This is a genomic window from Halolactibacillus sp. JCM 19043, from assembly GCF_001310395.1.
In the GTDB taxonomy this organism is placed as follows: Bacteria; Bacillota; Bacilli; order Bacillales; family Amphibacillaceae; genus Halolactibacillus; species Halolactibacillus miurensis.
In genome coordinates, this window is record NZ_BAXD01000024.1 from 1 (window position 1) to 54,341 (window position 54,341).

At 39.9% G+C, this 54,341-nt stretch carries 49 protein-coding genes, 12 pseudogenes and 2 riboswitches; of the genes and pseudogenes, 53 read left to right on the plus strand and 8 right to left on the minus strand.

Going from position 1 to position 54,341, the window contains the following annotated elements:
* Positions 1–198, minus strand: a pseudogene (locus JCM19043_RS11125) (hypothetical protein); the annotation flags it as partial.
* A 255-nt stretch (positions 199–453) separates the two neighbouring features.
* Between JCM19043_RS11125 and JCM19043_RS11130 the strand changes: the two are divergent.
* The 4 genes from JCM19043_RS11130 to JCM19043_RS11145 all read left to right on the plus strand — a co-directional run bounded on the left by JCM19043_RS11130 (position 454) and on the right by JCM19043_RS11145 (position 2,767).
* On the plus strand, positions 454–822 hold the full coding sequence (locus tag JCM19043_RS11130; protein ID WP_082394533.1) for a Fic family protein: 369 nt from the start codon (positions 454–456) through the stop codon (positions 820–822).
* Positions 823–950: 128 nt separating this feature from the next.
* Positions 951–1,565 (plus strand): DUF2975 domain-containing protein, encoded by a 615-nt coding sequence (locus JCM19043_RS11135; RefSeq protein ID WP_062322559.1) that lies wholly within the window; start codon positions 951–953, stop codon positions 1,563–1,565.
* Positions 1,566–1,589: 24 nt separating this feature from the next.
* The gene (locus JCM19043_RS11140) at positions 1,590–1,826 is read left to right on the plus strand and encodes a helix-turn-helix transcriptional regulator (protein WP_062322561.1); all 237 of its coding nucleotides are present in this window, start codon (positions 1,590–1,592) and stop codon (positions 1,824–1,826) included.
* A 113-nt stretch (positions 1,827–1,939) separates the two neighbouring features.
* The gene (locus JCM19043_RS11145; RefSeq protein WP_062322563.1) at positions 1,940–2,767 is read left to right on the plus strand and encodes a hypothetical protein; all 828 of its coding nucleotides are present in this window, start codon (positions 1,940–1,942) and stop codon (positions 2,765–2,767) included.
* A gap of 554 nt (positions 2,768–3,321) precedes the next feature.
* Here JCM19043_RS11145 and JCM19043_RS11155 read toward each other — a convergent pair.
* Positions 3,322–4,929, minus strand: a complete 1,608-nt coding sequence (locus JCM19043_RS11155; RefSeq protein WP_062322567.1) for a PTS transporter subunit EIIC — start codon at positions 4,927–4,929, stop codon at positions 3,322–3,324.
* A gap of 194 nt (positions 4,930–5,123) precedes the next feature.
* On the minus strand, positions 5,124–5,687 hold the full coding sequence (locus tag JCM19043_RS11160) for a TetR/AcrR family transcriptional regulator (RefSeq protein ID WP_062322569.1): 564 nt from the start codon (positions 5,685–5,687) through the stop codon (positions 5,124–5,126).
* A gap of 279 nt (positions 5,688–5,966) precedes the next feature.
* Between JCM19043_RS11160 and JCM19043_RS11165 the strand changes: the two genes are divergently transcribed.
* The 4 genes from JCM19043_RS11165 to JCM19043_RS11175 all read left to right on the plus strand — a co-directional run bounded on the left by JCM19043_RS11165 (position 5,967) and on the right by JCM19043_RS11175 (position 12,000).
* Entirely contained in the window at positions 5,967–6,668 is a 702-nt protein-coding gene (locus tag JCM19043_RS11165) for an ABC transporter ATP-binding protein (RefSeq protein WP_062322571.1), read from the plus strand.
* A gap of 12 nt (positions 6,669–6,680) precedes the next feature.
* The gene (locus JCM19043_RS11170) at positions 6,681–9,986 is read left to right on the plus strand and encodes an FtsX-like permease family protein (protein WP_062322573.1); all 3,306 of its coding nucleotides are present in this window, start codon (positions 6,681–6,683) and stop codon (positions 9,984–9,986) included.
* A complete protein-coding gene (locus JCM19043_RS17730; protein WP_231631522.1) occupies positions 9,974–10,126 on the plus strand; it encodes a hypothetical protein in 153 nt (50 codons plus the stop codon). Before JCM19043_RS11170 ends, JCM19043_RS17730 begins: the two co-directional genes overlap by 13 nt.
* A 350-nt stretch (positions 10,127–10,476) precedes the next feature.
* Positions 10,477–10,577, plus strand: a riboswitch (purine riboswitch).
* 124 nt (positions 10,578–10,701) lie between these two features.
* Complete coding sequence (locus tag JCM19043_RS11175) at positions 10,702–12,000, plus strand: NCS2 family permease (RefSeq protein ID WP_062322575.1); 1,299 nt, start codon at positions 10,702–10,704, stop codon at positions 11,998–12,000.
* 62 nt (positions 12,001–12,062) lie between these two features.
* Here JCM19043_RS11175 and JCM19043_RS11180 read toward each other — a convergent pair whose 3' ends face one another.
* Positions 12,063–12,392, minus strand: coding sequence for an Hsp20/alpha crystallin family protein (locus JCM19043_RS11180; protein ID WP_062322577.1), 330 nt, complete (start codon positions 12,390–12,392; stop codon positions 12,063–12,065).
* A gap of 100 nt (positions 12,393–12,492) precedes the next feature.
* On the opposite strand from JCM19043_RS11180, the pseudogene JCM19043_RS11185 reads away from it, so the two are divergent.
* From JCM19043_RS11185 to purD, 14 genes and pseudogenes are all read left to right on the plus strand, one after another.
* Positions 12,493–13,135: pseudogene (locus tag JCM19043_RS11185) on the plus strand (DUF2179 domain-containing protein).
* Between the two features lie 48 nt (positions 13,136–13,183).
* The gene (locus tag JCM19043_RS17735; protein ID WP_231631523.1) at positions 13,184–13,300 is read left to right on the plus strand and encodes an NETI motif-containing protein; all 117 of its coding nucleotides are present in this window, start codon (positions 13,184–13,186) and stop codon (positions 13,298–13,300) included.
* 81 nt (positions 13,301–13,381) lie between these two features.
* A riboswitch (purine riboswitch) is annotated at positions 13,382–13,480 on the plus strand.
* A gap of 155 nt (positions 13,481–13,635) precedes the next feature.
* Positions 13,636–14,127, plus strand: coding sequence for a 5-(carboxyamino)imidazole ribonucleotide mutase (purE, locus tag JCM19043_RS11195; RefSeq protein WP_062322579.1), 492 nt, complete (start codon positions 13,636–13,638; stop codon positions 14,125–14,127).
* Positions 14,114–15,238 carry a 5-(carboxyamino)imidazole ribonucleotide synthase gene (gene purK / locus JCM19043_RS11200; protein WP_231631524.1) on the plus strand — a complete coding sequence of 375 codons (1,125 nt, stop codon included), beginning with the start codon at positions 14,114–14,116 and terminating at the stop codon, positions 15,236–15,238. The genes purE and purK overlap by 14 nt, the downstream gene beginning before the upstream one ends.
* Before the next feature lie 151 nt (positions 15,239–15,389).
* A pseudogene (gene purB, locus JCM19043_RS11205) lies at positions 15,390–16,684 on the plus strand (adenylosuccinate lyase).
* A gap of 24 nt (positions 16,685–16,708) precedes the next feature.
* Positions 16,709–17,413, plus strand: a complete 705-nt coding sequence (purC, locus tag JCM19043_RS11210) for a phosphoribosylaminoimidazolesuccinocarboxamide synthase (protein WP_062322583.1) — start codon at positions 16,709–16,711, stop codon at positions 17,411–17,413.
* Positions 17,413–17,661 (plus strand): phosphoribosylformylglycinamidine synthase subunit PurS, encoded by a 249-nt coding sequence (gene purS, locus JCM19043_RS11215; RefSeq protein WP_062322585.1) that lies wholly within the window; start codon positions 17,413–17,415, stop codon positions 17,659–17,661. The genes purC and purS overlap by 1 nt, the downstream gene beginning before the upstream one ends.
* On the plus strand, positions 17,658–18,341 hold the full coding sequence (gene purQ, locus JCM19043_RS11220) for a phosphoribosylformylglycinamidine synthase subunit PurQ (RefSeq protein WP_062322587.1): 684 nt from the start codon (positions 17,658–17,660) through the stop codon (positions 18,339–18,341). Before purS ends, purQ begins: the two co-directional genes overlap by 4 nt.
* Positions 18,325–20,552: pseudogene (purL, locus tag JCM19043_RS11225) on the plus strand (phosphoribosylformylglycinamidine synthase subunit PurL). The gene purQ and the pseudogene purL overlap by 17 nt, the downstream one beginning before the upstream one ends.
* Positions 20,528–21,937 (plus strand): amidophosphoribosyltransferase, encoded by a 1,410-nt coding sequence (gene purF / locus JCM19043_RS11230; protein ID WP_062322589.1) that lies wholly within the window; start codon positions 20,528–20,530, stop codon positions 21,935–21,937. Before purL ends, purF begins: the two are co-directional and overlap by 25 nt.
* A 15-nt stretch (positions 21,938–21,952) precedes the next feature.
* Positions 21,953–22,982, plus strand: a pseudogene (gene purM, locus JCM19043_RS11235) (phosphoribosylformylglycinamidine cyclo-ligase).
* Positions 22,969–23,544, plus strand: coding sequence for a phosphoribosylglycinamide formyltransferase (gene purN / locus JCM19043_RS11240; RefSeq protein ID WP_062322591.1), 576 nt, complete (start codon positions 22,969–22,971; stop codon positions 23,542–23,544). The pseudogene purM and the gene purN overlap by 14 nt, the downstream one beginning before the upstream one ends.
* 17 nt (positions 23,545–23,561) lie before the next feature.
* Positions 23,562–25,094: a bifunctional phosphoribosylaminoimidazolecarboxamide formyltransferase/IMP cyclohydrolase gene (purH, locus tag JCM19043_RS11245; RefSeq protein WP_062322594.1), complete on the plus strand. Its 1,533-nt coding sequence runs from the start codon at positions 23,562–23,564 to the stop codon at positions 25,092–25,094.
* Between the two features lie 21 nt (positions 25,095–25,115).
* Positions 25,116–26,365 (plus strand): annotated as a pseudogene (gene purD / locus JCM19043_RS11250) (phosphoribosylamine--glycine ligase).
* A gap of 110 nt (positions 26,366–26,475) precedes the next feature.
* On the opposite strand, the pseudogene JCM19043_RS11255 reads toward purD, so the two are convergent.
* Positions 26,476–27,796: pseudogene (locus JCM19043_RS11255) on the minus strand (6-phospho-beta-glucosidase).
* 236 nt (positions 27,797–28,032) lie between these two features.
* Between JCM19043_RS11255 and JCM19043_RS11260 the strand changes: the two are divergent.
* The 13 genes and pseudogenes from JCM19043_RS11260 to rlmD all read left to right on the plus strand — a co-directional run bounded on the left by JCM19043_RS11260 (position 28,033) and on the right by rlmD (position 43,457).
* On the plus strand, positions 28,033–29,082 hold the full coding sequence (locus tag JCM19043_RS11260) for a DUF3048 domain-containing protein (protein ID WP_231631525.1): 1,050 nt from the start codon (positions 28,033–28,035) through the stop codon (positions 29,080–29,082).
* A 45-nt stretch (positions 29,083–29,127) separates the two neighbouring features.
* On the plus strand, positions 29,128–29,430 hold the full coding sequence (locus JCM19043_RS11265; RefSeq protein WP_062322598.1) for a YerC/YecD family TrpR-related protein: 303 nt from the start codon (positions 29,128–29,130) through the stop codon (positions 29,428–29,430).
* Positions 29,431–30,417 carry a Gfo/Idh/MocA family protein gene (locus tag JCM19043_RS11270; RefSeq protein ID WP_062322600.1) on the plus strand — a complete coding sequence of 329 codons (987 nt, stop codon included), beginning with the start codon at positions 29,431–29,433 and terminating at the stop codon, positions 30,415–30,417.
* A 189-nt stretch (positions 30,418–30,606) separates the two neighbouring features.
* Positions 30,607–31,332: a Fic family protein gene (locus JCM19043_RS11275; protein ID WP_062322602.1), complete on the plus strand. Its 726-nt coding sequence runs from the start codon at positions 30,607–30,609 to the stop codon at positions 31,330–31,332.
* A gap of 121 nt (positions 31,333–31,453) precedes the next feature.
* Positions 31,454–32,131: a heptaprenylglyceryl phosphate synthase gene (locus JCM19043_RS11280; protein ID WP_062322604.1), complete on the plus strand. Its 678-nt coding sequence runs from the start codon at positions 31,454–31,456 to the stop codon at positions 32,129–32,131.
* A gap of 12 nt (positions 32,132–32,143) precedes the next feature.
* Positions 32,144–34,350 (plus strand): annotated as a pseudogene (gene pcrA / locus JCM19043_RS11285) (DNA helicase PcrA).
* 16 nt (positions 34,351–34,366) lie between these two features.
* Positions 34,367–36,351: pseudogene (gene ligA / locus JCM19043_RS11290) on the plus strand (NAD-dependent DNA ligase LigA).
* Positions 36,352–36,368: 17 nt separating this feature from the next.
* On the plus strand, positions 36,369–37,520 hold the full coding sequence (locus tag JCM19043_RS11295; RefSeq protein WP_062322606.1) for a CamS family sex pheromone protein: 1,152 nt from the start codon (positions 36,369–36,371) through the stop codon (positions 37,518–37,520).
* 118 nt (positions 37,521–37,638) lie between these two features.
* The gene (gene gatC, locus JCM19043_RS11300; protein WP_062322609.1) at positions 37,639–37,929 is read left to right on the plus strand and encodes an Asp-tRNA(Asn)/Glu-tRNA(Gln) amidotransferase subunit GatC; all 291 of its coding nucleotides are present in this window, start codon (positions 37,639–37,641) and stop codon (positions 37,927–37,929) included.
* Between the two features lie 11 nt (positions 37,930–37,940).
* Positions 37,941–39,419: an Asp-tRNA(Asn)/Glu-tRNA(Gln) amidotransferase subunit GatA gene (gatA, locus tag JCM19043_RS11305; RefSeq protein ID WP_062322611.1), complete on the plus strand. Its 1,479-nt coding sequence runs from the start codon at positions 37,941–37,943 to the stop codon at positions 39,417–39,419.
* A pseudogene (gatB, locus tag JCM19043_RS11310) lies at positions 39,420–40,847 on the plus strand (Asp-tRNA(Asn)/Glu-tRNA(Gln) amidotransferase subunit GatB).
* 145 nt (positions 40,848–40,992) lie between these two features.
* Positions 40,993–41,947, plus strand: a pseudogene (locus JCM19043_RS11315) (diacylglycerol kinase).
* Between the two features lie 133 nt (positions 41,948–42,080).
* Positions 42,081–43,457, plus strand: coding sequence for a 23S rRNA (uracil(1939)-C(5))-methyltransferase RlmD (gene rlmD, locus JCM19043_RS11320; RefSeq protein ID WP_062322613.1), 1,377 nt, complete (start codon positions 42,081–42,083; stop codon positions 43,455–43,457).
* A 5-nt stretch (positions 43,458–43,462) separates the two neighbouring features.
* On the opposite strand, the gene JCM19043_RS11325 is transcribed toward rlmD, so the two are convergent.
* Genes JCM19043_RS11325 through JCM19043_RS11335 form a run of 3 tightly spaced genes read right to left on the minus strand, consistent with a single transcriptional unit; the run spans position 43,463 to position 45,747 of the window.
* The gene (locus tag JCM19043_RS11325) at positions 43,463–44,893 is read right to left on the minus strand and encodes a recombinase family protein (protein ID WP_062322615.1); all 1,431 of its coding nucleotides are present in this window, start codon (positions 44,891–44,893) and stop codon (positions 43,463–43,465) included.
* A gap of 48 nt (positions 44,894–44,941) precedes the next feature.
* Entirely contained in the window at positions 44,942–45,412 is a 471-nt protein-coding gene (locus JCM19043_RS11330; RefSeq protein ID WP_062322617.1) for an ImmA/IrrE family metallo-endopeptidase, read from the minus strand.
* A 2-nt stretch (positions 45,413–45,414) separates the two neighbouring features.
* On the minus strand, positions 45,415–45,747 hold the full coding sequence (locus JCM19043_RS11335; RefSeq protein ID WP_062322620.1) for a helix-turn-helix domain-containing protein: 333 nt from the start codon (positions 45,745–45,747) through the stop codon (positions 45,415–45,417).
* Between the two features lie 302 nt (positions 45,748–46,049).
* Here JCM19043_RS11335 and JCM19043_RS11340 point away from each other — a divergent pair, with 302 nt between their 5' ends.
* From JCM19043_RS11340 to JCM19043_RS11410, 18 genes and pseudogenes are all read left to right on the plus strand, one after another.
* Entirely contained in the window at positions 46,050–46,244 is a 195-nt protein-coding gene (locus tag JCM19043_RS11340; protein WP_062322622.1) for a helix-turn-helix transcriptional regulator, read from the plus strand.
* A gap of 37 nt (positions 46,245–46,281) precedes the next feature.
* Positions 46,282–46,488 carry a helix-turn-helix domain-containing protein gene (locus JCM19043_RS11345; RefSeq protein ID WP_062322625.1) on the plus strand — a complete coding sequence of 69 codons (207 nt, stop codon included), beginning with the start codon at positions 46,282–46,284 and terminating at the stop codon, positions 46,486–46,488.
* The gene (locus tag JCM19043_RS11350) at positions 46,485–46,748 is read left to right on the plus strand and encodes a hypothetical protein (protein ID WP_062322627.1); all 264 of its coding nucleotides are present in this window, start codon (positions 46,485–46,487) and stop codon (positions 46,746–46,748) included. The genes JCM19043_RS11345 and JCM19043_RS11350 overlap by 4 nt, the downstream gene beginning before the upstream one ends.
* A 1-nt stretch (position 46,749) precedes the next feature.
* Positions 46,750–46,989 carry a hypothetical protein gene (locus JCM19043_RS11355; RefSeq protein WP_062322630.1) on the plus strand — a complete coding sequence of 80 codons (240 nt, stop codon included), beginning with the start codon at positions 46,750–46,752 and terminating at the stop codon, positions 46,987–46,989.
* Between the two features lie 17 nt (positions 46,990–47,006).
* Positions 47,007–47,168, plus strand: a complete 162-nt coding sequence (locus JCM19043_RS16515) for a BOW99_gp33 family protein (RefSeq protein WP_156321403.1) — start codon at positions 47,007–47,009, stop codon at positions 47,166–47,168.
* A complete protein-coding gene (locus tag JCM19043_RS11360; RefSeq protein ID WP_062322632.1) occupies positions 47,131–47,409 on the plus strand; it encodes a hypothetical protein in 279 nt (92 codons plus the stop codon). The genes JCM19043_RS16515 and JCM19043_RS11360 overlap by 38 nt, the downstream gene beginning before the upstream one ends.
* A 2-nt stretch (positions 47,410–47,411) precedes the next feature.
* A complete protein-coding gene (locus tag JCM19043_RS18915) occupies positions 47,412–47,618 on the plus strand; it encodes a methyltransferase domain-containing protein (RefSeq protein WP_369813851.1) in 207 nt (68 codons plus the stop codon).
* Positions 47,619–47,641: 23 nt separating this feature from the next.
* Entirely contained in the window at positions 47,642–47,863 is a 222-nt protein-coding gene (locus tag JCM19043_RS18920; RefSeq protein WP_369813852.1) for a hypothetical protein, read from the plus strand.
* Positions 47,839–48,060: a hypothetical protein gene (locus tag JCM19043_RS11370; protein ID WP_062322634.1), complete on the plus strand. Its 222-nt coding sequence runs from the start codon at positions 47,839–47,841 to the stop codon at positions 48,058–48,060. Before JCM19043_RS18920 ends, JCM19043_RS11370 begins: the two co-directional genes overlap by 25 nt.
* A 270-nt stretch (positions 48,061–48,330) precedes the next feature.
* Complete coding sequence (locus tag JCM19043_RS11375) at positions 48,331–48,747, plus strand: hypothetical protein (RefSeq protein ID WP_062322637.1); 417 nt, start codon at positions 48,331–48,333, stop codon at positions 48,745–48,747.
* Positions 48,747–49,043, plus strand: coding sequence for a VRR-NUC domain-containing protein (locus JCM19043_RS11380; RefSeq protein ID WP_062322639.1), 297 nt, complete (start codon positions 48,747–48,749; stop codon positions 49,041–49,043). Before JCM19043_RS11375 ends, JCM19043_RS11380 begins: the two co-directional genes overlap by 1 nt.
* Positions 48,985–49,965: a DNA helicase gene (locus JCM19043_RS11385; protein ID WP_231631526.1), complete on the plus strand. Its 981-nt coding sequence runs from the start codon at positions 48,985–48,987 to the stop codon at positions 49,963–49,965. The genes JCM19043_RS11380 and JCM19043_RS11385 overlap by 59 nt, the downstream gene beginning before the upstream one ends.
* Positions 49,966–49,993: 28 nt before the next feature.
* Positions 49,994–50,263, plus strand: coding sequence for a helicase-related protein (locus tag JCM19043_RS17740; RefSeq protein WP_231631527.1), 270 nt, complete (start codon positions 49,994–49,996; stop codon positions 50,261–50,263).
* Positions 50,260–51,489, plus strand: a complete 1,230-nt coding sequence (locus tag JCM19043_RS11390; RefSeq protein WP_062322641.1) for a DUF1351 domain-containing protein — start codon at positions 50,260–50,262, stop codon at positions 51,487–51,489. The genes JCM19043_RS17740 and JCM19043_RS11390 overlap by 4 nt, the downstream gene beginning before the upstream one ends.
* Positions 51,490–51,745: 256 nt before the next feature.
* Positions 51,746–52,537: an AAA family ATPase gene (locus JCM19043_RS11395; RefSeq protein WP_062322642.1), complete on the plus strand. Its 792-nt coding sequence runs from the start codon at positions 51,746–51,748 to the stop codon at positions 52,535–52,537.
* 138 nt (positions 52,538–52,675) lie between these two features.
* Complete coding sequence (locus JCM19043_RS11400; protein WP_062322647.1) at positions 52,676–53,029, plus strand: zinc-finger-containing protein; 354 nt, start codon at positions 52,676–52,678, stop codon at positions 53,027–53,029.
* A 3-nt stretch (positions 53,030–53,032) separates the two neighbouring features.
* Entirely contained in the window at positions 53,033–53,473 is a 441-nt protein-coding gene (locus JCM19043_RS11405) for a DUF669 domain-containing protein (protein ID WP_156321404.1), read from the plus strand.
* Between the two features lie 11 nt (positions 53,474–53,484).
* A pseudogene (locus JCM19043_RS11410) lies at positions 53,485–54,341 on the plus strand (DNA polymerase B); the annotation flags it as partial.

The window sequence follows — 54,341 nt, forward strand, 5'->3', positions numbered from 1 at the left end:
GCGCATGTACACCTTCTTCAATTCTTTTTGTGCGGATAGACGGGCGCGTCCTTGTTGAACAGCACTGTTCGCATAATAATCATTTAATCCGTAACGTTGCTTTAACCGTTGATGGATGGAGACGGAACTTTTCTCTTTCACGCCCCTAAGCTCACGAACCTCAGCTTGATAACGAAAATGTTTGGCTTGATTAAACACCCGAAGGTGTGATCCATGGACATAACAAAGTTTGCGTCGATCTTATGCTTATATAAGCGATTTGAAAAAATAGCCTTCATGCCCATGAAACCCACCCTCTCTTTGTTTTGTGACGATCACTGTTAATGCTTTAATTATACCACGAGGAATATATGTTTGTCACTTCAAAAATATTGAAAACAAGCGATTCATCACCCACCTAGTGCTGACGCACTTGAGGAAGGTGTCTTCTCACCCTAAAGCGATAAAGTCTTAATTACGGGTGCAAATCATATACCACCGTCTCCTGAAAAGATTCAGGATGAGATGGACAAATTAATGGCTTGGTACGAAAATGCTGAATGCTTACACCCAGTAGAAAGAGCAAGTGTGCTTCATGCGAAATTTATGAACATTCATCCATTTAGTGATGGTAACGGGAGAACGAGCCGGTTATTAATGAATTTTGAATTGATGAAAGCAAAGTACCCACCAATCACCATAGAAAAAGATGATCGATTTAACTATTATGAAGTATTAGATATTTCTGGTTTGAAAGGTGATTATGAGCCATTTATCGCATTTGTGGCTGAAAGAGCCATCACGACTTTAGTATACTATTTAGATTTTTTAGATGGCAATTAGATTGAGGTCTGTTGTAAATTTAAATGCATTTTTTAAAGTGTTAATTTAAATTTTTATAGTTGATTGATTGGTTGTGTGGTATTATATGGAGGGAGTGTAGAATATAAAAAGGAAGTGGAGGGAGTTAAATGAAACAAGATCTAACTGTATTGCAAAAGAAGATTAAAGGGGATACGACATTTCTTTTAGTTAGTGGCATTATTCTTGTTTTTGTCATAGGATTCTATGTAACTGATATTTTTCAGTACAGTACAATGACAGATTCAGCGTTTACTATCCAGCAAGTAAACACAGATACAGGAATGCAAAATTATCTTTATATAAATGGTGAACAGCAGTATCCTATCGACTATAATTATTATGGACGCCTAAATGAAGAAGGAAGTATGGAAATTAGAAAACTTCTTATTTCGGAAAATATAATAAACACGGTAAGAAGCCTTTTAATGATGATTATTCTCTTTACACTAACGAAAATATTTAAAGACTTAAAAGCAAAACAATCACCCTTTTATCATAAAAACGTGAAACGATTACGAATGGTAGCGTTGGTGAGTATGTTATTTGCTGTCTTACCACCAACAATTGACTTCGTCTTTTCGCTCGTGATATTTAATTTTGCCATTTTTAACGCTACATCATTGAACTTTTATATTATTTTTATAAGTGTTGTGATCGGAATGATTGCTGAAGTATTTAATTATGGCTCTGTCCTTCAAAAGGACATGGATCAAATTGCATAAATTATATTGTGAATGGAGATAAATATGGCGATTATTATTAGACTCGATCGAGTGATGGCAGATAGAAAAATGTCTTTGAACGATTTAGCCAAACAGGCTGAGATGACAAATGTCAATCTATCTAACTTAAAGACAGGCAAAATGAAGGGAGTACGCTTTGAAACGATGAACAAATTGTGTAAAATATTACATTGTCAACCAGGTGATTTATTTGAATTTATCGAGGATGACAGTGAAGAAGTGATAAATAAAACACGTTAAAGTTCAGAATAACAGGCACATTAATCATATATGAAAAAAGTGTATGAGTTATTTTCCTATGGTCAAAAACATGTGTGATTTTGAATGCAAATGAACGAGCTGGAGTTGATAAGGTGCACCAAAAAGCTAAGACGTTACTGATATCGAATAGTATATTTTTTGTCCTAATCTTTTTTCATCACTGGGTCATTCATCGTTTTGGTGATGATTGGGTGATTTATGTTTTGTTGTATGTCTGTCTGGGCTTTACTTTCAACATTCTAGAGGATGCGCTGATACAAAAACAACGAACATTGATTATTTTTTCAAGTCTAGATAGTTTCATTCGAGTGACGGCTCTTTTTGTTCATTTTGCATTGATTATATTAAACCAATCGATACTACAATGGAGGATTATCTTGATGTACATACTATCGCTCATGATGGAATATCAAATAAATCGGTACATGATGAAGAAAGACTATAAGAGCGTATCTTGGTATAATAGACGAACGATTCAGTCTGCGATAGATCAAATTGCCACTTTAAATAACAATGAACCAATCAAAGCCAATAAACACCTTTGTATTATTCGATATTTAAGTAAACAAACAACCTATGTCATCCTATTATTTTTACTTATGATTATAAGTGCTGTTACATATAGGCAATTAGATTTCTTAGTATTACTTCCAATAAGCATGGTTATTTTTATAACGTATTTAGCTATTAGGAATCAATGGCAGATGAATAAAGTCACTCATCTTATCCCGTTTAAACAGGTTCTCAATGTTTTAACGTTTGGTTTGGCTGTGATCTTGATTTACACTGTCGAAGTATTTTTAATAAAAGATACGTCTATGCTGTATGTTAGTTTATGGTTTGTGACAATTCTATTATTGATACCGACATTCTTACTTAAACGTCAGATAGAGCAATCACTTGTTCAAGCAGCAAGCTGATTCGGAACAGAAGGGCGTGTAAATATGAGAGAGACGTTACTATTTATGGTGTCTGTTACGGTACAGGTTATGAATTCAATATATATCATGCGTGTGGGTGCCGACCTTGTATTAATGAAAAGATTACAGCGCGCTAAAGTTGATCGATCATTTTTACCTTCCGAAAAAACAGTCGTTTATCAGATAATTGGCTATGTCGGACTGTGGGGGATATTTACGTGGCATTACTTTTTCAATACGCCTTTTCTAGATTCATCGACAAGACTAATCGCATTTCAGACTAATGCAACCTTCCTTATCGCGCATATCGCCTGGGATTTTTTCATGACAAGAAAGGAACCGGTAGAAAGTGTGCCCAATTCGTTTACACAAGTTGATTGTATTAAATCTTGGCGGGAAAAGATAGCTAATAGTACAGCTTGGACCCTTTTGACATCTCTCTTGATAATGCTTATATACTGATTGTCACGGTGATGTTGATTTAATGAAATGAGACAAGCCCCGTTGATACACCATGTATCAACGGGGCTTGTCATGTTCTATTGATGACGCAGTTACTCTTTTTTCTGTGCTTGGCGATATTCATCAATATTTGATTTAATATTGGCCACTTTAGGTCCGTAAATTACTTGGACGTTATTTCCTTTTACCATGACACCCGCAGCACCCGTTGATTTAAGTAACGGTTGATCGACTTTTTCACCGTCTTTAACGTTTACACGTAAACGTGTGGCACAGTTACTCACGTCATTCAAGTTATCTTCGCCACCTAAACCTTCAATAATATCTTTTGACATTTCATCTGTCACATCACCCGTTTTTCCACCGGCTTTTTTATCTTTATAATCTTGTTTTGTGTACAGTTTAGATTCGGTATCGCCTTCTTCACGCCCAGGTGTTTTAAGGTCAAATTTATGGATGAAGAAGCGGAAAGCGAAGTAATAAACAAAACCATAAATAACACCGACGATGACGACTGGAATCCAGTTAGTCATAGCTTGACCTGGTAAAATACCGTAGAAGATAAAGTCGAGTAAACCACCGGAGAACGTTAAACCGACCCCGACTTCTAAAACGTGCATGATAACGAATGATAAGGCACCTAATACAACGTGTACACCAAAGTATAAGAATGGTGAAGCAAATAAGAATGAAAACTCAATAGGTTCAGTAATACCAGTAAAGATTGAAGTTAATGAAGCAGAAACCATTAAACCTTTAACGTCTTTTTTACGCTCTTCACGCGCTGCTTGATACATCGCAAAAGCAGCGGCAGGGAAACCAAAGATCATGAATGGGAACATACCACTAAAGAATTTTGCGGCTTCAGGATCAATCGGCTCGCCAGCTGAGAGCTGAGCAAAGAGAATGTTCTGAGCACCTTCGACTGTTTGACCCGCGACCTCTGCTACACCACCAAGAGCTGTTTGCCAGAATGGTAAATAAAAGACGTGGTGTAAACCGAGTGGGATCAGCGCGCGATAAATGAAACCATATAAGAATGTCCCAACATAACCTAAGTCGGCAACGGCTTCACCTAACCAAGCAATACCACCACCGGCAAATGGCCATAAGAAGGCCATAAGGATACCGACAAAGACAGCGGTAAAGGCTGAAATAATCGGTACGAAGCGTGTACCTGAGAAGAATGATAGCGCATCTGGTAATTCAATTTTATAAAAACGATTGTGTAAGTAAGCGACAATCAGACCGATGATAATACCACCAAACACCCCCATATTTAATGTATTATCAAATCCAACGACAGACCCAACTAACCCTGCCGTTTCATTTAATGCATCAATATCACGGAAGTTATCGATGGTACTCGTCATAGACGCATACATCATAAAGTAAGCAACGGCCGCTGAAAGTGCTGCAACTTCTTTTGCTTGTTTAGCCACACCGAGACCAACAGCAATCGCAAAGAAGAGTGGTAAGTTACCGAAAATAACATCACCAGAGTCACTTAGAATAGATAGGAAGCCATTTAGAACGGTTCCTTCACCTAAAATATTTTCAAGACCATACAATTCGATGAACGCATCACCTGTAAAGGATGCCCCAATCCCAAGCATAATACCAGCAGCTGGCAGCAGTGCGATCGGTAGCATAAACGTTCGTCCGAGTGTTTGTAAGGTGTCCATTACCTTACCTTTCATAGTTATCTCCCCCAAAAAAATATAGTCTACAAAAAAGGTGAGTAACAAAGAATAGCCCTTCTAAAAAAATGAATAATAACGGTTGTGTTGACTATTCAATCGTTACTCGGTTTTTAGTAGCTAGTTTAGTATTCCCGTAAGAGGCTAAATTAAACACGAAACGAGCGTATTGACTACTGATGACATGTCAAGTGTCAGTCATCATAATAGTAAGTGCCATTTTCGGTCAGTTGAATAATCAGTTGGGCGAGGGATTCTGTGGATTCTTTCATGCCATTTTTAAGCCATTTCTTCAAAATGGCCATGCTGCCACTTACCCCAAATAATACAACATATTCTTTCATCTGTTCGTCAAACTGATCTAAATGTGTTAGGGAGATAAAATTAACAAACTGCATAATTTCATTTTCTAATGTGTCGTCACTGTTCTCACTCAAAAGCACGGAGATTAAGGCGGCATTTTTCTTTCCATACTCTAAGATAGGGATTAATTTTTGCTCATTAACGGGATGAGTCGTATCAACGGTTTGTTGTTCCATGTAGTGACGGATATTTAGCACAACATCTGCTTGAATTTGTTTTAATAGATCATATTGATCAGCATAATGCGTATAGAATGTACTACGATGCACATCAGCTGTCTCGCATAAATTTGTCACGGAAATTTTTGAAATGTGTTTCACTTGTAGGAGTTCAACCAGCGCTTCTTGTAATAACAGTTTAGTCATTTTTACACGACGATCATTCGTTTTACTCATAGTATAACCTCTTTCCAAGGATATTTTTTGTGAAAGAAATGAATGGTAATTTATAAAATTTCGTACGGAAACCGACATTTTTTTGAAAAACGTCGGGTATCAGACAATCAATCCGACATTGTAGATTGATAATAGACACTATGTCTATTATAATTTAAATGTATAGTCATCGCAACAAGCATTTGTTTCATTACAAGTGAAAAGCGATGCATGTAAGAGAAAAGAGTCACCCTAAAAAATAGGGTGAAAAAGATACAACATGATAAGGGGGCGTCTGACGTGAGTTATGTACGTGTAGTAGATGAATTTAAGCGTTATACAATGGGGGAGAATACCATTGTCGCAAATAATGGGATTACGTTTGATGTAGAACAAGGCCAATTTGCCGTTATTTTAGGTCCAAGTGGGGCCGGAAAATCAACGGTGTTAAATATATTAGGGGGCATGGACTCACCGGATGACGGTCATATTTATGTCGATGACAAAGATATTAGTCAATATTCTAAAAAACAACTCACAACGTATCGTCGTGATGATGTTGGTTTTGTGTTTCAATTTTATAATCTTGTCCCGAACCTAACGGCGAGAGAAAATGTTGAACTGGCCAGTCAAATTTCACCTGATGCACTTGATGTTGATGAAGTGATGGAGAGCGTCGGCTTAACAGATCGCCGTGACAACTTTCCAGCACAACTTTCCGGCGGGGAACAACAACGGGTGGCCATCGCCAGGGCACTGGCGAAAAATCCGAAATTATTACTGTGTGATGAACCGACAGGGGCATTAGATGTTCAAACAGGTAAACAGATTTTACGTCTCTTACAAAACACAGCGCGTGATTTTAATACGACAGTCATTGTGATTACACACAATGCTCAAATTGCGCCGATGGCTGATCGAGTTATTTATATTCATGATGCAAAAGTAAAAGAAATCGTCGAAAATCCACGTCCACGTTCAGTGGATGAAATCGAGTGGTAGAAAGGAGCTCTCATGCAGAAAAAAACAGCCTTGTACAAAATGATTTGGCGTGAGATTACTTCTTCAAAAGCACGCTTTTTCTCAATTTTGTTTTTAATTTTACTCGGCGTTGGCTTCTTCTCTGGTCTACAAGCAACCGGACCAAATATGTTGAAGACAGCGGATGATTATTTTAATCAACAAAACTTGTATGATTTACACATCCAATCCAATTATGGTTTAGATGAAGAAGAATATACACGATTAGAAGAAAAAGAAGAGATTGAGTCGCTTGAAGGGCATTATAGTCATGATGTGCTATTTGGAGAAGATAGACTGGTCATAAAGTTGATGGGTCATGATGAAGACAATCAACTTAATCAGCTTAGAGTGGACGAAGGACGCCTGCCAGAGAAATCCAATGAAATAGCACTTGACTACAATGATGTCTTAACGAGTCAATATACTATTGGTGACGAGGTCACGATTTATAGCGGTAGTCAGGAGGCAAATCTTTCTGACACCGTATCAGAATCAACGTTTACGGTCGTTGGTTTTGTCACATCCCCTCGTTACATTACGAATGATTCAAGAGGTCAAACGACGATTGGACGTGGTCAACTTGATGCTTTTGGTGTCGTTCAAGCAGATGTCTTCACCCTTGATGTATATACGGATATCTTCGTTACGTTTAAGGCATCAGAAAACCTATCGATGTATAGCGACACTTATATCGAACAAATGAAGGACTATAAAGACGCATACGAACCTGCCTTAGAAGAAGTAGGGGCAGGTCGCCTTGACAAAATTAAGGCCGATGCTAGAGAAGAAATTGAAGAGGGTCAAACAGAGATTGAAGAGGCCAGACAAGAACTGGCCGATGCAGAACAAGAATTAGCTGAGGCAAAAGAAGAACTTGAAACAGGAAAAGAAGAACTGGCTTCAGCAGAAGCTGAACTAGAAGACGCTTTTTTAGAGCTTGACCGGGAAGAACAAAATTACCGTGACGGTGTCGACACGTTCGAACAAGAAATGAAACAGGCAGAAGAACGACTAGCAGATGAAGAACAGACACTTCTGGAGAGTGAACAACAAGTAAAGAATGGTCTAAGTGAGATTGAAGCAGGACTGAATCAATTAAATGAGCCTTATGCCGACCTTGTCGGTCAAGAGACAGCGCTGCTTGATCAACGCGACGATATTCGTCAATTAAACCAACAATTAAGTGAGTTTTTCCAAACGCCCGTCGAATTATTAACGGATGAGATGAAACAAGCGTGGATCGACGAAACAGCCGAGATGACGTTTAATGACACGTCTTTATCTACGTTATTACAAGGTTACTTTAACGGCACCGTAACACAAGAAGAAATTACGGCGTTTATGTCTTCGGCTGATGCCGGTTTAACAGCTGGCATTTCAGAGTTGCGTACTAATATTAATGAAATCAATAATCAGCGTGATGAACTAGAAGCCCAGCAACAAGAACTACGCGCAAGTCTAGAAGAGATTAACGCAGGAAAACAAGCATTAGAAGAGGCGCGTACGGAGTTAAATAATCAGCGCACCGAAACAGAACAAGAGCTCGCGGCCGGCCGGAGTCAGCTTGATGAAGGTTGGGCTGAGTATGACAAAGGTGTGAGTGAACTAGAAGAAGCAAGAGGGGATCTTGCGGAAGGTCAAGCGGACTACGAAGAAGGTCTAGTGACCTTTAATGAAGAAAAACAAGACGCAGAACGTGAGATTAAAGAAGCAGAACAAGCACTTATTGAAGCACGTGATGAGCTTGATAAGCTTGAGGCACCAACGTATTACTTAACCGTCCGCCATGATAACGGTCAACTCGTCGAATTTGAAGAGAATGCGGAACGGATGAGTGATTTAGCGACAATCTTCCCGGTGGTATTCTTCTTAATTGCTGCCCTTGTGACGCTAACGACAGTGACACGGATGATCGAAGAACAACGGGTTGAAATGGGCACATTAAAAGCACTCGGATATACCGATCGTGATATTCAGAAGAAATATTATCTTTATGCTTTATCCGCAACCCTAGTCGGGGCGATCCTCGGGTTAGTCCTAGGGTACACGTTATTACCAAAAGTGATTTTTAATGCGTATCAAATTCTGTATAACTTACCACCACTCGCCTTAGATTTTTATTGGTCATTTACCTTGATTTCACTTGCGGTGGCTTTATTCTCTAGTTTAGTGACCGCTTGGTATGTCTTGCGTAAAGACTTAAAAACAACACCAGCCATCTTGATGCGACCAAAAGCACCAAAGAGCGGGAAACGCATTTTAGTCGAACGTATCACGCCGCTGTGGCGCCGGATGAACTTTATGCAAAAAGTCACCGCCAGAAACCTATTCCGATATAAACAGCGGATGTTAATGACGGTGATTGGGATCAGTGGTTGTGCAGCGCTTATCATTACTGGATTTGGCCTGAAAGGGGCTGTTGAAGGGATTGTTGACTTACAATTTGGTCGGGTGATGAACTATGAAGCCGTTGTGGCGCTTGATAGTGAAGCATCATCAGATGAAAAAGAAGCGTATCGCACCATTATTGATGAGAATGATATGATTGAAGCATCTTTAATGGTTTATCAAGAGACATTAGCTGCGAATAAATCAGGGGTTACCCCTCAAGATGTCACGATGTTTGTACCAGAAACACCAGCTGAACTCAATCGATTTGTGCAATTAAAAAACAGAACGAGTGGAGAAGCTTTTGATTTATCAGAAGATGGGGCGATTATTACTGAAAAGTTAGCGACATTATTTGAAGTAGAAAAAGGTGATGATATGACCTTTACAACAGCTGATGATGACACGCTGACAGTGACCGTTGGAGGTATCATCGAAAATTATGCGGGTCACTACTTATACCTCAGTCCAAGTCTATATGAAGAGAGTTTCTCTTTAGAACCAGAGTATAATGCCGAGCTGTTGAAGTATCCTTACAGTGAAGCGTTTGAAACAGAACTCAGTGATGACTTAAGTGAGTCAGATTACGTCATTACGACAAGCTATAATCAGTCGATGCTTAACTTATTTAAAGATTCGATGGAAAGTTTAAATATTGTTGTCGTTGTCTTAATTGTCGCAGCGGCTGGATTAGCCTTTATCGTGCTGTACAATTTAACCAATATTAATGTGTCAGAAAGGATCAGAGAGTTATCCACAATAAAAGTACTCGGGTTTTATGACAATGAAGTGACGATGTATATTTATCGGGAAAATATTATTTTGACATTGATGGGCATTGTCGTCGGTGGCTTATTCGGGCGTCTTTTACACGTCTTTGTTTTAGGTACAGCTCAATGGATAATATGATGTTTAATCCAAGTCTTGACTGGACAAGTTACCTTTATGCGGCGATTCTTACCATGGTCTTCTCAACGATGGTCATGTTGATGATGCACCGTAAATTAAAACATGTGGATATGATTGAAGCATTAAAATCGAATGAATAAGACTGGTAATTGTAAATGGAACATCTTCAATAATTGATAGTATTCGTTTAGTATAAAGATAATGAAGCAGCCGTCATCCCTCATGAAGGAAGGGATGACGGCTGTTTGTTTGTAAAGGAAAAAAGTAGAAACACAATCTTTTTTATAAGTGAAAAGAACGAATCTAGTCGTTTGGATGAAGACATACACCTGTTAATGTTTTTGGTAAACACTAACATTCGTCTTTTTTAGTTATAATATTCTGTTAAATGAAAGAGATATCCGAATAATGAATCCTTAAATTTTTAATAATATTCGTATTTTACTATTGACGATTAAAACTGAACCATGTATGATAAACGATGTAATCAAAATAAAACTAAATATTTCGTCGTATAATCTTGAGAATATGGCTCATGAGTCTCTACCGACCACCGTAAATGGTCTGTCTACGCAGAAGTGAATAACCATCGTTTGATGCTTTTTTTTATTTATATGTTTTAAACAAAAACTTCTGACTAAACACTACACACTCAAGATTAAGTGATCTTTGGTGTGTTTTTTTATGCCGACGAAACAAAGAAGGGAAGAGGATTATGTTAGAAAAGTATTTTAATCTAAAAGAGTTAGGCACGAACGTCAAAACAGAATTTATGGCAGGTTTAACCACCTTCCTAGCGATGGCGTATATTTTATTCGTTAACCCAGATGTTTTATCAGCATCAGGTATGGATAAAGACGCTGTTTACGTTGCGACAGCACTTGCAGCGGTCGTTGGAACGCTTGTCATGGGGCTTTATGCGAAATACCCAATCGCGCTTGCGCCTGGTATGGGACTAAACGCATTCTTCGCTTTTACCGTTGTCGGTGATTACGGTATTCCTTGGCAAACAGCACTAAGTGGGGTATTAGTATCTGGTTTAATCTTTATCGCATTGACTTTGACAGGCGTGCGTGAAGCGATCATCAATGCGATTCCAAAAAACTTAAAACTAGCGGTTGGTAGTGGTATTGGATTATTCATCGCCTTTTTAGGGTTCCAAAATGCAGGTATTATCGTTGGTGACCCAGCAACACTTGTGGCATTAGGTGATTTCTCAAACGGTAACACAGCGCTTGCGATTTTCGGTCTTGTTGTAACAGTTGTTCTTATTACACTTAAAGTCGGTGGCGGTGTCTTCTACGGTATGATTATTACCGCAGTTGCTGGTATTATCTTTGGTTTAATTGACTTACCAAATGCCATCTTTGGTTCAATCCCATCCATTGCCCCAACATTTGGTCAAGCGTTCACCAACTTTGGTGATGTCTTTACTTTACAAATGCTTGGTGTTATCTTAACCTTCCTTTTCGTTGACTTTTTCGATACCGCAGGTACGCTTGTAGCGGTTGCTGAAAAAGCTGGTTTAATGAAGGGAAATGAATTACCAAATGCAAGTAAAGCTCTTCTTTCAGACTCTGTCGCAACAGTGACAGGTGCTGTTTTAGGAACATCTACGACAACAAGTTACGTAGAATCAGCTGCAGGTGTTGGTGCGGGTGGACGTTCTGGTTTGACGGCAGTCTTTGCGGCACTTTTCTTCGGTTTAGCGCTATTCTTTTCACCGCTATTAAGTGTTGTCACAAATGCGGTAACAGCGCCTGCTTTAATTATTGTCGGTGTTATGATGGTATCGAGCTTAAAAGAAATCGAATGGGATCACATCGAAGTAGCTGTCCCAGCTTTCTTAACGATTATTATGATGCCACTGGCTTATAGTATTGCGACAGGTATTGCGGTTGGGTTTACTTTCTATCCAATTACGATGTTAGCACGTGGTCGTGGTAAAGAGATTCCAGGCCTAATGTGGGTGTTATCTGTTATCTTTGTGTTATTCCTAGCGTTTTTAAGCTAAGTTAACAAGTATCTAGGTTAATCAATAGTATGTATCATCGCCAAAAGCGTCGCCTATAGTCATTATAGCCGGCGCTTTTTTAATACATATTCCGTTCCATCTTCTGTGTGAATACAAGCAATAATTTTTTGGTCAATGGCTTCTGGTAAGGTGACTTGTCGGTTAATGTGTGTACTAGGTACTTCTTGATAGAGGGTGGTGCCATCATTTGATGTTGATAGATGACCAGTAAAGGTAAGGGTACGATTGTGAATCGATAACTTTAAAGATGAAGATAATTTCTCAGGTAAAAAGGTACGGATATAAAAATAGTCCTTATCTTCATATATGTTGAGAAGCGGAAAAGGAATCGATTGCTTTGTCAAATGAAGTTTATCTAATAAAGTTTTCATCCATATCACCTCCACCCATAGTGTATGACAGATCGTTAAAGGTGTTCATTGGAAAAAACATCTGGACTATTATACAATGTGTGTTGGGAGGTTTTAAACTATGCTAGATAATGCGATTGGGATTATACTTATCATTTTAGCAGTTAATATCGTGTACGTTTCTTTATCAACGATTCGAGTTATCTTAACGTTAAAAGGTCAAAAATATATCGCGGCAGCGATTGGTACGTTAGAGATTATGCTCTATACGGTTGGTTTAGGCTTAGTACTTGATAACTTAGACCGCATTGAAAATTTAATTGCCTACGGGCTTGGTTACGGCATTGGTGTCATTATCGGTTCGAAAATTGAAGAGCGCTTAGCGCTTGGTTATACAACCGTCAATGTGATTTCGAGTGAACCCGACCTTAACTTTACGGAACGCTTACGGGAAAATGGCTATGGTGTCACCAGTTGGTACGCTTATGGTATGGAAGGTGATCGTCTCTCAATGCAGATCCTTACCCCGCGTAAATACGAAGCACTTGTATCATACGATTAAAGAAATTGACCCAAAAGCTTTCATTATTTCCTACGAACCGAAACAAATTAATGGAGGGTTCTGGGTGAAGAAAGTAAAGAAAGGAAAGATTAAACGCAGTGTCCAACAAGAAGAAACGATTATCAAAGCAATCAACGAATCAGAAGGCATCCACGTCTCAGACGAAACGAAAGAAAGAACGCTTCATAAAACAGACGAATGAATCACTCGATGACTGTTTAGATCGCATCAAGCAAGCAGGTATATGCCGGTGCGTCGAGTGGAAAAACCGATATTTGAAGAAGTGTTAGAAAATGGCTCAAAAGTGAATAAAGTTGTCTCGAGTGACATTTCATTTGATGCAATCTTGATTAAAGACGAACAATAAATTAGTATTATAATTTATTGTTCGATTTTTATTGACTAACCCCCCTGCAATTGTTATGATAATGATGCAGAAAAAAAGTGTAAAAACGATATAAACTCGCCTCATATAATTTGAGAATATGGCTCAAAAGTTTCTACCCATTACCGTAAATAATGGACTATGAGAGCAGGTGAATCAATGATCAATCATGTTTAACAACCGTTAAACGTTGTTTGTGATTGTCTGTGTTAATCAAATTGTGATTAAGCGCATGTTCATCTTCTCTCATCTAATCCATGACGTGAAGGTGAGTATGTGCTTTTTTTATTGAATAATTTCTAGAAATGAGGGAGACAATGGCGCAAGTTGGTGTAATTATGGGAAGTATTTCAGATTGGGACACAATGAAGCACGCCTGTGACGTGTTAGAAGGATTTATGATTCCTTATGAAAAAGAAGTGATTTCTGCTCATCGCACACCAGAAGATATGGTGCGTTACGCGAAAGATGCGCGTCAAAGAGGCTTAAAGGTCATCATTGCGGGGGCTGGTGGGGCAGCCCACTTACCAGGGATGGTCGCAGCTTCAACCACACTACCAGTCATTGGTGTACCGGTTGAGTCAAAAGCATTAAATGGCCTTGATTCATTGCTCTCAATCGTACAAATGCCAGGTGGTGTGCCAGTCGCAACGGTAGCCATTGGTAAAGCAGGAAGTAAAAATGCGGGACTGTTAGCAGCGCAAATCCTCGCAACGACAGATGAGGCGATTGAAGAGACATTAGAAAATTATCGCCTTGAGATGAAAGGGAAAGTAGAAGAAATGAGGGATGAACTTGCCGATCAATAGTTTACTGTACGGAAAGACGATAGGCATCATTGGCGGGGGGCAACTCGGACGCATGATGGCTACAGCCTTAAGACATATGGGGTATCGTTTGATTGTCCTTGATCCAACACCAGACTGTCCGGCAGCGCAGCTCGCTGATGAACAGATTGTGGCACAGTATGATGATTTAGAAGCCGTGAAACAGCTTAGAAAAAAAAGTGATGTCGTGACGTATGAATTTGAAAATGTTGATTTAGAAGCCGCACGCTATCTAGAAGCGGAAGGTGTCCTACCTCAAGGCGCGAAATCACTAGAAATCACCCAAGACCGTGAAAAAGAAAAACAAGCGATGCTTGATAGTCATCAACCGGTCAGTCCGTTTCAGATTGTGACATCAGAAAAAGAGTTAGATGAAGCGATTCAGACGATCGGCTTACCTGCGGTTGTAAAAACATGTCGCGGAGGTTACGACGGTAAAGGTCAGGTCAAACTAAAAACAAAAGCAGATCTACCTGCTGTAAGTGAGATGCTTGAACGAGGCGAAAGGTTAATTTATGAAGCGTTTGTTACTTTTGATTGTGAAATTTCTGTCGTCTTTACTAGAAGTATGGACGGGGATATTCGTTATTTCCCGGTTGGTGAGAATGTGCATCGTGACCACATCCTGCATACGACAACCGTTCCGGCAAATGTGTCAGAGAACGTCTTAAACAAGGCCAAACAAGCTGCCAAGGATATTGCTGAAACGATCAGTGTTGTCGGAACCTTTACTTTAGAGCTCTTCGTTAAAGGTGAGGACATTTATGTGAACGAACTTGCCCCTCGCCCGCATAACTCTGGCCATTACACTATTGAAGCGTGCAATGTGAGTCAATTTGAGCAACATATTCGGGCCATTGTTGGTTTGCCGCTCTTACCGGTCTATTTCCACGGGGCCAGTCAGATGATTAATTTACTAGGGGATAACTTAGATCAATACTTTAACTATCCGGAGCGCCTTACTGATGTGCATATTCATATGTACGGGAAAGATGATATTAAACCGAAGCGAAAAGTCGGTCACTTAACGATTGTAGCTGAATCAAACGAAGCGCTCATTCAAAAAATAAATGATTTACACAGACAAAAATAACATAAATAGAGATCAGTGACGTTCAATTGAACGTAATGGGGACAAGCTATACTATAGAGAACAATAAAAAATAGAGAGAAAAAGATAAAATAGATCTTGGTAGAGAAAAAGACAGTAGCTAAAAATAAGAGGCATACCAGGAGGAAAACAAATGATAGAACGTTATACACGCGAAGAGATGGGTCGGATTTGGACAGATGAGAATCGTTACCAAGCATGGTTGGAAGTAGAATTATTAGCTTGTGAAGCATGGAGTGAGCTCGGAATCATTCCGAAAGAAGATGTTGAAAAATTACGCGAAAACGCAAGCTTTGATATTGACCGTATTCTTGAGATTGAACAAGAAACACGTCATGACGTCGTTGCCTTTACGCGCGCCGTATCAGAAACAGTCGGCGAAGAGAAAAAGTGGGTGCACTACGGTTTAACCTCAACCGATGTGGTAGACACGGCTTTGTCTTATTTAATGAAACAAGCAAATGTGATTATTCGCAAAGATATTGTGAATTTTATCGAGATTCTAAAAAATAAAGCAATTGAACATAAACATACCGTGATGATGGGACGCACGCATGGTGTGCACGCGGAACCGACCACATTCGGTTTAAAGATGGCGTTATGGTATGAAGAAATGAAACGTAACTTAAAGCGGTTTGACGATGCTTGTGCCGTTATTGAAACAGGGAAGCTTTCAGGTGCTGTTGGTACGTATGCCAACATTGACCCGAATGTAGAACAATATGTCTGCGAAAAACTTGGCTCGCGCCGGCACCTGTTTCAACGCAAACATTACAACGTGATCGTCATGCACAGTATATGGGGACGTTATCACTTATTGCAACATCGATTGAAAAGTTCGCTACCGAGATTCGCGGTCTTCAAAAGACAGAAACACGCGAAGTCGAAGAGTTCTTTAATAAAGGACAAAAAGGATCATCAGCGATGCCACATAAACGGAACCCAATTGGCTCTGAAAATATGACGGGGATGAGTCGCTTAATGCGCGGCTATATGGTCACAGCATATGAAAATGTGAGTCTTTGGCACGAGCGTGATATTTCACACTCATCAGCTGAACGCGTGATTATTCCTGATGCGACGATTACACTCAATTACATGTTAAATCGCTTCAGCAATATCGTGAAAAACTTGACGGTATTTGAAGATAACATGAAACGTAATATTGACCGGACCTATGGTGTTATCTTCTCACAACGTGTGTTATTATCACTGATTGATAAAGGGATGAGCCGTGAAGCAGCCTATGACATTGTTCAGCCAAATGCGATGAAAGCTTGGGAGAACGGAATTCATTTTAAATCATTAATTGAAGAGGTTGAAGACATTACGTCACGTCTCACGCAAGAAGAAATTGATGATTGTTTTGATTATACGTATCATTTAAAGAATGTTGACGGTATTTTTGAACGTATCGGCCTCGCTTAATCTTACGAGAGAAGGGATGATCATATGCTTGAACTACTTTATGAAGGTAAGGCTAAGAAAGTCTATCAAACAGAAAAAGAAGATGAGCTTATTCTCAGTTATAAAGATGATGCAACGGCCTTTAATGGTAAGAAAAAAGCCCAGTTCGTAGGTAAAGGACGTTTTAATAATCTCATTACCGCCCACGTCTTTCGTTACTTAACGACTGAAGGGATTCCCCATCACTTTATTGAAACATTAAATGATACGGACCAACGCGTGTATAAAACGACAATCATTCCGATGGAAGTCGTGGTGAGAAATCGTTCATCATACAGCTTGAATAATCGTTTAGGGATTAAAGAAGACACGATTTTTTCGCCTCCACTAGTGGAATGGTTTTATAAAAACGATACACTCAATGATCCACTCATTAACGACCAACATGTCTTTTTATTGACTGATGTGACAAAAGAAGAACTGAATCAGATGTATAACCAAACCTTACAGATTAACGACGCTTTAAAACGTTTCTTTCATCAAATTGATTTAGACTTAATTGATTTTAAAATTGAGTTCGGCCGAAATAGTAGAGGTGAGATCATCCTCAGTGATGAAATTTCTCCTGACACGTGCCGACTAGAAGATATCCATACAAAACACCATTTAGATAAAGATGTATTTAGACAAGGGACAGGCAATTTACTTGATGTGTACCAAATTATATTATCACGGTTGGAGGAATTATAATGACAAAAGTAAGCATTCACGTAACGTTAAAAGAAGGGGTACTTGACCCACAAGGAAAAGCAATTGAAAACTCACTCAATACACTTGGCTATGACGGTGTGCATGATGTGCGGGTAGGGAAATTGATTGAAATGTTTATTGATCACGATGATGTTGAAGCCCAAGTGAAAGTTATGTGCGATAAATTACTCGCTAACCCAGTCATTGAAAACTTTACCTATGAGATTGAGGAGGGAGTAGCCCAGTGAAGTTTGCGGTGATTGTTTTTCCAGGATCTAATTGTGACCGTGATATGTATCATGCGGCAAAAGATGCTCTCGGGGCTGAAGCTGAGCTTGTCTGGTATCAAGATGCCGCTTTAGAAGGCTATGATGCGATTTTAATCCCTGGTGGTTTCTCATATGGTGATTACTTACGCTGCGGGGCGATTGCCTCAACATCAGATATCGTGACGTCACTTCGCCGTGAAGCAGAAAAAGGGACCCCGATTTTAGGGGTATGTAATGGGTTTCAAATTTTACTTGAGTCAGGCCTATTACCAGGTGCATTGATTCGAAACGAAAATCTTAAATTCATCTGTCACTTTGAAGAATTAGTTGTTAATAATAATGAGACGCTATTTACAACCGATTACGAAAAAAATGACGTAATTTCTATTCCAGTCGCTCACGGTGAAGGGAATTATTACTGTGATGACGAGACATTAAATGAATTAATCGAACATAACCAAATTGTGTTTACTTATAAAAATAACCCGAATGGTTCTGTCCGTGATATCGCCGGGATTGTCAATAAAGAAGGCAATGTTCTTGGCATGATGCCACACCCAGAAAGAGCCGCAGAAATGTTACTCGGTAGTGATGACGGTTTAAAGATGTTTACATCAATGCTTAAAAATTGGAGGGACCAATATGCAACAAACGCGTGAAGTAAGTCCAGAAATGATTGAAACAGAACAACATTATCGTGAAATGGGCTTAACGGATGAAGAATATCAGTCAATTAAACAGATTTTAGGACGTCGTCCGAACTTCACTGAGACCGGTATTTTTTCTGTTATGTGGTCCGAGCACTGTAGTTATAAAACATCTAAGCCACTTTTAAAAAAATTCCCAACGGAAGGTCCACAGGTCATTCAAGGACCTGGTGAAGGTGCCGGGATTGTTGATATTGGTGACGATCAAGCATTGCCTTTAAAATTGAAAGTCATAATCACCCATCAGCGGTTGAACCTTATCAAGGAGCAGCAACAGGTGTTGGCGGGATTATTCGGGACATTTTCTCAATGGGCGCAAGACCCATCGCCTCACTTAATTCATTACGATTTGGTTCACTGAATAATCCACGTGTCAAGTACCTCTTTGATGAAGTCGTCCATGGTATTAGTGGTTACGGTAACTGTGTTGGGGTGCCGACTGTTGGCGGGGAAGTGCAGTTTGATGATTCTTATGAAGGTAACCCACTCGTCAATGCGATGGCCGTTGGTTTAATTGATAAGAAGGATATTCAACAAGGGATCGCCAAAGGCTTAGGTAATACCGTGTTATATGTTGGTTCTAAAACAGGACGTGACGGGATTCACGGGGCAACTTTCGCATCAGAAGATTTGACCGAAGACTCTGAAAGTAGACGCTCTAACGTGCAAGTAGGGGATCCGTTCATGGAAAAACTCCTCATCGAAGCGTGTCTTGAAGCGATTCATTGTGAAGCGCTTGTAGGGATGCAAGATATGGGAGCGGCAGGTCTTACCTCATCAGCATCTGAAATGGCAAGTAAAGCTGGTATGGGTATGGAAATGAATTTAGATCTTATTCCTCAGCGGGAACAAAATATGTCAGCATATGAAATGATGCTGTCAGAATCACAAGAACGCATGTTACTTGTCGTTGAAAAAGGTCGTGAACAAGAAATCGTTGATATCTTTAAAAAATATAGCTTAGAAGCAGTAAATGTTGGTCACGTGACGGATGATAAACAGTTCCGTCTCCTTCATAAAGGAGAGGTCGTCTGTGATATTCCGGTTGACTCACTCGCAGAAGATGCGCCGGTTTATTATAAACCATCAAAAGTACCGGCCTATTACGAAGAATTTCAACAGATGGCGCCTTACGTGCCAGTAGTTGATGATTACAGTGCGATGTTAAAACAACTGTTGCAACAACCAACGATCGCAAGTAAAGAATATGTTTATGATCAATATGATTCCATGGTACAAGCGAATACGGTGGTCAGCCCTGGTTCTGACGCGGCGGTTGTTAGAATTCGTGATTATGATAAGGCGATTGCGATGACAACGGATTGTAACTCACGTTACCTTTATTTGGATCCATTTGTTGGGGGCAAGATTGCAGTCAGTGAAGCGGCGCGTAATATTTACGCATCAGGCGCTAAACCACTTGCGATTACAGATGGCTTGAACTTTGGTAATCCAGATAAACCAGAAAACTTCTGGCAAATGGAACAAGCCGTTGATGGTATGAGTGCCGCATGTCTCGCGCTTGATACCCCGGTTATTAGTGGGAATGTCTCGCTTTATAACGAGTCAAATAATCAAGCGATTTTCCCAACGCCAATCGTTGGTATGGTTGGTCTCATTCGCTCAACAAAATATATTACGACCCAACATATGAAACAAGCGGGTGACGTAATTTTGGTCATTGGTGACACAAAACCAGAATTCGGTGGCAGTGAACTTCAAAATGTCTTAGAAGGTAAATATTTCGGTCAGTCACCTGCCGTTGATTTGGAAGTTGAACGCAAGCGCGGTGACGCCTTACTGGAAGCAATTGAACAAGGTCTCGTTCAATCGGCTCACGATCTATCTGAAGGTGGTTTCTCTGTCGCCTTAAGTGAAACGTTATTTAACCAACCAACACTCGGGGCACACGTTGATCTTAAAGGTGATACGACGTCACTACTGTTTAGTGAAACGCAGTCACGCTACGTCATTTCTGTGAAACCTGAAGATGTGGACCGTGTCACAGCACTTATATCAGATGCAAAAGTTGTCGGAACAGTGACGAATGATCAAAAACTTGTCGTTAAGGTAAACGGTGAGAAGGTCATTGACGAACAGGTTAAAACATTACAAGATTTATGGAAAGGAGCTATCCCATGCTTGCTGAAATCAAAGGCTTAAATGAAGAATGTGGTGTCTTTGGTATCTTTGGTCATGATAAGGCAGCTGAAATGACGTATTATGGTCTCCATGCCCTCCAACACCGCGGGCAAGAAGGCGCTGGTATTGTGACGAGTAATGGGGAAGCCTTACATCTTCATAAAGGCATCGGTTTAATCAATGAGGTCTTTAGTGAAGGGCAAATTAAAAATTTACCCGGACGTAGTGCGATTGGACACGTCCGTTATACGACACAAGGTGGGGGCGGTTATGAGAATGTTCAGCCGCTCGTTTTCCGCTCACAAACGTCTAGTCTCGCGCTTTGTCATAACGGGAACTTAGTGAATGCTTTTGCGTTAAAGTCAAATCTAGAAGCTCAAGGTAGTATCCTACAAACAACGTCTGATACGGAAGTTGTCGCTCACCTCATTAAGCGCAGTGGTCACTTACCGCTTGAAGAAGCGATTAAACAAGCACTTGGTATGATTAAAGGCGCCTATGCGTTTACTATTCTAACGGAAGATCAAATGTTTGTCGCTTTAGACCCACGTGGTCTTCGTCCGCTTTCGCTTGGTCGACTTGGTGATAGCTACGTTGTCGCAAGTGAAACATGTGCCTTTGATCTCATTGGGGCGAAGTATGAACGTGAAGTGAGACCCGGGGAACTGTTAGTGATTGATGAATCAGGTTTACGCTCTACAACGTTTAGTTCGCCAATGAAGCGGACGCTTTGTTCGATGGAGTATGTCTACTTCTCACGTCCAGATAGTAATGTGAACGGCTTAAATGTCCACGCCTCACGTAAAGTGATGGGAAAACAACTGGCTAAAGAGGCACCAGTAGAAGCAGATATTGTCACTGGTGTACCAGATTCAAGTATTAGTGCGGCCATCGGCTATTCAGAAAAAAGCGGGATTCCTTATGAAATCGGCTTAGTCAAAAACCGCTATGTCGGCCGGACCTTTATCCAGCCGTCACAAGAACTACGTGAACAAGGAGTGAAGATGAAACTCTCGCCTGTCCGCGGTATTGTCGAAGGGAAACGCGTCGTGATGATTGATGATTCCATTGTCCGCGGCACGACCTCGCGTCGCATTGTTAATTTACTAAAAGAAGCAGGCGCAACAGAAGTCCATGTCCGAATCGCTTCGCCTCCAATTGTGAATCCATGCTATTACGGGATTGATACCTCAACAAAAGGTGAATTGATTGCGGCGAATTTCTCAATTGAAGAGATGCGCGAAGAAATTGGGGCAGATTCACTCGCCTTTTTATCTGTAGAAGGATTAGAATCCTCTATCGTGACAGAAGATACGTTAGAACAAGGGATTTGCCATGCTTGTTTTACTGGAAAATATCCAACGGAAATCTATCCGGAATCAATTAATCCAGCGTATAAAGAATAATGAGGGGGATTTTTAATGAGCGATATTTATAAATCGGCCGGTGTCGATGTCCATGCCGGATATGAAGCAGTAGATTTAATGAAAAAACATATTAAGCGTACGAATCGTAAAGAAGTGATCGGCGGTGTCGGTGCTTTTGCAGGATTATTTGATTTATCATCCATGTCATACGCGGAACCAGTCTTAGTTTCAGGCACGGACGGGGTAGGAACGAAGTTAAAACTTGCGTTTCAGCTAGACAAGCATGATACCGTCGGTATCGATCTAGTGGCGATGTGTGTCAATGATGTTGTTAGTCAAGGCGCCGACCCGCTCTTTTTCTTAGACTATATTGCTTGTGGCAAAAATGAACCTAAAAAAATCGAACAAATCGTGAAAGGCATTGCGGAAGGTTGTGTGATGAGTGGCGCAGCTTATTGGTGGTGAGACAGCTGAGATGCCAGGGATGTATCAAGATGGTGAGTATGATTTAGCTGGCTTTACGGTTGGTATTGGCAATAAGCCTGACCTTATTACGGGTGAAACGATTGAACAAGGCGACGTCGTCCTGGGTATTAAATCAAGCGGTGTTCACTCCAATGGTTTTTCACTTGTGAGAAAAGTGATTGATGAACAAAAACTTGGTTTAACTGACTATGTCGATGAACTCGGTATGACCTTAGGTGAAGCCCTACTTGAACCGACCCGCATTTATGTGAAAATGATTCAACAGTTGAAAAATCATGTGACAATTAAAGGAGTTAGTCATGTGACGGGTGGCGGTTTTTATGAGAATTTACCACGTATGTTACCGGAAGGATTAGGTGTGGATGTCCTAAAGAATAGCTGGGACGTGTTACCAATTTTTACTTACCTACAAAAACAAGCAGACTTTTCATTTGAAGATATGTTAGGTGTGTTTAATATGGGTATTGGTATGGCGGTTGTTGTGGCTGAAGAAGAGAAGTTTCTGGCGTTAGATATTTTAAATGAACAAGCATCAGAAGCGTTTCATATCGGTACCATCACCGAAGATGAAGGAGTGAGACTTGTTGAAGAAAACTAAGCACTTAGCTGTATTCGCCTCAGGTACCGGGTCAAACTTTGACGCGATTCAACAAGCGATTGAAGAAGGCGCACTTGATTCGGATATTACGCTCGTCGTGAGTGACGTTCCAACAAGTGCGGTCATTGACAAAGCGAAACAAAAAGGGTTAAAAACATTTGTTTTTAACCCTCAGTCATATCCAAATAAGCGTGCGTTTGAAATAGAAATCGTCGAAGCTTTACAAAGAGCTGACGCTGATTATATTATTTTGGCTGGCTATATGCGCCTGATTGGTGCAACGTTACTTCACGCCTATGAAGGGAAAATCGTCAATATTCACCCATCGCTCTTACCGAGTTTTAAAGGGTTAGATGCGATTGGTCAAGCCTTTGACGCCGGTGTTAAAATAACAGGTGTGACGATTCATTACGTCGATGAGGGGATGGATACAGGTCGTATTATTGCTCAAGAAGCAGTAAAAGTAGAAGACACATACGGGCGTGATGATTTACAACGCGCGATTCAAGCAGTTGAACATCGATTGTATCCAACGACAATACAAACGTTACTTAAACAATAACTAAGGGGGAATTTTTAGTGAAAAAACGTGCATTATTAAGTGTATCTGATAAAACGGGACTTGTCCCATTTGCCAAAGGTTTGATTGAACTAGGGTATGAGCTTGTATCAACAGGGGGAACACTTAAAGCTTTACATGACGGCGGCCTTGAAGCCAAACAGGTATCAGAAATTACCGGTTCAGATGAAATTTTAGATGGTCGGGTCAAGTCACTTCATCCGGTGATCCACGCAGGTTTACTTGCTCGTCGTGATGATGAGAACCATATAGCTCAACTAAAAGAGCGAGAAATTGGCTTAATTGATGTCGTGGTTGTGAATCTTTATCCGTTTAAAGAAACGATTAGTAAGCCAGGTGTCACAGAAGACGAAGCGATTGAAAATATTGATATTGGTGGTCCGACCATGCTGCGTTCGGCAGCGAAAAACTTCCGTGATGTCACGGTCGTTGTCGACCCAGCGGATTATGATGCTGTTCTTACGTCATTACAAGCAGGTAGTGACAAAGAGATGCGCAAACAACTCGCGGCGAAAGTGTTCCGCCATACCGCACATTATGATAGTTTGATCGCAGAATACTTTGTGACATTAACGGATGAGAAAGATACGGAAACATTATCACTAAGCTATGAATTAAAACAATCGTTACGTTACGGTGAAAACCCGCATCAAGAAGCGGCGTTTTATGAAAAAGCCAACTATCAAGGGGCGTCCATTGCCCACTGCACACAGCTAAATGGTAAGGAACTCTCTTACAATAATATTCAAGATGCCAATGCGGCGCTAGAAATTGCGTTAGAGTTTGATGAAAAGCCAGTCGCGGTGGCGTTAAAACATATGAATCCTTGTGGTGTTGGGATTGGTGAAACCATTGAAGCAGCGTTTAATAAAGCGTATGAAGCGGACCCAATTTCAATCTTTGGTGGGATTGTCGCGTTAAACCGTGAAGTCAATAAAGCAACAGCTGAACAGTTAAAAACAATTTTCTTAGAAATTGTCATCGCACCAAGCTTTAGTGATGAGGCTCTGGCCATCTTAAAAGAAAAACCAAATTTACGTCTATTAAAAACAGACTTCACGAAAGATACAACCGATAAAAAGAAAGTCGTCAGTGTCTTAGGTGGCTTACTCGTCCAAGACCGTGATGCCGGTCATGTGACCGTTGATGACTTAGAAGTCGTGACAGACCGCAAGCCAACAGAGGAAGAACTAAAAGCGTTACTGTTCGGTTGGAAAGTAGTGAAACATGTGAAATCGAATGCGATTGTCCTTGCGACAGCAGATAAAACGGTTGGTGTCGGTGCAGGTCAAATGAACCGTGTGGGTGCGGCGAAAATTGCGATCGAACAAGCAGGTGAGAAAGCCAAAGGTGCAACCCTTGCTTCTGATGCGTTCTTCCCAATGCCGGATACAGTTGAAAATGCGGCCTTAAGTGGCATCACCGCGATTATTCAACCAGGTGGTTCGAAACGTGACCAAGATTCTATTGATATGTGTAATAAGCATGGTTTAGCCATGGTTATGACAAAGATGCGTCACTTTAAACATTAAGAGAAAGTGGGATAACTGAAGATGAAGGTACTTGTGATTGGTAGCGGTGGTCGTGAACATATGTTAGTAAAAACACTGAATATGTCATCTCGTGTATCTGAGGTGTTTGTCGCACCGGGTAATGCGGGGATTGGACTTGAGGCAACGTGTGTTGATATTAATGAAACAGATTTTGATCAGTTAATTGATGTTGCGAAAGAAAAGCAGATTGACTGGACCATCGTTGGTCCAGAAGTACCCTTGACCAAAGGGATTGTTAATGCCTTTAGAGAAGCGGGCTTAAAGATTTTTGGTCCAACGAAAGAAGCCGCCATCATTGAAGGTAGTAAAGATTTCACCAAAGCGTTAATGAAAAAGTATCAGGTTCCAACGGCAGACTATCAGACGTTTACGGATGCGAAACAAGCGATTAATTATATTAAGGCAAATGGCGCACCGATTGTCATTAAAGCAGATGGGTTAGCGGCTGGTAAAGGTGTGGTCGTTGCGATGACAGAAGAAGAGGCGATTGATGCGGTTGAAGATATGCTTCTTAATCATAGCTTTGGCGATTCTGGTGCCCGTGTGGTGATTGAAGAATTCCTAGACGGAGAAGAATTTTCACTGTTTGCGTTTGTTGAAGGTGAAAACGTCTATCCAATGATTCCAGCACGTGACCATAAGCGAGCGTTTGATTATGATGAAGGGCCAAATACAGGCGGTATGGGGGCATATAGCCCACTAGCTGATTTAGCGGACAGTCAGGTTGACTTTACGATTGAACACGTACTTAAACCTGTTGCTAAAGCGATGGTGAAAGAAGGTCGAGCATATACGGGGCTGTTGTACGCGGGTCTGATTGAAACAGAGGCTGGGGTTAAAGTCATTGAATTTAACGCGCGCTTTGGCGACCCTGAAACACAAGTTGTCTTGCCGTTATTGGAAAATGATCTCATCGATGTCATTGAAGCAGTAAGTGAAGGTCGTGATCTGCAGCTAACATTTAAGGATGCCTTTGCGATTGGGACGGTTGTGGCGGCCAAAGGTTATCCGGTACGTATGAAAAGGGTATAGCATTACCAAAACTTCCAGAAGATGAGGATTGTTACGTGATTCATGCCGGCACAAAACAAGTCGGTGATACCTTCGTCTCAAACGGTGGACGGGTCTTACTTGTTGGGTCGGTCAAGCCGACAATCAAAGAAGCGCACGAGGCGGTATATCGCTATTTAACCCACTTTGATCAAACGGATGATTTTTTCTACCGTAAAGATATCGGTAAAAAAGCCTAACGTAAACAATAGGTTATGAGCCATCTTTTAAAATTTCAAAGATAGCAAAGAAAAAAGCAGACCAAAGCGGTCTGCTTTTTTGTGGTAGCTAAAGTTAATCAAAACAAATGTTACTTGTTAAAAAACTGGGGTAAGTGATCTTTATGAGCTTCCATCATTTCATCGACTATCTCTCTTGCGACGGTATCAGATGGTGTGAGTGGATTAATTGATAGCGCTAGGACAGCTAAATCAACATCCCCTGTGACAGCTGCTTCGGCGCTTAAGCGTTCAAATGACTTAATTTGTTGAACAAGTCCACGTACCGCAACCGGTAAATCACCAATCGCAATCGGTTTCGGTCCATCTTTTGTGATCACTGAACTAATTTCTACCGCTGAATCATCTGGAATTGAGGCAATCGCACCGTTGTTCCGAGTGTTTACCGGTTGAATGTCACGTTTATCATTGTAAATTGAGGTAATCAGACGCACGGCCGCATCAGAATAATAGGCCCCACCACGTTCTTCGAGTTGCGGTGGCTTAATATCGAGTGTGTCATCTTTATATAGTTCAAATAATTCTTTCTCTAGTTTCGATACAACTTCTGCACGTGTGCCTTGTTCATCAGCTTCTTTTTTGTTGTTTTTCTAACATATCTCGGTGTTTGTAATAATAGTTGTGATACGGGCAAGTGAGCACGCCGAGGGCACGGATAAAGGACGGGTCATAGCCAATCCCTTCAATGTTTTTCACAAAGCTTGTTTGTTTTGGGTCGGTGAGTTTTTCAACGACGTGTTCGGTCACATTCTCCCCATCTAAGAACACATTTAAACCGTACACCATATGATTTAATCCGGCAAAATCAATCCGAATTCGGCTATGGTCAACATCGAGTAATTTACTGACGCCCATCTCAATGCCAATCGGTACATTACAAAGTCCCACAACTTTTTCAATGTTTGAGTAACGTAAGACAGCTTCAGTGACCATCCCGGCAGGATTCGTGAAGTTAATCAGCCAAGCGTCAGGACAGAGACGTTCCATATCACGGGTAATGTCTAGAATCACCGGAATCGTTCGTAACCCCTTAAATAAGCCGCCCGGTCCGTTCGTCTCTTGGCCAATCACATCATATTTGAGTGGAATCCGTTCATCTTTTTTGCGGGCTTCAAGTAACCCGACGCGAAACTGCGTGGTTACAAAATCGGCCTCTTTTAGTGCTTCTTCACGGTCGAGTGAGAGTTCAACCCGAATATCTAAGCCTGCTTTTTTGATCATGCGCTTGGCTAAGTTACCGACGATCTCTAACTTTTCCTTTCCTGCTTCAATATCCACAAGCCATAATTCAGTCAGTGGAAATTCATCGTATCGTTTAATAAACCCTTCAATTAATTCTGGCGTGTAACTTGAACCGCCACCAATCGTTGCGACTTTTAACTTCTTTGTCATCTGTATTGCCCCCTTAAGTGTTGTTAGATTTAGCTTAATACAACGGAAAGTTTGCGACTAGTCATTTTATGTATTCGGTTTCAAAAGACACCTATTGGGACATGTTTCGTATTTGACACACTGTGTTACAAATGGTTGCGTTTAAGCTCTTTTTGGTTACGCAATAATTTCGTTACCCGGTAAGGGGTGAGATTTGTTATACTAGACAGTAGAGTAACGAACTAACAGAGTAAAGGATGAGTCAGGTGAAAAAAATCGTCGTCGTAACATTAGTCTTGATCGGTCTTGTTTTAGCAGGATGTAATGAAGAAGAAGCCAAACCAATCCAAGACCAACAGAAAAAAGAACCGACAGAACAAGTCCATGAACCTATCGATGTAGGAAGTAAAGATCCAGATATTATGGCCCCACTGACAGGTGAAGCGATTGATCAACCGTTAGATAACCGCATCATTGCGGTGATGGTCAATAACCATCCAAAAGCACGACCACAATCTGGATTATCAGTTGCGGATATTGTCTTTGAAATATTGGCAGAAGGTAATATTACTCGACTTATGGCGATGTTTCATAGTCAAGTGCCTGATGTGATTGGACCGGTGCGCAGTGCGCGTCCTTATTACTTTAATTTAGCCGACGACTACGGTGCACTCTATATTTACCACGGGGCAGCGGGATTCATTGAAGATATGTTAAAAAACGGGGCCGCTGATTATTTAAACGGTGCGTATTACGACAATAATCAAACGCTTTTTAAACGGGAATCATTTAGAGTAGCGCCGCACAACTCTTATTTACTAACTAATGGGATAGAAGCTACGGCAACGAATAAAGGCTACTCAGTCGAACAATCACCTGAGCCGTTGACGTTTATTCGAGAAGATATTGAAACGACAGAAACGGCCAGCGACATTTCTTTTTCATACGGAAATGAAACAACACGCTACGTATACGATGCGGTCTCAGAAACGTATACGAGATTTAATGATCAAGCACAAACGAAAGAGTTGAGTGATGAGACGCCAATCACCTTAGATAATATCTTCATTTTAGAGACTTATCATGAAGTGGTTGATAGTGCAGGGCGTCGTGAAATTGACTTTGCTTCAGGCGGTGACGCTTTACTGCTTCAAAAAGGTTATGTCAAACGCGTCAAATGGGAAAACCGTGACGGGCGCTTGTTGCCAGTCGAAGATGGGGAGGTTGTTCCTTTTGTCCCAGGACAAACATGGGTCAATGTCTTACCAACGTCACGTGGTATCGATACTGTTACAATGACAGACTAACAGGATGAGTATAAATGGTAGAAGATTTTAAAAGGGGGAAATTTGATGCAGATTGATAAATTACGCGGAGAACAACTGGATCAATTATTTGATGCGATTTTGTCACTAGAATCGCGTGAGGAATGTTATCAATTTTTTGATGACATCGCCACAATGAATGAAATACAAGCACTGACACAGCGGTTAACGGTCGCTAAAATGTTATCAGAAGGTCAAACGTATCACGCGATTGTAGAAGAATCACACGCGTCTACAACGACGATTTCACGGGTAAAACGTTGTTTAACTTACGGTAGTGGTGGATATGATACCGTACTAAAAAGACTAGCGGATAAGGGGGACGAATAAATGTTGAGACTAGGTGTGATAGGAACGAACTGGATTACGGACCGCTTTTTAGATGCGGCCCACCAAACGGGTGAGTTACAGCTAACGGCTGTCTACTCACGAACAGAAGAAAAAGCGAAACAATTCGCAAAGAAGTACGAGGTAGACACAACCTTTACTCAACTCTCTGACTTTTTTAAAAGTGACGCTTTCGATGCTGTGTATATCGCCAGTCCAACCGCACTTCATGCGACTCAAGCGATTCAGGCAATGGAGCATAAAAAACATGTCTTAGTTGAAAAGCCGATGGCGTCTAACGTGCGTGAAGCGGAAAAAATGTTTGCGGTCGCAGAAAAAGAAGGGGTCGTTTTAATGGAAGCAATGAAAACGACACATTTACCTAACTTTGACTTAGTCAAAGACTTAATCGAAGAAATTAAACCTGTTCGTCGCGTCATCGCAAACTTTTGTCAATATTCTTCTCGTTATGATCGCTACAAAGAAGGTGAAGTGCTCAATGCCTTTAAACCTGAATTATCCAATGGATCGTTAATGGATATCGGTATTTATACGATTTATCCTATCATCAAGCTCTTTGGTCAACCGAAAGAGATTCAAGCCTCAGCCATGATGTTAGACACAGGTGTCGATGGCAGTGGGACTGTTTTACTCAGCTATGATGAACTAGAAGCCAATATGATCTTTTCTAAAATCACCAACAGCGCCCTCCCGTCAGAAATTCAAGGGGAAAACGGATCGATTGTGATTGATAAATGGAGTGATATGTCAGGCATTCACTTGGTTGATAAAGAAGGTCATAAAGAGGAGCGCTCTCTTGAACAATTAACTAATTCTATGGGATATGAAGCGCGTCATTTTGCTGAACTTATTAAAACAGGGCAAACAGAAAGTGATATTAATACGTTTAATACGTCATTAGAAACGATGAAAGTGTTAGATGAAGCCCGTCGTCAAATTGGGGTCGTTTACCCGGCAGATGAAAAATAATTTTTTGTTTAAATCATAATCAAAGAAACGTGCCAGTCATTCAACGGATGTCATTCGATTTCTGTGATAAGATGAGTTATCAAAAAATGAAGACCTTTGAACGTTGATGACTGGTTAACTTGGTTACTTTACTCATAGCGACTGCTTACCTTAGTGAGAATTCAGACCAATTGAAAGGGCGTTATAATTATGCTGAATACATGTCAATTAGAAGAGTATCTTCAAGATGTTCTCGTACGTTTAGCGCATCATTCGTCTGCAATCGAGGGAAATACGATAACGTTGCCTGATACGGTGTCTATTATTTTACATAATACATTGCCTGGTGGTTATAGTAGACGTGAATTTTTTGAAATAGAAAATCACCGAGATGCTTTTGCTTATGTCATTGAACAATTGCAAGATAAGCAACCATTAAATCTTACTGTCTTAAAGGATATCCATGAAAAACTTATGGATCGATTACTCGTTGATAAAGGCCAATTCAAAACAAGTGAAAATGCGATTCAAGGTGCTGATTTTCTAACGGCATCTCCAAAGGAAACACCTTTCTTAATGCAGCAATGGGTGGATAATCTTAATTATCAACTAGAAAGTGTCAGTAAAGATAGAGACATTTTAAGGGTGATTATGGACTTCCATATTCAATTTGAACGCATTCACCCATTTTCAGATGGTAACGGGAGAACTGGCCGGATGTTGATGAATTACGCATTAATACAGCATGACTTACCACCATTGATCATTCAAGCAAAGGATAAAGCTGCTTATGTTAACTATTTGGCGAAACAAGATATTGATGGCATTACTAAGTTTTCTTATGAGTTGATTTGTGATGAAACCCGAAGAATGCAACGATTTAATAACAAAGAAAAAGTGCAAATGAAAGAACGTCATGATGAATATGAAAGATAAGGTGTTTTAGAAAAATACGCTGACACAAGGCGTATTTTTTCTTGTTTTTTTGTACGTTTCAACATAGCTGGCACAGATTTTGTTATAATGAAATGATGAATAAGTCTTGGAGGAATAAACAATGAAGACAATCGATACGTGGCAACACGTTTTTAAATTAGATCCCGCAAAATCTTTAACCGATGATGAACTTGACCTGGTCTGTGAATCTGGAACAGATGCCATCATCGTTGGTGGAACAGATAACGTCACCTTAGATGGTGTGCTTGACCTACTTAGTCATATTCGTCGCTATGAAGTGACGGTGGCACTTGAAGTATCAAACATAGAAGCCGTTACGCCAGGTTTTGACTATTATCTCATTCCAATGGTACTTAATAGTACGGAGAAGAAATGGATGATGGACACGCAACATGAGGCGATAAAATCGTTCGGGCCGATGATTCCCTTTAACGACCTTGTAGCTGAAGGTTACTGTATTATGAATCCTGATGCTAAAGCCTACAAACTCGCAGACTGTAAGCTACCAACAGTAGAAGATGCGGTCGGGTATGCGAAAATGGCGGAACACCTCTTCCACTTACCTGTCTTTTACTTGGAGTACTCAGGTACAAAAGGAGACACAGACGTGTTAAAGAAAGTGGCAAGTGAGCTATCAAAGACACAGCTCATCTACGGTGGTGGTATCAGAACACGTGAGGATGCCAAAGAAATGAAACAATATGCTGATACGATTGTTGTCGGCAATAGTTTATATACCGATTTTAACCAAGCAATTAAAACAGTGAAGCTCAATTAAGGAGGCGTTTTTGTGAACCATCCGTTATTACAAGGATTAAATCCAAAACAACAAGAAGCAGTTAAACATACCGATGGTCCTTTGCTTATTATGGCCGGGGCGGGTAGTGGGAAAACCCGCGTACTCACGCATCGGATTGCCTATTTACTCGATGAAAAAGACGTCTCACCTTTTAGCGTCTTAGCGATTACCTTTACCAATAAAGCGGCACGCGAAATGAAAGAACGAGTCGAAAAACTTGTTGGCCCAGATGCGAAAAATATGTGGGTCTCGACCTTTCACTCGATGTGTGTGCGTATCTTACGCCGGGATATTGACCGGATTGGCTATAGTAAGCAATTTACGATTTTTGATAGTGCCGATCAGTTGACAGTGATTAAAAACATTTTGAAAAATCAAAACCTCGATACGAAAAAGTTTGAACCTCGTGCGATGTTAGGTATGATTAGTCAGGCGAAAAATGAACTGTTGTCGGCGAAAGATTATGCGAAAGAGGCGTATGACTATTACACGAAAGTGGTCGCCGATGTCTATAAGGCTTATGAGAAAATCTTGCGCAAAAACCAAGCCCTTGATTTTGATGACTTGATTATGCAGACCATCGTCCTCTTTCAACAAGTACCGGACGTGTTACATTATTATCAACGCAAATTTCAATATATCCATGTCGATGAGTATCAAGATACCAATCATGCGCAGTACATGTTAGTGAAGCTCTTAGCGGCGCGCTTTAAAAATGTCTGTGTTGTAGGTGACCAAGATCAATCGATTTATGGCTGGCGCGGGGCAGATATTAAAAATATTTTATCCTTTGAACAAGACTATCCACAGGCGAAGACGATTCTGTTAGAACAGAACTACCGCTCAACCAAACCTATTTTAGATGCGGCTAACGCGGTGATTGAGCATAATAAAAACCGGATCAAGAAAAATCTGTGGACAGACAACCGTGAGGGTGAAAAAATCATCTATCATGAGGCAGAAACAGAACGCTATGAAGCGTTTTATGTGGCGGATAAAATCAGTGATGCGGTGAGAGCGGGCCGTTTTAATTACCGTGATTTTGCGGTCCTTTACCGGACAAACGCCCAGTCGCGTGCAATTGAGGAAACGTTCGTTAAAGCAAATATCCCTTATCAGATGGTCGGTGGGACGAAGTTCTATGACCGAAAAGAAATTAAAGATATTTTAGCTTACTTAAGACTCATTTCAAACCCAGATGACGATGTCAGCTTTAGCCGAGTTGTCAATGAACCGAAACGTGGGATTGGTAAAACAAGCTTAGAAAAACTGCAGCACTATGCTGATTTACATGATATTTCTCTAATGACCGCCATTAAAGAAGTTGATTTTATTGGCTTAAGTAAACGAGCCACCAATCAGTTACTGCAATTTAGCGAGATGGTGATGAATTGGTATAAGAAACAAGCATTTTTAAGTGCCACCGATATGGTGAATGATGTATTAGAAGAGACCGAATATGAAGACATGTATCAACGAGATCCTTCAATCGAAGCCCAAACACGACTTGAAAATATTAATGAATTTAAATCGGTCACGAAACATTTTGAAGCACAAGCAGAAGATCAATCATTGGTTAGCTTTTTAACGGATTTAGCCTGATTAGTGATATTGACCGGTTAGAAGACGGTGAGGATGCCGATAATAAGGTGACACTCATGACACTACATGCGGCTAAAGGATTAGAGTTTCCAGTTGTGTTCTTAATCGGTCTAGAAGAAACGGTCTTTCCCCATAGCCGGTCCATGATGGACGAAGAGGAAATGGATGAGGAACGCCGTCTTTGTTATGTCGGGATTACCCGGGCTGAAAAAGAGTTGCACGTGACCCATGCGAATATGCGGACATTGTACGGCCGCACGAACTTTAATGGTCGCAGCCGGTTTATTGATGAAATACCGAAAGATTTAATCGAAGGCTTTGGCGATGATGTCGTTGAGTTAGATGACACTCCGTTTGGTTTACCTGCACGTGGCGTGGCACCTGCTAAACCGAAGCGTCGTCCAGTCAAACAACCGTCACCAGGCGCTCATGCTGAGTGGAATGTTGGGGATAAGGCAGAACATAAAAAATGGGGCGTGGGTACGGTCGTAAAAGTATCCGGTAAACCAGATGAACGTGAGCTTGACATTGCCTTCCCAGCACCCGTCGGACTCAAGCGACTCATGGCACAATTTGCCCCAATAACGAAAAAATAACGGGAGGACCAACGTGATGGAAGTAAAAGAAGAGATCGAAGCGTTAAAAGAGAAGCTTGTTAAATATAATCATGAATATTACGTGTTGGATCAGCCATCGGTGCCGGATAGTGAGTACGACCGACTGATCCAGCGGCTGATTAAACTTGAAGAGGAGCACCCAGAACTAAAAACGGCGGACTCACCTACGGTGCGTGTCGGCGGAAAAGTGTTGGATGCCTTCATCAAAGTTGACCACCAAACACCGATGTTATCGCTCGGAAACGCGTTTAATGAGGCGGATTTGCGCCTCTTTGATGGGCGAGTAAAAGAGGCGCTCGGAAAAACGGATGTGCCGTATGTATGTGAACTTAAAATTGATGGTTTAGCTGTCTCATTAACGTATGAAGATGGTCAGTTTACGCTTGGTGCGACGCGTGGTGACGGTTCGACGGGTGAGAACATTACTGAAAACTTAAAAACGATTCGGACGATCCCACTAAAGGTAGACGCAACCGGTCGGTTAGAAGTACGCGGGGAAGCGTTTATGCCAAAAGCCTCTTTCGAGAAGTTAAACGAAGCAAGACTTGAAAATGACGAGGAACCGTTTGCGAATCCGCGTAACGCAGCTGCTGGGTCACTTCGTCAGCTCGACAGTAAGGTGGCGGCTAAGCGGAACTTAGATATTTTTCTTTATGCGGTTGGCGCGGCGCCTGTTGAAAAAGAGGCGCACAGTGCTACTTAACCTACTTAGAGACACTTGGCTTTAAAACAAATAAAGAACGAGAAGTGTGTCAGTCTATGGATGACGTGATCGACTATATCCATCGGTGGACAACTAAACGTGCGAACCTTTCCTATGAAATTGACGGGATTGTTGTGAAGGTCGATGATATAGCGGCCCAACAACAACTCGGCTTTACCGCAAAAAGTCCGCGCTGGGCCATTGCGTATAAGTTTCCGGCTGAAGAAGTCGTCACCACACTTGAAGATGTAGAGTTTAGTGTGGGACGTACCGGCGTTGTCACACCAACAGCTATTTTAACACCGGTCAAGGTCGCAGGAACAACCGTCAGCCGCGCGTCGCTTCATAACGGTGATTTTATCGAAGAAAAAGATATTCGCTTAAAAGATCACGTGATTATTAAAAAAGCTGGCGACATTATTCCAGAAGTCGTGCGAGTGATTGAAGATGCGCGACCAGCCGATTCTGTACCGTTTCACATGCCAACGCAATGTCCAAGTTGTGACTCAGAACTGGTTCAATTAGAAGGAGAAGTGGCACTGCGCTGTTTGAATCCACAGTGTCCAGCTCAGCTCACTGAAGGTCTCGCCCACTTTGTCTCGCGTCTTGCGATGAATATTGATGGGTTAGGTGAGAAAGTCGTTGAACAACTCTATCATGCCGGTCTTGTGAAAGATGTGAGTGATCTTTATTACTTACAGCGTGACGATGTAATAAACCTCGAGCGCATGGGTGAAAAATCCGTTGATAACCTATTAGCGGCCATTGAGGCGTCAAAAAATAATTCATTGGAGCGATTATTGTTTGGTTTAGGGATTCGTTTTATCGGTTCAAAAGCAGCTAAAACGTTAGCCATCGCTTTTGAAACTATGGATAACTTAAAGCAACAAGACAAAGAAGCGCTGATGGCTGTCGATGAGATTGGCGATAAAATGGCCGATGCCGTCGTTAAGTATTTTAATGAACCCCATGTAGATGTGTTACTGAATAGATTAAAGAACCAAGGCGTGAATATGTCATATACCGGCCCAAAAGCACCGGAAGTTGTGGATGAAACGTTTAATGATAAGACGTTTGTCATTACTGGTACATTAGAAAATTACAAACGTCAAGAACTGAAAGCATTGTTAGAGGCGCGAGGGGCTAAAGTAACTGGCAGTGTGTCGAAAAAGACAGATGTGTTAATTGCTGGTGAAGAAGCAGGATCCAAGTTAGATAAAGCTGAAAAACTCGGCATTACGATTTGGGATGAAACGACATTAACTGACCAATTATGAAAGAGAGGAGGCATTACATGAAACGACTCATATCGATGATTATATTATCTATCGTTGTTGGCTGTGCACCGCAGTATGATGAAAATGATGAAGTAATTGATGAAACGTTGCCAGGTGAGGAACAAGAAACAGCGATTATCCCAAACTATCAAGTCGATGAATCAGATTATCAAGTCTTGTTGCCATATCGTCTAAGTGAATCGCGTGGTGTAACGACGAATCAAATCGCCAATCGGATTGATATCCGGGCGTTTGAAAATGATTTAAGACGTCATTCAACGGATGTGTTTGATCCTGACGATTACTTCTTTCAAGAAGGTCAACAAATTGGACGCAGTGAATTATATAGTTGGCTTGAGCGCTACAGTGAAGCATCACAATATGGACTCAATCCAGCGGTCTCTTACACAGAGGACAGCTCATTGGAAGAGAAACTGGCAGATGAACGAGACAATCCAAAATATTTAACGCATATTTTAGAACAAAACTTTTTAGTACGAACAGAAGAAGACACGGTTAAACTGGCAGGTATTTCTCTAGGAATTGCGATGAAATCAGAATATCAGTTTCAAACAGAAATAGGCGGACCATTTTATTATGAATCAATTTCAACTGAAAAGATGATGACAGAAGCGAAGCGTGTCGCATCAGAAGCGGTTACCCGTTTGCGTCAAAAAGACGGCTTAATGGATGTGCCAATAATGGTTGCGATTTATCAAGAAGCAGCGCGTAACAGTTTAGTCCCCGGCCATATGGTTGCTAAAACAGTGGTTGACGCCGGGTCTGGTAATGTGAGCGGTTGGGAATCAATTGAAGAAGAGTACGTGCTATTTCCGTCCGCGCGGGCAAGAGAAGTAGACCCGGATTTATCAGCGATTGTGGCTGACTTCCAAGAGGATATTCGTGAGTTTTTTCCGAATTATGTTGGCTTAGTAGGGGAAGGCTTTTATCAAGGTGATCAATTAAGAAAACTAACATTAGAGATTCCACTCACTTTTCAAGGTCAAGCAGAAATCAATGGTTTTACACAATATGTGTACGGCTTAGTCATGGATAGTTTTCAAACCCATTATGACTTAGAAGTGGTTATTAAGTCAGATCAACAGCAAGAGAGTCTCATTATGCGAGAGCGTGATGCAGAGAAAGCGACCGTCTATATTTATGAATAACGCTAACTTCTGAAATCTTCAGATAATTTGATAGAGTAGTTGCCTAAACTATGAAAAGTTTGCTATTATCATAAGTATGTTTAAATAAAGGGACGTAACATAACCGGAGGTGAATGAAATGACAGACATTTCAAAAGATCAAGTAAGACATGTCGCTCACTTAGCACGTTTAGCGGTAAGTGAAGAAGAAGTCGATAGGATGACAAAACAATTAGGTGATATCATTCATTATGCAGAGTTATTAAATGAACTCGATACAACAGGTGTGGAGCCAACCACACACGTACTCGATTTGAAAAATGTGATGCGTAAAGATGAGCCACGTAAGTGGATCACACGAGAAGACGCACTGAAAAATGCACCAGATCAAAAAGATGGTCAATTTAAAGTACCAACAATTTTAGAGTAGGGGGGATTCACATGACAGTATTTGATTATACGTTAGAACAGCTACAAGCGAAGCTACATAGTAAGGAAGTGACGGTAACAGACCTTGTACAAGCATCTTTTGACCGCATCGATGAAGTAGAAGATGAAGTCAAATCATTTCTAACATTAAATAAAGAACAAGCGTTAGAAAAAGCGAAGCAATTAGATGAAAATATGCCCGAAAAAACAAATCCGTTATATGGTATCCCAGCTGGGATTAAAGATAACATTGTCACAAAGGGCCTAAGAACAACGTGCGCGAGTCAATTTTTGAGTAATTTTGATGATCCGTTATATGATGCAACTGTTATGGAGAAGTTAAATAAAGAACAAGCAGTTGTCATTGGCAAGTTAAACATGGATGAATTTGCGATGGGTTCAACAACGGAGAATTCAGGTTATTACGATACACGTAACCCATGGAACACGGATTATGTCCCAGGCGGGTCAAGTGGTGGTTCAGCTGCCTCTGTTGCTGCAGGTGAAGTGTTTTATTCACTTGGTTCAGATACCGGCGGTTCGATTCGTCAACCGGCGTCATTTTGTGGGGTTGTTGGATTAAAGCCGACGTATGGCTTAGTATCCCGTTTTGGTCTTGTTGCGTTTGCCTCATCCCTTGATCAAATCGGACCACTCACACGAACAGTAGAAGATAATGCGTATGTCTTACAAGCGATTGCTGGCCATGACAACATGGATTCAACGTCAGCAAATGTGGACGTTCCTAACTACCATGACGCGCTTAAAGACGGTGTGAAGGGTCTTAAAATTGCTGTGCCAAAAGAATATTTATCAAGTCAAGAAGGCATTCAACCAGAAGTGCGAGAAAAAGTTGAAGCAGCCCTTGAGGTATTTAAATCATTAGGCGCAACGGTTGATGAAGTATCATTGCCACACTCGAAATATGCTGTTGCTGCTTATTACTTACTCGCTTCATCTGAAGCAAGTGCCAACCTTGCCCGCTTTGATGGGATTCGTTATGGTCAGCGTGCAGAAAATGCGGAGAACTTAATTGATCTCTTTAAAAAATCACGTAGCGAAGGTTTTGGCGATGAAGTGAAACGTCGTATTATGCTTGGGACATTCGCACTAAGTTCAGGTTACTATGATGCGTACTATAAAAAGGCTCAACAAGTGCGGACATTAATCAAACAAGACTTTGACAAAGTCTTTGAAGACTATGATGTGATCATTGGACCAACATCACCAACACCAGCCTATAAGATTGGTGAAAAAATTGATGATCCACTCACTATGTATGCTGATGATGTCTTAACGATTCCGGTTAACCTTGCGGGTGTACCAGGTATGTCGCTTCCATGTGGTTTCAGTAAAGACAATCATTTACCGATTGGGTTACAAATCATTGCGAAGCACTTTGATGAGAAAACGATTTACCGTGCAGCCTATGCCTATGAACAAGCAACGGAACATCATAAAGAACGCCCAAATTTGGGAGGTGCAAAATAAATGAACTTTGAAACAATTATCGGACTAGAAGTCCACGTAGAATTAAAAACAGATTCTAAAATCTTTAGCCCAAGTTTTAACCACTTTGGTGCTGAACCGAACGAAAATATTAGCCCGATTGATTTAGGCTATCCAGGTGTGTTACCTGTCTTGAACGAAGAAGCTGTAAATTTTGCGATGAAAGCCGCGATGGCTTTAAATTGTGAGATTGCAACAGATACAAAATTTGACCGTAAAAACTATTTCTATCCTGATAACCCAAAAGCGTATCAAATTTCACAATTTGACCAACCGATTGGGAGAATGGTTACATTGATATCGAAGTGGACGGTAAAACTAAACGGATTGGTATTACGCGTCTGCACTTAGAAGAAGATGCTGGTAAACTGTCGCACACGGATGAAGGGTATTCTCTTGTTGACTTTAACCGTCAAGGGACGCCACTCGTTGAGATCGTATCGGAACCAGATCTACGCTCACCAGCAGAAGCGTATGCGTATTTAGAAAAGTTAAAGAATATTATTCAATATACTGGCGTCTCTGACTGTAAGATGGAGGAGGGATCCCTTCGTTGTGATGCAAATATTTCCCTTCGTCCAATCGGACAGGATGAATTTGGCGTAAAAGCAGAACTTAAAAACTTAAACTCCTTCTCATTTGTTCAAAAAGGGCTTGAATTTGAAGAGAAGCGCCAACAAAAAGTGTTGATGTCAGGTGGCGAAATTCTTCAAGAGACCCGTCGTTATGATGAACAAACAAAAGAGACGATTCTGATGCGGGTTAAAGAAGGATCAGATGATTACCGTTACTTCCCAGAACCAGATCTTGTGCCGCTTTACATTGATGACGCTTGGAAAGAACGGATTCGTGCAGAAATTCCTGAGTTACCAGATGCACGTAAAAAGCGTTACGTCGAAGACTTAAACTTACCAGCCTACGATGCGATGGTTCTCACACAAACGAAAGAAATGTCTGATTTCTTTGAAGCAGCGATTAAAACAGGGCCGATGTGAAACAAGCGTCGAACTGGTTAATGGGTGAAGTGTCAGCTTACCTTAACAAGGAACAAAAAGAACTGCATGATCTACCAATGACACCAGAAGCGCTTGCGCGCATGATTACGTTGATTGAAGACGGCACGATTTCATCTAAGATGGCGAAGAAAGTCTTCAGTGAACTCGTTCAAAATGGTGGTAACCAGATGAGATCGTCAAAGCTAAAGGCTTAGTTCAAATTTCAGATGAAGGTCAACTAACAGACATTATTACCGCGATCTTAGACCAGAATGAACAATCGATTATCGATTTCAAAAATGGTAAAGATAAAGCGATTGGTTTCTTAGTCGGTCAAGTAATGAAACAGACTAAAGGTCAAGCAAACCCACCAATGGTAAATAAAATCTTGATGCAAGAGATTAATAAACGATAAACACGAAAACATAAAGAAATACTTATCGACAAAAGGCTATCAATCACTTATTGATAGCCTTTTGATGTGAAAAGTGATATGATTTTGACGTGATACTTATAAAAATGAAACATATATATAGATAGAAGGAGTAAGGGGGATAATCATGAAGCGTGCACGAATTATTTATAATCCAACATCAGGAAGAGAAGGGTTTAAACAAAAGCTTCCCGATGTCTTAGTGACTTTTGAACAAGCAGGATTTATTACATCTGCCCATCAAACAACCGCAAAAGGTGATGCGACAACGGCGGCGCGATTTGCCTGTGAAGAACGTTATGATTTAATTATTGCGGTTGGTGGCGATGGCACGATTAATGAAGTCATCTCTGGCATGGCCGAACAACCGCATCGACCAACGCTTGGGATTATCCCTGCAGGTACTACGAATGATTTTGCGCGGGCATTAAAAATTCCGCGTCAAATTGATAAAGCCGTCCAAAGTATTTTAAATGGGACAAAAGAAGCACTGGATATTGGTAAGGTTAACGATCACTATTTCATTAACATTGCCGGTGGAGGAAAGATTACCGAAGTGTCATATGAAGTGCCAAGTAAGTTAAAAACTGTTCTCGGTCAGCTTGCTTATGTGATTAAAGGTGTTGAAATGTTGCCGCGACTCCGTCCGATTCGTACGCGGATTGAATATGACGGTAAAGTAATGGAAGAGGATATTATGTTATTTTTAATTGCGAATTCGAATTCGGTAGGGGCTTTGAAAAGTTAGCACCCGATGCCCGAATGAATGATGGGGTCTTTGATTTATTTGTCTTAAAGAAATCGAATGTGGCTGAATTTATTCGCGTGATTTCTGATGCACTTAGAGGCCAACATGTCTCTAATAAAAATGTTTTTCATGCGACGGCGAGTGAAATTAAAGTCACGACAGACGAAACAATGCAACTCAATGTGATGGTGAGTTCGGGGGATTATTACCAGGGCATTTTATTAATTTAAAAGAGCATATCACCTGCATCTTACCGACAGATGAACAAAAAGAAGCGGATGAAAAGAAACAGATTCTCGAATCGATTGAGTTTCCAGAGGATGCATCCGAGTAAGGTTAGAAAAGATTCCTTCTTTAAGGAGTCTTTTTGTATTTCCCGGGAAATACTGTCGAATGTAGGACTTTTAAAAATAGTGAGATTCTGCTACACTTACAACAGCAAATGAAGATAAAGGACGTTGAAAATAATGAGTAAGCACGCACCTGTAAAGAAAAATCAAACGATTACGTTAAGTTTTGAAGATATGACCCATGAAGGGAATGGGGTAGGGAAATTAGACGGTTATCCCGTCTTTGTCCCGAATACGTTACCTGGGGAAGAGGCTGACGTTAAGATCATATTCGTGAAGAAAAACTTCGCGATTGGTAAATTAGTTGAACTAAAAAAAGAAAGCCCTCACCGAGTAGAACCACCATGTGCGGTCTATCATCAGTGCGGGGGATGTCAGCTGCAGCATATGGATTACGAGATGCAGCTTGAGATGAAGCGCCAACAAGTCGAGAATGTCTTTAAAAAGATTGCCCATATTACCGATGTTGAAGTCAAACCAACACTCGGGATGGAAGACCCTTGGCGTTATCGTAATAAAGTTCAAATTCCTGTCGGTGAGAAAAATGGCGAATTAATCACTGGTTTTTACCGAAAGAAAAGCCATGAAATTATTGACGGCATGGAGACGTGTATCATTACCGATGAAGTGAATGATACCGTTGTTGAAAAAGTAAGAGCGATCGCAAGTTCACTCGGTATCCGGGCATATGACGAAAAGATTCATAAAGGCACCTTGCGTCACATTGTTGTCAGACGCGGAAAACAAACGGGTCAATTAATGTTAGTACTCGTCACAAGAACGAAAACATTGCCACATAAACAAGCGTTGCTTGACGAGATTATCAAAGCTTTCCCGAAAATTGATTCAATCATCCAAAATGTGAATAGTCAGCGGACGAATGTGATTTTAGGTAAAGAAACAATCACGTTGTATGGGTCAGATTATATTTATGACACGATTGGTGATGTGAAGTTTGCCATTTCAGCTAAGTCATTTTATCAAGTGAATCCAGATCAAACGAAAGTCTTGTATGACCAAGCACTCGCCTTTGCTGGACTGACTGGTAAAGAAACGGTCATTGATGCGTATTGTGGTATTGGGACGATTTCACTCTTTTTAGCCCAACAAGCAAAACAGGTCTACGGTGTAGAAATTGTGCCAGAAGCCATTGATGATGCGAAGAAAAATGCTGAACTTAATAATATTACCAATGCCGAATTTGTCGTCGGTGAAGCAGAAAAAGTCATGCCTTGGTGGACGGCTCAAGGATTAAGACCTGACGTGATTGTCGTTGATCCCCCGCGTAAAGGTTGTGATGAAGCCTTACTAAAAGCCATGATTGATATGGGACCTAAACGGATTGTTTATGTTTCATGTAACCCGGCTACATTAGCGCGTGATGTCAAAATGTTAGCCGATCATTATGACGTGAAACAGATTCAACCGGTAGACATGTTTCCGCAAACGAGTCACGTCGAGACTATTTGTAGTCTTATCAAAAAAGAAAAATAATAACCCTACATGAAGGCCCATTGAATTTCGATGTTGCCGTTCAGTATAGAAATATGATCGATGAGAGAATGGATTAAATTTCTCTTTTCGTCAACAGTCCCGTTTTCAAAGGTGTATGTGGCACGGCTAAGTATCTCGATAGCTTTGTCTGTTGAGATTGTCGGCTCACTAATGTCAATATCCCTTAAATCTTTTGTAAGATGATATTTTTCGTCATTGAGATGTTCAATTCGTTCTGTAATTTTATCGAACGGCATGTTATTATTTTGATATAGGTCTAACATTCGACTAATCTGTTTATCGAGTTCAGCTATCCGGCTTTCGATAATGGATTGGTCGTTTTCTTTTTTAGGTACTTGACCTTTAATTTCATTAATACGTGATGGATCGAACGCTAATTTCTTAATCTCCTCGATGATAATTGGCTCTAACTTGACCACAGCAAAACTAGTGTTTTTACAAGTAGGATCAACGACAAGATTTTTATTAGTCTTTGCACGTGAGTAGCAAGTGTAATAGGGGTAATAGCGTTTATTCTCGCCTCGACCGCTATAGTTTCCTTTGGCAAAATATCGTGCTCCGCAATTCCCACAATATAAAAGTCCGGTCAACAAGTGTTTAGACTTGAACGGATTGGACTTACCTTTTATATTACTCCTAGCAGCATAACGTTTATTCGCCTCGTTAAATACTTCTTCATCAATAATTGGCTGATGTTTCCCATCATAGCTTTTACCGCCAAACGTAACTTTACCTATATACAAGTTATTTGTGATGACATTACGCACCACGCTATGACTCCCCCAGTTTCCTGACTTATAAGTATACTTACTATTCATTGTCTTTTGTATGCGATCGATAGGTGTGTCATTTAAGAAAAGTTTAAATACTTTTCGGACTTGCATCGCTTCGTATTCATTGATAATCAACGCACCACCTACATAGTCGTATCCAATTGGTATAAACCCACCGCCGTGGAAATATCCTTCTTTCGCCCGCTCCACTCGCCCCATGTGCGATCGTTCTTTAATTTGTTCGCGTTCCAATTGCGCAAAGACTGACAATATGCCAATCATAGCTCTTCCGAATGGGGATGAAGTGTCAAAGTTCTCATTAATTGATACGAAGTTAACGTGATGTTTTAGAAAGACATCCTCAATCAAGTACAGCGTGTCTTTTTGCGACCGTGACAGCCTGTCTAGTTTGTATACTAAAACGTTATTAATTTTATTTTGTCTAACGTCATGAATCAACTTAGTTAAACCAGACCGTTCCATGTTTGATCCACTGAACCCAGCGTCAGTATAGATATCATAAATTGTCCAATCTTTTATGCTGCAATAACTTTTTAACTTCTCCGTTTGTGCACCGATTGAGTAACCTTCCATCGCTTGTTCCTGTGTTGACACACGCACATAAATCGCTGTTTTATTCATTGTATTTTCTAACTCCTTTCAATTACGAACGTTTTGTTCTTTTGTGGGTTAAAAATTTTTATATTCAAACCATTCGAAAACTGCTAGTGGTTCAAAACGGATTGTAAAACCTTTGAATTCTACAAACAAACCGTACTTCTCTTTATAGCGTTCTAGCGCTTCGTCTAAAAAATCTTCAGTCACTGATAAGAATTCAGCTAGCTCAAATTTACTTGAAATTAGATTTTTATGTGCTTCAATAAATTTGTTTAAAGGTATAACTTTTTCATAGGCCCATGACCTGGCACGTTTTTCCTGTTTTATATTGTTCGTCTTAGACTGATTAAGTATATTACCGACCGAAGTATAATGATGTCCTAGCTCTTCGGCTAATACACACCCTCTTTTCGCTATACCGGTTATTGATTTATTAATCCAAATAACATTATCGCTATACAAACCTTTAGTCCCCATTTTCATTTCGTACACTTCAATATCATTTTCGTCACATTCGATTAACAAATTATCATACAGGGTCATATTTAATCCCCTTTCGATTTTCGAGCTTCACGTCTCATTGCTACAAAACGTTTGAACTCTTCGATTTCCTCTAATTCTTCCTCTGTAAAGTTATAGCTGTCATGATGCGCTGCAATTGTTTCTGGTTCATCTAAATATTCCTGGTCTGTTCGGCCAAGTAAATAATCAGCAGAGACATTAAAGTAATCTGCAATCTCTTTTAACTTTTCTGAGCTAGGGTTAGTCTTTTTTAAGCGATAAAGAGTATTTTTTGAATAACCCATATCGTCTTCTACATCATTAATTGATTTACCTTGTTTATTAGCCAAATATTTTAATCTCTCAAATAGCGCCATATCAACACTCTCCTATACGCTACCCAAAATAATTAAAATAAATGCATAAAAAAACCTTTACAAAATTACGCAAATGTTTTAATATATTTTGTGTAAGCTAATTTAATACGCTAACAAGCACAAGAAAAACCCCTAATAAAAAACAAACACTTCGAGGTCGCCAAACTTAGAAACGTTGATTTAATAGGTATATTCTAGGCTTATTTAGCTATGAATTGATTTTAAAACATTTGCGTAAAAATGTCAATGGAAGTTAGCATATTTTATTAGCTTACATAAAAATATAGAAAGGGTGTGGTTAAATGTCTCAAGATTTTATCATTAAAATCCGTGTCACGTTAGCTAAACATGATAAGACTCAAAATTGGTTAGCAGAAAAGATTGGGATTTCTAAACCGTATATGTCAGACATTATGAATGGCCGCAGAAATCCAGCGAAGCAAATCGGACCGATTGAAACGGTTTTGCAAGAGTTGGAGAAGGGAGAAGTTAAATGACGAACAATTTACAAGTTATCGAAAAGAGGTGAATATCATGAACAACATTCTAGAAGGAGCAAGCGATATTTTAACTTCTGATGAAGTAGCGAATTATTTGGGAGTTCATAAAAACACTATATATAACTTGTGTAAGAGTGGTGAATTACCTTCTTTTAAGATTGGAAATAATCGACGTATACGAACAGAAAAACTACGTGAATATATCAAATCACAGGAAGATAAACAGGAGATGAACTCATGAATCGTTATCAAGATTTAATAGACCATATAGATCACTACGAGCTTGGTCATTTAGTTATTGATAATAATGAAACATTAAAGTTACAACTCAAAAAAGACAACTCAATCATTGAGATTCCACGTGACTACAGCATTGAAGTCTTCAACGAGTGTCGATTCGAAAAGCACACGCATGAAACATTGTTAACAGTGAAAGACGATATCGGATGGCCAGCTTACGCAGGATTATATACGAAAATCAAAAGAAAAGGCGGTAACTAATATGTACGATATTTTGACGGACGACAAGAAACATTTAGAAAAATTTAGCGAACGTTTTGATGAAGTTAAAGCTTGTAATGATAAAAAGATTAAAGAGTATCGACTCGGAGCGTTGATGACGGACATGGAATCAGTCTTTGATATTCCAAAGCAAGGACATTTGCGCATTGAAGCTTTCAAAGTTGCCTTCCCCGACGTTTGGTCACTATATAAAACTATTACAAATGAGCGTTGGGCCTAAGAAGGAGGGAGAAATAAATGATTAAAATTAAGCATGTTATGGCTGACGGAACGGTAAGGGATAGCATTGATGGTTATGTGGTGCCTCTAAACGATAGAACAAAACGAGCTTATGAATTATTAGCTAGAAAGGCGGAACAAAATGAGCATAGAACAACATTATCTAAAACGAGATCATAACCAATTAAGTGAACTAATTAATGCTGTGCACGGTAATTCGCTTCAAGCTATTCAGCTGTCCATGGAAGGAAAGAATGAAGAAGCGCGATTATGCGGCTTAAAAATTACGCACTGTCTAAAAGAAATTAATAAATTAAAACACAAGAAAATTGAGACAGATGTAATAAGAAGTTTACTGAATCAAATAAAAGAGCGAGAGCTTACTGATCAAATGCTTCAAAAGCGCAGGGATTGGTTTTAGGTATGAAAATTTTAGACGCATGTTGTGGCAGTAAGATGTTCTGGTTTGATAAAGATAACGCACATACGACATTCATGGATATTCGCGAAGAACAATTCGAGATTCACAATAAAAAAGTAAATGTTTGTCCTGACATTATTGGCGATTTTAGAAATATGCCATTTGATGATCATATATTTGATTTAATTGTTTTCGATCCACACATCTAAAATGGGCGGGACAGAAATCTATCATGAAAGCACAGTACGGGCAGTTAGATAAAGTTACCTGGAAAGATGATATAAAAAAAGGGTTTGATGAATGTATGCGAATTTTGAAGAAAAACGGAACTCTGATATTTAAATGGTCCGATGTTCAAATTCCGGTAACAGACGTATTGGAAATTTTAGATTATAAACCGCTGTTTGGAGATCAGAGAGGCAAAACAAGATGGATTGTATTCGTGAAAGTTTGAAGGGAGATGAAGAGGTGAACGAATGTATTATCGCTAGACCTGTAAATGGGATAACCATTAATGGCTTAGAGTACATCCTCGATGATTTCGGAGAAGTTAAAAGGTTCAACACTAAAGATGAAGCTATTCAATATTTAAAGCAAAATGGCTTATCGGAAAAGGAGATTGATAGCTTAAACTTTATTGAAGTTTATTGAAGGGAGGTGAAGACGTTGGAATTGGGATTAGCTGCAGGATTAAAAGTGAAGCAAATAGCAGGCGAACATATTGATGATGAGATCAATCGGTGGTTATTAAATAGCCGGATGCTGAAATCATTGACATAAAGTTTAGTGCCAGTGCACAGCATGATGAATGGGGCGTAGACGCACTTATCATCTACAGAAATGAATAAGACTCGCGCTACCAACACGAGTCTCAAAGAAAAATCACACACTTAGTATAGCATGAAAGGGGATTATTTAGAAATGGATATTAACGTTCAAACACATTTAAAGCAATCCGAAATTAATGGTTTATATCAAGAAATAGAAGATTTAAAAAAGCAACGTACACGATTGAAAGAGACTATCGATACTAAGACCGAAAAGATTATTAAACATATCTTAAAACATGGAAATGTCATTGCTTATAAAGAGGATGTCCCACATGTCCTTACCGTTAAGTTAGCAAGAACAACAAAATTTGATAAATCAGCACTATCTAATGATTTGAATGTCCCACAAAAAGAACTTGATCTTGTCGGTGTGGCTGAATTAGTCGAAGGAAATAGAATCACGTCGCAAAAGTTAAGTGGTTACTATTATGAGGATCAAGCACAGAAACTTAATGCTAGAAAGGCCAAGAAGTCAGATATCGAATTAATCTTTGGTGGTCGTTCGTAATGGCACAAGGTCCAGAGAAACGAATTGAGAATCAAATTAAGCGCTACTTAGATAGTATTGGTGCCTGGCATATAAAAACGCATGGATCCATGTTTTCTAAAGCGGGAACACCGGATATTATTGCTTGTGTAAAAGGCACATTTGTAGCGATTGAAGTAAAACGTCCTGAAGGCGGAAAAATAAGTGAATTGCAAAAGTATCATATTAATGCAATTAGTGAGGCAGGTGGATTAGCTTTTGTTAGTAGATCCCTTGAAGAGACGAAGCGCTATTTTGAAACAAACCATCTTGTATGACTTTCAAAAAAAACTATTAAATAGCATTGAAAAAGATTATATTATTGCGGCAGATACAGGCACAGGGAAAACAATCATGGCCATATATCACTATCTGAGACATACAAAAGGTGAACCATTACTTATTGTAGCCCCTCCACAAAAAATTAAAGAGGGCGGTTGGGACCGCGATATGGCTCTCGTGTCCCAAAAACATGGCATAGAAGTCGACTATGATCTGTTGTCTTATGGAGTGTTGGCTAAACGATGGAAAGAATATAAAGGTTACTTTGTCGTATTTGACGAGTGTCATTATATTAAAATGCCAACCTCTCAACGTGGTAAAGCAGGGAAGTTTTTAGCTTTAAGCAGTACACATTTTCTTTTATTGTCCGCAACGCCTGCCAGCAACGGTTGGGGAGATACCATCAACTACTTTATCATGTTTGGTTTTGAGAAGAACAAAACGCAATTTGAGAGGGATTATGCAATAAAAGAACCTCTATACCGATCCGGTAAACCTGTTATGTACGGCGGAAGACAGATGGAGCGAATTGTTGGTTGGAATAAAGAAAAAGAATTAAAACAACGTTTTGAATCATTTTCTATCAAACTATCAAAAGATGAGGCACTAGATTTACCACCATTGATTTTTGAGGATGTCCAATTCAAGAGTAGCCCAGAGTACAAAAAACTTAAGAAAGACCGTGTACTTGAGATTAATGGTGAACTAGAAGCGTTTGATACGCTACCCAAGTTACAACACGGCTTGAGGTTTCATGCTAATCAATCGGAAAAGTTAAAGTATTCCGAGATGCTGGCGGAAGGTACGAGTGAAAATATTATCTTCTTCTACTATTACCAGGAAGAAAAAGAGCAACTTAAAAAGATAATGAAAAAATTAAAGAAAACGATTTTCGAAAGTGAGTGGCCAAGCTACTAAACTACCAAAAAAGGATAGCTGGAGTACGTTGAATAACAGTGTAACACTTGTGCAGTACATGGCAGGTAGTGCAGGGATTGAACTTCAATATGCGAATTTAGTTGTTTTCTATACACCAACGTACAGCTATCAAGATTATGAACAAGCGCTTGGCCGAGCTTACCGGAATGGCCAAGAAAAAAAGGTGACGGTGTATCGCTACATCACAAAAGGAACGATAGAAAAAGACATCTATGATCGACTCAAGCAAAAGAAAGACTTCACGGAAGATTTGTTCAGGAAGGAGTTTGGTGTATGAGTATCACAACTCAAGCAGGACCAAACGTAACAGAAAACCGGCATAAATATATCGGTGGTTCAGACGTGTCTACAATTCTAGGACTAAACAAATTCAAGTCAATGTACGAACTGGCTCTTGAAAAAACAGGCATAGTTAAGTCTGAATTTAAAGGCAATGAGTATAGCGAATACGGAAACATCATCGAGCCACAGATACGTGAATACGTGAACCTCGTGCGCGGAACTAATTTTAAAGAAGATACACGTATTCAAGACAATTTAAGAAGTAATACAGATGGTTATGACTCAAATGAACAATTGATACTTGAGATAAAAACACACGGTAAGACACCCACAATTGAAGCGTACAAGGCGCAAATGCAATTGTATATGTATCAGTTCGAATGTAATGAAGGTTGGTTGGCGCTTTATGAAAGGCCAAAAGATTTTAATGCTGAATTTGATAGTGAAAGATTAAAAATCAAACAGGTACCGCGTGATGATCATTTTATAAAAGATATGTTCGTGGCAATTGAAAAATTTTGGGAAGGTTGCGAATATCTAAAGTCACATCCTGGTGCGAGCGAACACGATTTTTATAACAGAACAGTAAAAGGAGATGATGAGATGAATGAATTGCAAGTGAAAACAATACAATTTGAACCAGCCAAAGTTGAGTTCAACTATAAAGAGCTAGAAGCAGCACTTGAAGAAAACCTAAAAAGATATGAGGGTTTAACATTCACGGAAGATGATGCTGCAGAATGCAAGAAAACAATTACTGAGCTTCGTAAAGGGAAAAAGGCCGTTGATCAATACCGGTTAAAAACGAAGAAACAGTTAACCGCTCCTGTGACAGCATTTGAAAATCAGTGCAAAGAACTAAACAAAAAATTTGATGAAGTGATTAACCCTTTAGTTGAACAGCATGACGTATTTGAGAACAACCGCAAAGAAGAGAAACGAAAAGACATACAAGAAATCATTGATCGTTTTGTAGATGCCGGTCTAGATAAAACAATTGCTGAAGAATTGATCATTGAGGATAGCTATCTTGCTAAGAGCAAAAGTTTGAAATCTGTGGAAGAAGAATTAAAAACTGTTGCCGATCATTTAGTGATGAAACATGAGAAAGCGGAAGCGGATAAAGATGTCATTGAGAGCACCGTAGAGATTGCAAATAATCGTTATGGTGTGAATTTAACAAGCGCAGCTATATTCACTTACTTAATCACAAGGATGTAAAAGAAATTAAAACGCAGATTCTTGATGATGCTCAGGATGAAATTCAAAAGCAGGTTGATAAAGAGAAAGAAGAAAATCGCATTGAAGAATTAAAAGCAGAGAAGCAAAAAGAAACGGAAAAAGTTGTTGAAGAAGCGGACGAACCAACCTATTTTGAGCTATACGAAGTCATTGGTACTGAGTCGCAATTAGATGCTTTGGAAGAGTTCATGAGAAATGAAAATATTGAATTTAAAGTCAAGGAGGAAAATTAATTATGGGTCTATTACCAGAAAATAAAAAGAAAGTATCGAAAGAAACGCCACGTAATTTTGTCATCTTCGGAGAAACAATGAATGGCAAAACTTATTTTTCCGAAGAGTTTCCGAATCCGTTAAATCTTAACACAGACGGTAACGCAGAAATGATTGAAACACCCTCGATCAACATTAGTCACCAAAGAAACAGTAAAGGTGACATTACCAAAAGTGCTAGTGAGTTAATTTCAGATATCATTGATGAGCTCCAAGGAACCAAACACACATTTGAAACGATTGTTATCGATACAATTGATGATATTATCACGCTCTTTGAACAGGAGATAACCGAAGAAAACAATGTGAAATCGGTTGGAGATATCGGCTGGGGTAAAGGCCATAGCATGATTGAGATGATGGTCCGTGTATTCATTATGCGACTGAAAGAATTAAGCATGAAAAAGAAAGTTAATATCATCTACATTTCTCGTAGTATCACCATTGAAGAGAACGATGTATCGAGACAGGTGCCGAGTCTGAAAATGAAATGGATGAACATTGTCAACGGTAATTCAGATTACACTATTCTTTGTCGCAAAGTAGGCAAAAACTATATCCGAAAAGTAGAAAGCAAGCGTAAAAATTATACTCGCGATAAAGTCGATGATGAAACCATTCGTAGTTTATTAGATACCGTTATTGGTGCTTATGACAAGAGCAAGAAGACATCTGTTAAAGATGCAAAAGCGATTGTTGAACAACAAGAAAAGCAACAAGAAGCCGAACAAAAAGTTAAACAAAAAAGAACGTGAGGCTGAGGCTCGAGAAGATAATCCTAAAAAGGAAACTGAACAACAAGTTCAAGAACAATCGGAACCCGAACAAGATCAGACTAAAACGACAACACCAACTAGAAGACCAGCTCGACCACCGAGGTCTGTAACAAAATGATGAAATGCCCTTACTGTTATGGTGATACAGAATTCCTTAGCAGTAAACAATTTTATGGTCGTGATTATGGTACTAATCTATACGTGTGTCGGCGCTGCGATGCACGTGTAGGTACCCACGGCAAAGGTAACACACCACTTGGAACAATGGCCGATAAAAGGCTACGCGTATTGAGAAAATGTTGTCATACTCATTTTGACAAGCTGTGGAAAAGTAAACAGATGTCTAGGAGTAAAGCATATCAATGGATGGCTCATGTAATAGGTGTATCAAAAGAGCAAGCACATATAGCAATGTTTGATGAAGAACAATGTATGAAATTATTAAAAATTTTAACTAAAAAGGGGAAATAAATGATGAACTTAAAAGATATGGCGGCAGAGATTTTAGAACAAGGTTTTGATCCAAAGAAAGATGCAGTAGGTGGCGATTTTGAAAATCTACCAGATGGACTATATGACGCCATTCTTATTGATGTGAAATGGCAAGGGCCAAATGACAATGGCACAGAATGGTTGTCTTATGAATTTGAAATTTTGAATGAAGGTTATGAGAATAGAAAATACTTTGGAAATATCTTTTTCTCAAATGAAAAGATGATGCAACTTAACTTGAAGCGAGCAATGAAGACAGCGGCTATTTTAGATGTTGATCTAAGCATTGAAGATTTCGAAGATGAAGAGGCACTTGTTGAGACGTTAAAATCCGGTGTAGGTAATCAGTGCATGATCGAATTAAAAACAAACAAAAAAGGTACTTTTCAAAATTGGGAAGCATTGCAAGAAGCACCGTTTTAGGATGATGACAAATGTTTACCTTTTATAATTTTAAAGTGTTTAAACATGATTGGTTAGTTGTTTTTATAGATGATGAAGGGGCTGTAACTAAAATACACAATGACAGGGATGCGCTAACGCATTTCCTGTCCAGTGTAAGCTACTTAGTTGGTTATAACAATTACTACTATGATGACAAGATTGTGGCTTCTGTTTTACGTGATATAGATCCATATGAAACCTCTCAAAAAATCATCGGTGGTAAAAAGTTTAATCTATCATTACAAAACCCTATCACGTTAGATGTTATGCAAGAGTTAAAAAGCCTCTCTTTAAAAGAAGCGCAAGCGAATTTGGGTTTAAGCATAGTTGAAACACCAGTTGATTTCTCAATTAATCGCCCGCTAACACAAAGGGAGATTGAACTAACATTTAGTTATTGTCAAAACGATGTCCTCATAACAAAGCAATTATTTGAAGAACGTGAACACTACTTTTCAGCTAAATTCCAGATTGTAAAAGAATTTAATCTGCCGGCTGCATCTGTTAGAAAAACACAGGCGAATCTAGCAGCTGAAGTATTAAAAGCTAAGCCCAAAAGTGACGAGAAACGTTTAAATATTATTTATGATGATGAGCGTATAAGTAAGTGGGAATTACCTGTCAATGTTGTTCAGTTTTATGAAGATATTGAAGCTTCCTACAATAAAGGTTTGGCGTATGAAGCGCTAGAAAAAGAAAGTCTTACTTATAAACTAGCAGGATTAGATCATACGTATGGTTTTGGTGGTCTGCATGCTGCAAAAGAAAAATATATAGGTGAAGGGCTTTATATGCAAATTGATATATCAGGCTACTACGCTTCCCTTATTATCAATAACAACTTATT

Bases quoted from the DNA above. Each gene is read 5' to 3' on its own strand.
- JCM19043_RS11135 (WP_062322559.1), top strand. From the start codon at position 951: ATGAAACAAGATCTAACTGTATTGCAAAAGAAGATTAAAGGGGATACG.
- JCM19043_RS11140 (WP_062322561.1), top strand. From the start codon at position 1,590: ATGGCGATTATTATTAGACTCGATCGAGTGATGGCAGATAGAAAAATG.
- JCM19043_RS11155 (WP_062322567.1), bottom strand. From the start codon at position 4,929: ATGAAAGGTAAGGTAATGGACACCTTACAAACACTCGGACGAACGTTT.
- JCM19043_RS11160 (WP_062322569.1), bottom strand. From the start codon at position 5,687: ATGAGTAAAACGAATGATCGTCGTGTAAAAATGACTAAACTGTTATTA.
- JCM19043_RS11170 (WP_062322573.1), top strand. From the start codon at position 6,681: ATGCAGAAAAAAACAGCCTTGTACAAAATGATTTGGCGTGAGATTACT.
- JCM19043_RS17730 (WP_231631522.1), top strand. From the start codon at position 9,974: ATGGATAATATGATGTTTAATCCAAGTCTTGACTGGACAAGTTACCTT.
- JCM19043_RS11175 (WP_062322575.1), top strand. From the start codon at position 10,702: ATGTTAGAAAAGTATTTTAATCTAAAAGAGTTAGGCACGAACGTCAAA.
- JCM19043_RS11180 (WP_062322577.1), bottom strand. From the start codon at position 12,392: ATGAAAACTTTATTAGATAAACTTCATTTGACAAAGCAATCGATTCCT.
- purE (WP_062322579.1), top strand. From the start codon at position 13,636: ATGGCGCAAGTTGGTGTAATTATGGGAAGTATTTCAGATTGGGACACA.
- purC (WP_062322583.1), top strand. From the start codon at position 16,709: ATGCTTGAACTACTTTATGAAGGTAAGGCTAAGAAAGTCTATCAAACA.
- purS (WP_062322585.1), top strand. From the start codon at position 17,413: ATGACAAAAGTAAGCATTCACGTAACGTTAAAAGAAGGGGTACTTGAC.
- purF (WP_062322589.1), top strand. From the start codon at position 20,528: ATGCTTGCTGAAATCAAAGGCTTAAATGAAGAATGTGGTGTCTTTGGT.
- JCM19043_RS11260 (WP_231631525.1), top strand. From the start codon at position 28,033: ATGAGTCAGGTGAAAAAAATCGTCGTCGTAACATTAGTCTTGATCGGT.
- JCM19043_RS11265 (WP_062322598.1), top strand. From the start codon at position 29,128: ATGCAGATTGATAAATTACGCGGAGAACAACTGGATCAATTATTTGAT.
- JCM19043_RS11270 (WP_062322600.1), top strand. From the start codon at position 29,431: ATGTTGAGACTAGGTGTGATAGGAACGAACTGGATTACGGACCGCTTT.
- JCM19043_RS11275 (WP_062322602.1), top strand. From the start codon at position 30,607: ATGCTGAATACATGTCAATTAGAAGAGTATCTTCAAGATGTTCTCGTA.
- JCM19043_RS11280 (WP_062322604.1), top strand. From the start codon at position 31,454: ATGAAGACAATCGATACGTGGCAACACGTTTTTAAATTAGATCCCGCA.
- JCM19043_RS11295 (WP_062322606.1), top strand. From the start codon at position 36,369: ATGAAACGACTCATATCGATGATTATATTATCTATCGTTGTTGGCTGT.
- gatC (WP_062322609.1), top strand. From the start codon at position 37,639: ATGACAGACATTTCAAAAGATCAAGTAAGACATGTCGCTCACTTAGCA.
- gatA (WP_062322611.1), top strand. From the start codon at position 37,941: ATGACAGTATTTGATTATACGTTAGAACAGCTACAAGCGAAGCTACAT.
- rlmD (WP_062322613.1), top strand. From the start codon at position 42,081: ATGAGTAAGCACGCACCTGTAAAGAAAAATCAAACGATTACGTTAAGT.
- JCM19043_RS11325 (WP_062322615.1), bottom strand. From the start codon at position 44,893: ATGAATAAAACAGCGATTTATGTGCGTGTGTCAACACAGGAACAAGCG.
- JCM19043_RS11330 (WP_062322617.1), bottom strand. From the start codon at position 45,412: ATGACCCTGTATGATAATTTGTTAATCGAATGTGACGAAAATGATATT.
- JCM19043_RS11335 (WP_062322620.1), bottom strand. From the start codon at position 45,747: ATGGCGCTATTTGAGAGATTAAAATATTTGGCTAATAAACAAGGTAAA.
- JCM19043_RS11340 (WP_062322622.1), top strand. From the start codon at position 46,050: ATGTCTCAAGATTTTATCATTAAAATCCGTGTCACGTTAGCTAAACAT.
- JCM19043_RS11345 (WP_062322625.1), top strand. From the start codon at position 46,282: ATGAACAACATTCTAGAAGGAGCAAGCGATATTTTAACTTCTGATGAA.
- JCM19043_RS11350 (WP_062322627.1), top strand. From the start codon at position 46,485: ATGAATCGTTATCAAGATTTAATAGACCATATAGATCACTACGAGCTT.
- JCM19043_RS11355 (WP_062322630.1), top strand. From the start codon at position 46,750: ATGTACGATATTTTGACGGACGACAAGAAACATTTAGAAAAATTTAGC.
- JCM19043_RS16515 (WP_156321403.1), top strand. From the start codon at position 47,007: ATGATTAAAATTAAGCATGTTATGGCTGACGGAACGGTAAGGGATAGC.
- JCM19043_RS11360 (WP_062322632.1), top strand. From the start codon at position 47,131: ATGAGCATAGAACAACATTATCTAAAACGAGATCATAACCAATTAAGT.
- JCM19043_RS18915 (WP_369813851.1), top strand. From the start codon at position 47,412: ATGAAAATTTTAGACGCATGTTGTGGCAGTAAGATGTTCTGGTTTGAT.
- JCM19043_RS18920 (WP_369813852.1), top strand. From the start codon at position 47,642: ATGAAAGCACAGTACGGGCAGTTAGATAAAGTTACCTGGAAAGATGAT.
- JCM19043_RS11370 (WP_062322634.1), top strand. From the start codon at position 47,839: ATGGATTGTATTCGTGAAAGTTTGAAGGGAGATGAAGAGGTGAACGAA.
- JCM19043_RS11375 (WP_062322637.1), top strand. From the start codon at position 48,331: ATGGATATTAACGTTCAAACACATTTAAAGCAATCCGAAATTAATGGT.
- JCM19043_RS11380 (WP_062322639.1), top strand. From the start codon at position 48,747: ATGGCACAAGGTCCAGAGAAACGAATTGAGAATCAAATTAAGCGCTAC.
- JCM19043_RS11390 (WP_062322641.1), top strand. From the start codon at position 50,260: ATGAGTATCACAACTCAAGCAGGACCAAACGTAACAGAAAACCGGCAT.
- JCM19043_RS11395 (WP_062322642.1), top strand. From the start codon at position 51,746: ATGGGTCTATTACCAGAAAATAAAAAGAAAGTATCGAAAGAAACGCCA.
- JCM19043_RS11400 (WP_062322647.1), top strand. From the start codon at position 52,676: ATGAAATGCCCTTACTGTTATGGTGATACAGAATTCCTTAGCAGTAAA.
- JCM19043_RS11405 (WP_156321404.1), top strand. From the start codon at position 53,033: ATGAACTTAAAAGATATGGCGGCAGAGATTTTAGAACAAGGTTTTGAT.